This is a genomic window from Stieleria magnilauensis (assembly GCA_007753675.1).
Lineage (GTDB): Bacteria > Planctomycetota > Planctomycetia > Pirellulales > Pirellulaceae > Stieleria > Stieleria magnilauensis.
Window position 1 is genome coordinate 8,481,548 of sequence record CP036432.1, and the last position, 57,671, is coordinate 8,539,218.

At 56.8% G+C, this 57,671-nt stretch carries 41 protein-coding genes (2 of these 41 running past the window's edge); 19 read left to right on the forward strand and 22 right to left on the reverse strand.

Annotation, left to right across the window (positions count from 1 at the left end):
* The 3 genes from TBK1r_RS30595 to TBK1r_RS30605 form a co-directional block, all read left to right on the forward strand.
* Positions 1-335: the 3' portion of an HNH endonuclease gene (locus TBK1r_RS30595; RefSeq protein ID WP_145219052.1), read on the forward strand. It extends 316 nt beyond the left edge of the window; the window shows 335 of its 651 coding nt (coding positions 317-651); the start codon falls outside the window, past its left edge; its stop codon occupies positions 333-335.
* 96 nt (positions 336-431) lie between these two features.
* A complete protein-coding gene (locus TBK1r_RS30600) occupies positions 432-698 on the forward strand; it encodes a metallophosphoesterase family protein (protein ID WP_145219054.1) in 267 nt (88 codons plus the stop codon).
* A gap of 74 nt (positions 699-772) precedes the next feature.
* Positions 773-1,027 carry a hypothetical protein gene (locus tag TBK1r_RS30605; RefSeq protein WP_145219056.1) on the forward strand — a complete coding sequence of 85 codons (255 nt, stop codon included), beginning with the start codon at positions 773-775 and terminating at the stop codon, positions 1,025-1,027.
* A gap of 106 nt (positions 1,028-1,133) precedes the next feature.
* Here TBK1r_RS30605 and TBK1r_RS30610 read toward each other — a convergent pair whose 3' ends face one another.
* Entirely contained in the window at positions 1,134-2,507 is a 1,374-nt protein-coding gene (locus tag TBK1r_RS30610) for a hypothetical protein (RefSeq protein ID WP_145219058.1), read from the reverse strand.
* 399 nt (positions 2,508-2,906) lie between these two features.
* Between TBK1r_RS30610 and TBK1r_RS39235 the strand changes: the two genes are divergently transcribed.
* Both TBK1r_RS39235 and TBK1r_RS30615 read left to right on the forward strand, forming a co-directional pair.
* Positions 2,907-3,170 (forward strand): hypothetical protein, encoded by a 264-nt coding sequence (locus TBK1r_RS39235; RefSeq protein ID WP_419580559.1) that lies wholly within the window; start codon positions 2,907-2,909, stop codon positions 3,168-3,170.
* Positions 3,167-4,456, forward strand: coding sequence for a tyrosine-type recombinase/integrase (locus TBK1r_RS30615; RefSeq protein WP_419580560.1), 1,290 nt, complete (start codon positions 3,167-3,169; stop codon positions 4,454-4,456). Before TBK1r_RS39235 ends, TBK1r_RS30615 begins: the two co-directional genes overlap by 4 nt.
* Before the next feature lie 321 nt (positions 4,457-4,777).
* Here TBK1r_RS30615 and TBK1r_RS30620 read toward each other — a convergent pair whose 3' ends face one another.
* The 9 genes from TBK1r_RS30620 to TBK1r_RS30660 form a co-directional block, all read right to left on the reverse strand.
* Positions 4,778-7,510 (reverse strand): hypothetical protein, encoded by a 2,733-nt coding sequence (locus TBK1r_RS30620; RefSeq protein ID WP_145219062.1) that lies wholly within the window; start codon positions 7,508-7,510, stop codon positions 4,778-4,780.
* A 7-nt stretch (positions 7,511-7,517) separates the two neighbouring features.
* A complete protein-coding gene (locus TBK1r_RS30625) occupies positions 7,518-8,027 on the reverse strand; it encodes a hypothetical protein (RefSeq protein ID WP_145219064.1) in 510 nt (169 codons plus the stop codon).
* 6 nt (positions 8,028-8,033) lie between these two features.
* Positions 8,034-8,570, reverse strand: a complete 537-nt coding sequence (locus TBK1r_RS30630) for a hypothetical protein (protein WP_145219066.1) — start codon at positions 8,568-8,570, stop codon at positions 8,034-8,036.
* 44 nt (positions 8,571-8,614) lie between these two features.
* On the reverse strand, positions 8,615-8,959 hold the full coding sequence (locus TBK1r_RS30635) for a hypothetical protein (RefSeq protein ID WP_145219068.1): 345 nt from the start codon (positions 8,957-8,959) through the stop codon (positions 8,615-8,617).
* Between the two features lie 5 nt (positions 8,960-8,964).
* Positions 8,965-10,938, reverse strand: a complete 1,974-nt coding sequence (locus TBK1r_RS30640; protein WP_419580561.1) for a terminase gpA endonuclease subunit — start codon at positions 10,936-10,938, stop codon at positions 8,965-8,967.
* Entirely contained in the window at positions 10,932-11,522 is a 591-nt protein-coding gene (locus TBK1r_RS30645; protein ID WP_145219072.1) for a terminase small subunit, read from the reverse strand. The genes TBK1r_RS30640 and TBK1r_RS30645 overlap by 7 nt, the downstream gene beginning before the upstream one ends.
* Positions 11,523-11,610: 88 nt before the next feature.
* Complete coding sequence (locus TBK1r_RS30650; protein WP_145219074.1) at positions 11,611-11,823, reverse strand: helix-turn-helix domain-containing protein; 213 nt, start codon at positions 11,821-11,823, stop codon at positions 11,611-11,613.
* Between the two features lie 402 nt (positions 11,824-12,225).
* Positions 12,226-12,894 (reverse strand): hypothetical protein, encoded by a 669-nt coding sequence (locus TBK1r_RS30655; RefSeq protein ID WP_145219076.1) that lies wholly within the window; start codon positions 12,892-12,894, stop codon positions 12,226-12,228.
* Entirely contained in the window at positions 12,872-13,996 is a 1,125-nt protein-coding gene (locus TBK1r_RS30660) for an SEC-C metal-binding domain-containing protein (RefSeq protein WP_145219078.1), read from the reverse strand. The genes TBK1r_RS30655 and TBK1r_RS30660 overlap by 23 nt, the downstream gene beginning before the upstream one ends.
* Before the next feature lie 374 nt (positions 13,997-14,370).
* Here TBK1r_RS30660 and TBK1r_RS30665 point away from each other — a divergent pair, with 374 nt between their 5' ends.
* Positions 14,371-14,985, forward strand: a complete 615-nt coding sequence (locus TBK1r_RS30665) for an HNH endonuclease (protein WP_145219080.1) — start codon at positions 14,371-14,373, stop codon at positions 14,983-14,985.
* Between the two features lie 157 nt (positions 14,986-15,142).
* Here the strand turns inward: TBK1r_RS30665 and TBK1r_RS30670 are convergent, their stop codons facing one another.
* From TBK1r_RS30670 to TBK1r_RS30695, 6 genes are all read right to left on the reverse strand, one after another.
* On the reverse strand, positions 15,143-15,877 hold the full coding sequence (locus tag TBK1r_RS30670; RefSeq protein WP_145219082.1) for a hypothetical protein: 735 nt from the start codon (positions 15,875-15,877) through the stop codon (positions 15,143-15,145).
* A 121-nt stretch (positions 15,878-15,998) separates the two neighbouring features.
* The gene (locus TBK1r_RS30675) at positions 15,999-16,427 is read right to left on the reverse strand and encodes a hypothetical protein (protein ID WP_145219084.1); all 429 of its coding nucleotides are present in this window, start codon (positions 16,425-16,427) and stop codon (positions 15,999-16,001) included.
* 771 nt (positions 16,428-17,198) lie between these two features.
* Positions 17,199-18,917 (reverse strand): AAA family ATPase, encoded by a 1,719-nt coding sequence (locus tag TBK1r_RS30680; RefSeq protein WP_419580562.1) that lies wholly within the window; start codon positions 18,915-18,917, stop codon positions 17,199-17,201.
* A 90-nt stretch (positions 18,918-19,007) separates the two neighbouring features.
* The gene (locus TBK1r_RS30685) at positions 19,008-19,274 is read right to left on the reverse strand and encodes a hypothetical protein (RefSeq protein WP_145219088.1); all 267 of its coding nucleotides are present in this window, start codon (positions 19,272-19,274) and stop codon (positions 19,008-19,010) included.
* A 90-nt stretch (positions 19,275-19,364) separates the two neighbouring features.
* Positions 19,365-20,018 (reverse strand): hypothetical protein, encoded by a 654-nt coding sequence (locus TBK1r_RS30690; protein ID WP_145219090.1) that lies wholly within the window; start codon positions 20,016-20,018, stop codon positions 19,365-19,367.
* Positions 20,019-20,064: 46 nt separating this feature from the next.
* Complete coding sequence (locus TBK1r_RS30695; protein ID WP_145219092.1) at positions 20,065-20,244, reverse strand: helix-turn-helix domain-containing protein; 180 nt, start codon at positions 20,242-20,244, stop codon at positions 20,065-20,067.
* Positions 20,245-21,322: 1,078 nt separating this feature from the next.
* Between TBK1r_RS30695 and TBK1r_RS30700 the strand changes: the two genes are divergently transcribed.
* On the forward strand, positions 21,323-21,652 hold the full coding sequence (locus tag TBK1r_RS30700; RefSeq protein WP_419580563.1) for a hypothetical protein: 330 nt from the start codon (positions 21,323-21,325) through the stop codon (positions 21,650-21,652).
* Between the two features lie 2,287 nt (positions 21,653-23,939).
* The gene (locus tag TBK1r_RS30710) at positions 23,940-24,422 is read left to right on the forward strand and encodes a quercetin 2,3-dioxygenase (RefSeq protein WP_145219098.1); all 483 of its coding nucleotides are present in this window, start codon (positions 23,940-23,942) and stop codon (positions 24,420-24,422) included.
* 253 nt (positions 24,423-24,675) lie between these two features.
* Here TBK1r_RS30710 and TBK1r_RS30715 read toward each other — a convergent pair whose 3' ends face one another.
* From TBK1r_RS30715 to tnpB, 3 genes are all read right to left on the reverse strand, one after another.
* Entirely contained in the window at positions 24,676-25,227 is a 552-nt protein-coding gene (locus TBK1r_RS30715; protein WP_145219100.1) for a hypothetical protein, read from the reverse strand.
* 655 nt (positions 25,228-25,882) lie between these two features.
* Entirely contained in the window at positions 25,883-26,245 is a 363-nt protein-coding gene (locus tag TBK1r_RS39240) for a hypothetical protein (RefSeq protein ID WP_372896042.1), read from the reverse strand.
* Between the two features lie 373 nt (positions 26,246-26,618).
* Positions 26,619-26,861: an IS66 family insertion sequence element accessory protein TnpB gene (gene tnpB / locus TBK1r_RS30725; protein WP_145219102.1), complete on the reverse strand. Its 243-nt coding sequence runs from the start codon at positions 26,859-26,861 to the stop codon at positions 26,619-26,621.
* Positions 26,862-27,227: 366 nt separating this feature from the next.
* On the opposite strand from tnpB, the gene TBK1r_RS30730 reads away from it, so the two are divergent.
* The 9 genes from TBK1r_RS30730 to TBK1r_RS30770 all read left to right on the forward strand — a co-directional run bounded on the left by TBK1r_RS30730 (position 27,228) and on the right by TBK1r_RS30770 (position 43,727).
* Complete coding sequence (locus TBK1r_RS30730; RefSeq protein WP_145219104.1) at positions 27,228-28,223, forward strand: AAA family ATPase; 996 nt, start codon at positions 27,228-27,230, stop codon at positions 28,221-28,223.
* 30 nt (positions 28,224-28,253) lie between these two features.
* Entirely contained in the window at positions 28,254-29,195 is a 942-nt protein-coding gene (locus TBK1r_RS30735) for a DUF58 domain-containing protein (RefSeq protein ID WP_145219107.1), read from the forward strand.
* A gap of 17 nt (positions 29,196-29,212) precedes the next feature.
* Complete coding sequence (locus TBK1r_RS30740) at positions 29,213-31,333, forward strand: vWA domain-containing protein (RefSeq protein WP_419580564.1); 2,121 nt, start codon at positions 29,213-29,215, stop codon at positions 31,331-31,333.
* Positions 31,334-31,360: 27 nt separating this feature from the next.
* Entirely contained in the window at positions 31,361-33,670 is a 2,310-nt protein-coding gene (locus TBK1r_RS30745) for a vWA domain-containing protein (protein WP_145219111.1), read from the forward strand.
* A gap of 105 nt (positions 33,671-33,775) precedes the next feature.
* Entirely contained in the window at positions 33,776-36,676 is a 2,901-nt protein-coding gene (locus TBK1r_RS30750; RefSeq protein WP_145219113.1) for a coiled-coil domain-containing protein, read from the forward strand.
* A gap of 3 nt (positions 36,677-36,679) precedes the next feature.
* A complete protein-coding gene (locus TBK1r_RS30755) occupies positions 36,680-37,426 on the forward strand; it encodes a DUF4159 domain-containing protein (protein ID WP_145219115.1) in 747 nt (248 codons plus the stop codon).
* Positions 37,423-38,814 carry a multiheme c-type cytochrome gene (locus tag TBK1r_RS30760; protein ID WP_145219117.1) on the forward strand — a complete coding sequence of 464 codons (1,392 nt, stop codon included), beginning with the start codon at positions 37,423-37,425 and terminating at the stop codon, positions 38,812-38,814. The genes TBK1r_RS30755 and TBK1r_RS30760 overlap by 4 nt, the downstream gene beginning before the upstream one ends.
* Positions 38,811-42,710: a HEAT repeat domain-containing protein gene (locus TBK1r_RS30765; RefSeq protein WP_145219119.1), complete on the forward strand. Its 3,900-nt coding sequence runs from the start codon at positions 38,811-38,813 to the stop codon at positions 42,708-42,710. Before TBK1r_RS30760 ends, TBK1r_RS30765 begins: the two co-directional genes overlap by 4 nt.
* A 36-nt stretch (positions 42,711-42,746) precedes the next feature.
* The gene (locus tag TBK1r_RS30770) at positions 42,747-43,727 is read left to right on the forward strand and encodes an SIMPL domain-containing protein (RefSeq protein WP_145219122.1); all 981 of its coding nucleotides are present in this window, start codon (positions 42,747-42,749) and stop codon (positions 43,725-43,727) included.
* Between the two features lie 187 nt (positions 43,728-43,914).
* Here the strand turns inward: TBK1r_RS30770 and TBK1r_RS30775 are convergent, their stop codons facing one another.
* On the reverse strand, positions 43,915-44,220 hold the full coding sequence (locus TBK1r_RS30775; RefSeq protein WP_145219124.1) for a hypothetical protein: 306 nt from the start codon (positions 44,218-44,220) through the stop codon (positions 43,915-43,917).
* A gap of 222 nt (positions 44,221-44,442) precedes the next feature.
* Between TBK1r_RS30775 and TBK1r_RS30780 the strand changes: the two genes are divergently transcribed.
* Positions 44,443-47,235, forward strand: coding sequence for an endo-1,4-beta-xylanase (locus TBK1r_RS30780; protein ID WP_145219126.1), 2,793 nt, complete (start codon positions 44,443-44,445; stop codon positions 47,233-47,235).
* On the opposite strand, the gene TBK1r_RS30785 is transcribed toward TBK1r_RS30780, so the two are convergent.
* On the reverse strand, positions 47,227-48,333 hold the full coding sequence (locus TBK1r_RS30785; protein ID WP_145219128.1) for a polysaccharide biosynthesis/export family protein: 1,107 nt from the start codon (positions 48,331-48,333) through the stop codon (positions 47,227-47,229). The genes TBK1r_RS30780 and TBK1r_RS30785 overlap by 9 nt on opposite strands.
* A gap of 135 nt (positions 48,334-48,468) precedes the next feature.
* Positions 48,469-51,474, reverse strand: coding sequence for an AsmA-like C-terminal region-containing protein (locus TBK1r_RS30790; RefSeq protein WP_145219130.1), 3,006 nt, complete (start codon positions 51,472-51,474; stop codon positions 48,469-48,471).
* A gap of 711 nt (positions 51,475-52,185) precedes the next feature.
* On the opposite strand from TBK1r_RS30790, the gene TBK1r_RS30795 reads away from it, so the two are divergent.
* Positions 52,186-57,671, forward strand: partial view of an Ig-like domain-containing protein gene (locus TBK1r_RS30795; RefSeq protein WP_145219132.1) — the 5' portion only. The gene runs 24,523 nt beyond the window's last position; 5,486 of the gene's 30,009 nt are visible here — the first part of the coding sequence; its start codon is at positions 52,186-52,188; its stop codon lies beyond the right edge, outside the window.

The following is a 57,671-nucleotide window of genomic DNA, read 5'->3' on the forward strand; positions in this document are numbered from 1 at the left end:
ACAATCTTGTTTGGACGTGCCGCAAATGCAACAGTTCGAAACAGGGTCGCGACATGCTCGAATGGATGGCGAAAAAGAACGGGTTTCCCGCGATTCTACTTCTTCGGAGATACCTCAAACTGGTTGCGCGTTACTGCGACGAGAATGGTTTTCTGACAACGCCATTAGCGGAAGCACTTCAGCTTGACCTGCCCTTCGATTTATCCCTCATCCCCCATTCGTTTCCGCCGCTATCGGAGATTACGCTCTGGATCTATCCGGAATCATCGGCTGACGTCAGAGGAATCCCTAACGAGACGACTGGAGTCGAACTCCCAACGGATCAGGGTGACTGACTTCAAGACTTTTAACGTTCGGAATTCACAGAGGAATACGGAACCGCAGCTTGCTTTCAACAAAAAGTGCCGTGTCCTCAACCCGTTATGTCACGGATGAAGAATAGCACGCCAGCATACGACATTATCGGTGACGTCTACGGCCACGCGGACGAACTGAAATCTCTGCTGAAGGTTCTTGGGTATCGCCGCTATGGTGCTGCCAATCGCCATAAGGACCGGCGACTAGTTTTGGTCGGTGACTTCTTCAATCGGGGGGCGGCGATTGCCGAGGTGATTGAAATCGTTCGCGCGACGGTCGACGTCGGAGATTGCTTCGCGGTGATGGGGATGCGAACATTTGATTTGGATTCAGGGCGATGAATGAGACGCAATCACAAGCTCGTTCTTGCTGAATCGCTGCGTGATCGCCTGCCAATCTGCCGTACAATTTCGATATGAGTTCAACAAATCCGTATCGGACACCAAATCAACTCCCGGCGGACCACGTCGGCGAATTGTCGGTAGAGCCGCTGCCATTTCTCGCGTCAGTCTCGCAGTGCGCCGTTCTTTGCGGCGGTCTGGGGCTCGCCTGTGCTTACTTCGTCGATAAGGAAGACCTGCCCCTTTGGGTCCGTCTCAGTATCGCCTCGATTGGCATGCTGACGATCGGTTTGGGTGTCTACCGAGTGCGGCGTAGCAAGACCGGATAAATGTTCTTGGAACCGATCGCGTGTTTTCTGTTTCCAAAGGCAATGCTGATCTGTTGGTCTTGTCAGGCATCGGTGAAGTGAAACGCGAGAACTGCGCGGAAGACGGCTACCGTGGACGATTCGGTCCAATCCCCGAGGTGTTGAGATCTTCGTCGAGCACTGAATGGGGTGACTCGCAGAGCGGATCCAAGCGATCTGCTTGTTGGTGCGCCCATCGCAAGTACTGTGCGGTGTCGCCGTCGATTGCGATTGTCCCCTCCTCGGTCGCCAAGGAACAGGAAAGTGCGTGCAGATAGGTTCTGATGGCGCGGGCCATTTTAAAGCAGGTGGCATCGCTGACGAGTGCGTCAATCCGCTCCTGCTCCTTTTTCTTTTGCTGGCGAAGCTCCTTCTTGCGTTTTTTGATCAGCTTTTTTCGTTCTCTGTCGATCTCTTGCTGCCTCTCCAATCGGGCGGTTCGTTCAGCATCCACTCGTTTCTGAATGCGGATTTCCCCTGCTTTCTTGATCAGGCGAATGATCAGATCGTTTAATCCATCCTCGAGTTTTCTATTCGTCTCATCGATTAGCAGTTCTCTCCCAAAGCTACCTGGCCCGAGATCAAAAAGAAGAATGCCAGTTGGTACCAGCTCGATTCGGTTTCCGCCCCAGCGATCCCAAAACTCGTCCTTCTTCGTCGATGGAACCTTCTTGCGTTTCTCTCGAAGTCGGAGCGTGGTGACGTCTACGCCGGCGATTACAACGGTCGTTGCTCGCTCGCGTCGATCGTAACCGCAACGCCTGATTTCAACTTTGCCTCCCAATTGGACAATCCGCTTGATGAATGCATCCATGATGCGAAGCGCTCGTCCGGTCATTCCTGGGCTTACTTCGACGGCGAGCATGTCCCGCGATCTTGAGTAGCGGCCGTAGTCCTTTTCGGGCAAACGACGCTTTTTGCAGTCTGTCGTGTTTTCAGCAATCTGAGCTTGGGTTTTGGACACCAAACTGTGGGGGCTCCTGAGAGCCTTACCGACACGCAGGGGACCAAGCTGCGCGACCAAATCTAGTTTTTGAAGGATCTCGTCATCATATTGCGGCTCTCGCTTCGGCTCCTCGTCAGAACAAGCCTCCGCTGCGCGGTTGATCACGGTGATCATTCGGCTTGCTTCCCCGTCGCTGATCGGTAGGGGCGGGCGCTCGGGGGCTTTGCCGTGGACCAGCATCATCCAGTAGCCCGCAAAAGGCTTTGGGATGTCGTGCGATTTGCAAAGTATGCCGATCTCCGAGTCGCTGCAGCCGAGTTCTTTGGCAAGATGAGTCGCCGGCTTTGACCAAACCAACTCATAGAACTCAGCACGGGTGAACTTGGATTCTGTGCACTTGGTCCTTTGCATTGGATTGGCCTCGGTCGGGAGTCTGTTTGGTGCAGCGTGTTTGAATTTTACTGACCATTGAGGCTGGTGATTTTTGCTGTTGAGATGGCAAAACGATGGGGGCAAAACGATGGAGAAGCGTCGTGGCGGCGAGGGATTTTTTGGCCTTCATCGCTCTGCGTGTCCTCCGGAGATGCATCGATTTGAAATGACGCTCGAGTGGTAATTAACGCCCAATTTTTGGTCCATCGATTGCCTCAAATTGGTCGCGTGGGGAACAAGTCGGTGGGGAGTTCCATACCGTTTTGGCATTCGGGGGGTGCTCGGAAGTACCGCTTTTTGCCGTGTTTTAATGCGATTCTGTGTACCGGTTTGCGTCACCTCTAAAACATTGGTATTTTGCTACTTTTCGAGAGGAAACGCCGAGAAAACACGGTTTCTCTTATAAGAGAAAATACCTTTTTGGGACCAGAAGGTCGCACGTTCGAATCGTGTCGCCCCGACTGCAAAGCACCGTAAATCGCGGTGTCAAAAGCACCCGCTGACAAAAATTTTGTACAATTCCTTGGCAGTTTATTTGTCAAAGTTTTTGTCAACGAGATTCAGGGTGCAAGATGGGCAGGCGAAAAGCAGACCGATACAAGCTGTATTGGAACAAGCCCCGAAAGCCCGGCCAGTCTGGCCGTTGGTCAATCAAGTTTCGTGGCAAGTGGTATTACCCCGGCGGTGCTGCTGCTGAGGGCAAGGTCGCGAGTTACCAGCGATGCTGGCGCGATTGGCTCAGAATGAAGGCAGAGATCGAGGCAGCCGACGAAGGGGCTCGCCTGGAGCAAGTGAAAGCCAGTTGGGCCCCCGTTCTGAATGCCGTGCGTGAAGTACAGCAGGAAGTGGTCACCACTTACGACGACACGCCGGAAACCAGAAAGATTTGGCAGGCACTAGAAAGCAAGTTCGTCAAGGAGATCATCGAGCCCGCTGTTAACAATCTCGAAGTCGCAGGACGCAGTGATGCTGAATTTCTGCGGGACCAAGTCGCCGAATCCGCCGAGACACTGGAATCGGTTCACTTTCAGTTTCCAGTTGAGTTTCACGAAAACACCGGGAGCAGCCCGAAACACGCCGTGGGCATTCCACCGTGGGAACAGGAACCCGAAAAAGCAAGCGGTATTCACCAGCTTGCGAAAGCGTTTGTTGCGAGTGTCAAAGCAGAATCAAGCCTGAAGCGAGCAGACAACGTCCGGCGTGATCTCGATTCGTTTCTCGCAACACTGCCGACCAATACCGGGCTGGGGGAAGCGCTCTCATCAGCAACCCTCGACACCTACCTGCGTGACGTGAAGTCTCAGGACCTTGTGTCATCGACCAAGCGGGACAAGATTGCATCGGTCAAGCAGTTCGCAACGTGGGCATTCGAGCGCGAGCACCTGGAATCCCTGCCAAGACTCATCCAGGCCAACAAGTTCAAGGTCGAAGTGACGAAGAGACCTGTCGAGGTTTACGAGGATGCCGAAATCGCGGAAATCCTCGGCGCGGCTTCTGGACGCCCAAGGCTTTATATCCTGTTGGGGCTCAACTGCGGGTTTACCCAAGCCGATATCGCGGACCTGCGTCATTCTGAAGTTGACCTGTCGACCGGCGTGATCACACGCAAGAGGTCAAAGACGGACAACATGGAGAGCGTGCCCGAGGTTGCACGTACGCTTTGGCCAGAGACTCTCAGCCTGCTCAAGGCGAACGCATCAGAAGATGGCGACCGAGTTTTGCTGAACGCACAGGGCAAGCCGCTGGTCGAGGTCAGGGAGGCTGGCGGCGAAGTCAAACGCACCGACGCGGTGGCCAAAGCGATGTCTCGATTGCGAGACAGTATGGATCGGGCGAAGCCGATCGGGTTCAAACGCTTCCGCTCGACCGCTGCCAGCAAGCTTGGCGAACACGGCGAATACCGCGCCTATGCCCAGCATTTTCTTGGGCACGCGCCGTCCAATGTTGCAGATAGCCACTACGTGCGACCAAGCCAACAGCAGTTTGAGAGGGCGATGGCATGGCTACGCAGCAAGTACTTCGCAGTATCATAGGACACTACACATCTTAGTTTTTTGCCCCACGTTCGTGAAATAGTCAGGTATGCAAACCAACAAAGAACCATCTGGCGAGATCAATCTTGTAGACTCCCATCATGAATCCGCGAGCGGGCAATCCGACATGTTTGTTTCTTCGCGTCTATGGTGTGAAGGCAGCTACGTGATCCTAACAACCAAGACTTGCAAGAGCAGCTTTTGGAAAAGCGAAAGTCAACCAAGCACTGAAAGCTACAGGATCAGTGCGGCGAAGCTGAAGTGGCTAATCGAATCCGAGGGCGAACCCTGGGTCAGCTAGGTCAGCGTTCGTGGATTGATTCACCGCACCGCGTTGGCCGCGCGCTGCGCCCCGTTGGGATCGAACTCGTCGCGTGGCGCCGTGTTGCCTGCGGTCACAGCGGTAGCGTCTGCGGTCGCCTCAGCAGCGTCGGCGTTCCGGTTGAGCACTGATAGCATCTGCTCAAGCAACGCATTGTTCTTCGCGAGTATCTCATTTTCGATCGGAGACAGATTGCCATCGCGGTTAAACGTCGCCTCTTGGTCTCTTCGAATCGCCTTGAATTCCCGAATCGCGCTCTCGATTTCGCTTCTAGGGAACACGCTCAGGTCAGCAAGAAGTTTCTCGTTAGCGGCTGCTGCCTGGCGAAAGGCGTTCGCTTCACGTAGATCATTTTGGGGGATCTCGGAAACATCGCGGTCGACAATCTGCGTAGATCGAACTCCAAGTGTTTCCGCCCCGTCAGTCGTTTCTACCTTCTTCGTGTAGTAGCTTCGTTCCTGACCTTGCAGAAAGTCCTGTGCGCGGACAACGCTTTTCAGGTCTCCGCCTCCAAAACCGTCTCGCTCGATCGATCCGCCGAAACCCATCCACTCCATCACCGGATTCGGACGGTAGCCAGTTGCCAGCAGATTGACGGATTCGCCTACTGTGTCCTCGGTCGCCCTGACCGCCTGCTTCACGATGTCCAGGGATGCTTGCGATACTGCCTTCCCTGTAGCGTCCAGGGTTGCCAACTCGCCCGCAGATTCGCCTGCGGCAGATGCCTTTTTGATGTTCATGGGTGTGGTCGGCTGCAAACTCTCCTGCTGGACAATGAGATTTGCGGCGTAGCTGCCAGCCGATGCGCCCTTCAATTGCCCCGTGATGTCCTGACGGGTCCGCATCACGTCTTGGAAGACACTCCCACCCCGAAGTAGATCGTCGATGACACCTTTGAAAGTGGCGTCCCCGAACGCCCCCGCAGACGCCTTGAAGTCATCTTGCAGTTGATACCGGTGGATCGCCTGCAAGCGTGCCAGCGGTGTCCCAGGGGCCTTCGTGAAGTTGATGCGATTTTTGGCCCGCAAATCCGCAATGTCGGCTTTCAGTCTCGTCACTTCTTCGCTGTCGCCAGCGGCCTGGGCAGTCTTCAAATCCGTCTGTTTCGACTTGATCAGATTGGGCCGCGCGTTCTGCTCGATCACTTTGCTATCGAAATACTCGTCAAGCTTACCCACAATCTGGGAAGCGAAAGTGCTGGACCGATCGCCCTTGTCGTCGCCGGTCTTTTGCGAGGCAGCGCCCGCGATAGCCAGCGCATCGAATGCCCCGATTGCTTCTGCCATTGATCCGCCATCAGACGCGAGAGCGCCAGAGGCAAGAGCCCTCGGAGCAGTCGCGGAAAACTGCCCCAAGTCTGTAACACCGCTTCCCTTCATCCCCGCGATAACACCCGAAGCGACATTGCGAACTGCGTTTGCGTCGTCTTGCTGTCCGCTGGCTTTCATGGCACCCGCAACCGCTTTCGCGAATTCGCTGATCGATTCTGGCGATAGCTGCATGATGTCGGCAGATGCTGACATTACCTCCTTAATCACTTCAGGGCGGCTCACGCCTGACGACATCACGACGCCCGCTGCTTCCGCTAGCTCCTTGGCGCCAACTATCCCCGTTCCCGTGTCGTTCGCAATCCGACGCGGCGCGGTGTCGATTAAATCCTTCTGAACCTCGGGAGATAGCCCGGTCAGGTTCTGCAACGCAGTCGCCTGGACTGTTGCAAGGTCTGTGTTAGCATCTTTGGCAGCGGCGCGAAGTGCCGCTTGCCGCTCTAGGGCTTTGTTCACTTCATCGACTGCAATACGCACCGTCCCAGTGACAGCGGCAACGCCACCCAATGTGGCGGTCATCTTCGCGGCGAACGCCCCCCAAGCCTTCGTAGATTTGCTGGCGGCTGTCGTGAAGCTCGCTTGGGCCTTCGCAGCGGTTGCCGCTACTTTACTGCCGAGTCCAGTCAATGGCTTCATGATGCGAGACATAGCCTGTTCGCTAACGTGGCCAGCGGTCACAAGTTCCCGCTTGATCTCATCTGCTGCTTTGTTGCCAGCGGGACCAAGTTTGCGGATATCATCCAGCGGGCCTTTGAATTCGGTCTCGACTTTGTCGAGCGATACCTTGAAGCTTCGCTCCAGCGCTTCGGCTTGTCGCTTGCCTTCTGGTCCAATGCGGCGCATCTTGCGAAGCATATCGTCAAGCGACTGTGCCCCCGCTCCAAGCTTCGCAAGATCAGCATTCGCGGCGCTGACAGCTTTTTGGGCTTCGGGGCCAAGCTGACCGATATTGCGCACCATCGCGCTGACGCTTCGTTTGTTCTCCTTGGCAGCTTTCGACATCGAGGCAGCATCAGCAGCCTTCTTCAGCTTCTGACGCATACGTTCTAGCTGCGCTTCGGTCAGGTCCGTGGTCTGACGTAGCTGATCGATAGTCGCGTCGATCTTTTCAAATTCTGACTTCGCAAGCCCCGTGTCTTTGACAAGCCCTTTGAAGGCGTCCCGAACAGATTTTGGCATGCCCGCAAGATTCTTGCCAGCAACCGCAACTGCCTTGTCCAAGTTGACGACTTCACCTTGCACTTCGCCGACCGCACCGACAGCCTGCGCCGCGGCGCGTTTCGCATCGGCACCGAATGCGCCTATCGATTTTGTCAGCTTCTGTTGTGCCTGTTCTGACTTGTTGAAAGCCTGGACAAGTCCCTTTTCGTCGCCGTCCAGTTTTACGATTGTGTTTTCTGACATTGCTCGTCTATTGCGTTTTGAGGTTGTCGGCGAGAGACTTCTTGAAGACCTTGCCTAATTGTTGTTGCTCTGCTGCCGTGACGCGCTGGAACTCATCACGCATATCGATATCAGTGTGTCGGCTCTTGCGATTAAAGCCCTTGGCCTGCGGGTAACTGACTTGCACTTCTCCCTTGCCATCGCCGTCGGTCAGGATCGATGACACCGCGTCAATGCGATGGGATTCTGTCGACCGCCTGGTTTTGCCGGTGAATTCCAAGGGGCGCGTATGCCCCTTCAGCCGAAGCTTGCGACCGGTGTAGCTCTTGCGAAAGTCTTTTGACAATCGATCGAGGGCGGAGCCGCTGCGGGGCAGAAAGCCCGCTTTCTTCGCATGCGTTTCCGTGAAACGGTCATCTTTATGGTCGCGGTGGAAGACATCGCCCGTTTCTTGGTATGCTTTGGTCGCGGCAAGCCCAACGCGGTCTCGCAGTGCCTTTACGGGGTTGCCTTGGAATCGGATCTTTGCCGTAGTCATCGATCCTCACTCGCCAATCTTCTTGAGTTCGTTTTCCTTGGCTACAATTTCGGCCTTTGTCGTTTCGATCTGCGTCTTGATCAGGTTGACTTTCACAGTCTGCTCGTCAGGATTCCGAGAAGGCATTGCTTCTTGCTTGAGAAGCTTGCCTTCAAGGCTTTGGAGCCGGGTTTTCAATCGCTTGATCTCGGCAAGCTTGCTGCGAACTGCATCCATTTCGTGGTCATCGCTTAACCCGTCGGTCAACGTCGCTTCGAGGTAGCTGTCTTGGTCGCCCCAAAGTTTCGACAAGAACGCCTCATTTGCGTCCCATTCGTCGAATGCGTTTTGCGGCAATGGTACTCCCTGCGGTTTGCAGCCAATTGGATACGCTCGCTCGCCTTTTTCACAAGAAAGGGCTTCGGATTCGACGTAGTCGGCGAGTGTCGGCCAAACGTCTTTGACGGCTTGGCTGCTCAGTCCTTCCAGTGCAAGCGACTTCCGCAGTGGATCGGTGAACTGACCGAAGCTGCCAGCCCATTTCTTCGTTGATAATTGATTCATGTTTTCGGTTCCTTGGGTAGAGTTGGTTGAAGTGGGGTTTGGTCTTAGCGGAAAGCGGGGCCAGTCTTGGAGGATCTGCCAATCCACAACCGACGCGAGGGATTGTATTCGTCAAATGGCATCGGTGGCGGTTTGGGTTCGAACTCTGGGCGCAGGTCACGCCCTGACGCTCGCTCGGTTGCGGCAAAATCGATCTCTGCGGAGCCGATGCCCAAATGGTTTAGTTTCGCGATGACGAGCGCACCGCCGATGTCATGGCGGACGGCCTCCAAGTCGTCACCTGTTAGTCGCACGACTTCGCCAGGCGCGAATTCCATCGTGCGAAGGATGTTTCCCTCGGCATCACGCACCGAACGCCTGAAAGGGGATCGCTTCTGAGGGTGTCGCATTACGATCATTGGTTGTTGACCACATATCGAGGCTTGCGGATGAATGAAGAGCCAGCAGGGCGGGAAGCTTCAGTGATTCGCTTTACTGTTGCACCAACGCCTTCATGAACTGGCTTTCGCTTCGTAGGGGCGGGCGTGCGCCGTCGAGTAGCGTTCATTGCCCAATCGCCGCCAACGTAGGTCTCGATACCGACGCGGGCGTATCGAACAGCGTCACGGAAGTCGACCGGCGTTGTTCGGTCGCTCTGCGTCCAAAGCCCCGTTTTGGCGTCCCAGCATTCGTTCAAGAGTTGTTCATGAAGCGAACGAGACTCAGCCGCCCACGCCGGGAAAATGATTGAGTTGCGTTCACCAGGCTTGCGATTGAAGAGGCAGTTATTGAGCCAATCTTGGCTGATCGCGGTGCCCACCTTGACCAGTTGCAAACCATCGATCTGACGCGAACCCTTTTTGACAACGTGGTTCTGACTGTCGACGTTGACCCGCTGGAAAAACGATCCGTTGAACGACTTTGGATTTTGGCCCATCGATGGCCATACAAACGGCCCGCGATCGTTGTTCATGTCTCGGCAAGCATCAACGATTTCGTCCTTTCGGTTTCCGTCCTTCGCATCGATCAGCGTCAACATTGGCGAGACGGTCCCGCCGTCTTCGCAGTCGTAAACTTGCACTGTCCATTCCTTGACGCCCTGCCAGTCAGTAACTCTGCCGAAGTCGATCAGATACCCTACCTTGTTCGGGCAGAATCCAAGCGTGACACAAACGAAGTGATCAATCTGGACATCGATCGCAACAGTCAGCGCAAAGCACTGCTCGGGTACGGTCCCCCTGTTCCAACCGCCAACACACAGACGCTTTGCCAAGTCTTCCCATTCGAGCTGTCGGCGGATGGGAGCATACGGCAGCCCAAGCCAGCCGTTGAACAGGTCTTGAGCGTGCTCAGTCCCGATTTTGGTGACATACTCCTTTGCAACATCGCCGAACGTGAATGTCGGCGCGTACAACCGATTCAGATTGAACGATTCATCTGGCCCGTCATTGTGAGGCGTACCTGTGACTGTGCCAGTGCGGTCGATCACTTCACCTGGAGCAACCCAGACGCCTTTGCGGATCTGCGCCAGCCGGTGTTCGTCACCCCAGTTGTTCGTGCAGTGCGGGCAAACGTAGGTTGCCGTCCTGTATGCTCGCGCCGGCGTTGTGCGCCCGTCCTTGTCTTTTTCCCACCAAAGACCACCCGCGCGGCGGTCGTTTGTCTGATTCACTTCAAGAGGGCTGAAGTCGCCACAATGTGGGCAGGGCACGAAATAGTGCCGATTGGTCCCAGCTTCGACGTAGCGGCTGATTGCGCAGGTGCCCACAAGTGTGGGCGTCGATTCCATGAACACTTTCCGATCGACAATTTCAGAACCACGTTGCAACGTCAATTCAACCGTGTCCGCTTCGTCGCTGTCGTCGCGGCTAAATTTAGAAACTTCAAGGAGGTGCAAATACTTGGGGTCCAGGTCTCCAAGCGTCACCGGCGAACCCGACCAAGCGCCGTGGGTGATGAATGTCGATGTCCGGCACTTCGTCGCCGCACGTAAATGCTTTGGCGGCAAGCTCGACCGAATTTCGCTGTTAAGTTCGAGCGATGGCCAGAGCCGATCTTTGATTGTCTTCTGCAACAGCCGCTCTGTCGGCGTTACAATCATCCCGGTGTCGGGGTCATGATGCTGGGCGCAGGCATGGAGAGCCAAATTGATCTCTGTTTTGCCAACGCGCGAGCACGCGCGAAACGCGATGCGCCGAACCCTGGGATCGTCCCAAGCGTCGGCAATGCCTTTGAGGTAGGGAAAACTTGCCCCGTCAAATGGGTCGCCCTTGTGGGTAACCGCGTGCTGGTTGATCCAATCCCAACTCGATAGACGCTTCGGCGAATCCAGTGACGATGTCACGTATTTGCTCAGCGGAAGGATCGGCTCGGATACGCAGGTCAGCACGATGCAACCTCTTGCCCGTCCAATCGCAAAACGATCTCGTATCCGGTGGCTTCGCCGATTGTCACGCCAAAAGTTTGTTCAATGTCGCTCTGCTCGATCGCCTGTCCGGCAAGAACCGAAGCTTTGGTCTTCAGTCCTTTAATTGCCGTTTCCATTTGAATATCGATCTCGTTTTTGACTTGGTCTAAAAACTCGGAAGGGGCGAAGCCTGCCCCGACCTTCTTGCTGATTGACCGCATCGACCGTGATGCTTCGCGGAACCACAAGCTGCAAAAGAGACTGACTTGTTCCTCGCTGATCAAATTTCCGACAACTCGGTCCCTCTGATGCGATTTAATGTCCGCTTCGGCGCGTCGCTTTCGCACGTCTTCACGCAAGAGTGCCTCTTGCAGATCCGACGCCTCGATCTGGTCGGTACGTTTCGGCTGAACTGCGTACCAGGTCGCAATCGCTTCAATGTCGTAATGGCCTTTGATTTCGAAGCCAGGACAGCCCTTTGCCTTCCACTCGGTAACCGTTCGCGCTGACACTCCGAAGTGCTCTGCGATTTCTTGGTAAGTCGATGCGATTCGGCAGTCGTCCATGTTTCAAAATGACCACCGCGCAGCCCGGCCAATCGTCTGCCCAAAGTTCTACCAACCAGACGACGAACCAGTGCCGAGCGCGCGACGGTCAATCTCCCAGTGGCCCGATCAGGGATTCGATCGCATCGCGTCGGAATCGGATCGAGCCCCCGATTTCGATCGATGGCAGTTTTTCAGATGCAGCCAACTTTCGAATCGTCGGCTCTGCCAGTCGACAAATCCCAGCGACTTCGCGCACGGTCAATAGGACCGGCGCATTACCGCTCGATATGGCAGATTGGGTCTCTTGTGGCTCGTTCATTGGTCACTCGGTAATCGATTGCCTGAATTCGCGACTCCCGAGAACCTTGATCGTTACTCGAATAATACGCGTGAAACGCGCTTCGTCAGGCTTATCGGTTCTACTGCCAGTGAGATTTCGCGAGGCTTTTCAAATCAGGACGACACCGAACGACAGCAGGCGACAAATAGCCGAAGTGGAAGAAGAAGAAGTGCCGGAAACCGGCAGTGTCGGCGAGTGTTCTGCGGAAACGTGCCCGCGCGGCAGTTTCTGAGGCCAGGAGGGACCCGTCGATGACCTGGCGGGATGAGTTCGGGCAAAAAATCGGCGTGTAAACCGCAGCTTTCGCACTGTGTCGTTCCGAGCACGCGTCTACGGCGTTTGGGCACGCAAGCATTCTACCATTGCTATCGCAGCTAAACTTTACGCAAACGCCTCTCTTACGTACTGATTGACAGCCAGTTGGATCAAGTAATTCACACCCCACGCTCGTTGGCTATCGTTGAACCATGAAAGCATTCTCTCTTTGTCGTTCTCCCAATACCATTTTGCGCCGTCAAGCTGATTAAAGTCGCTCATTGAAATGTCTTCGATAAACCAAATGGTCATTTGCGACGCTTGATCAGCCCACCTTATCGAAACTTCCGTGTGCTCGGCAACCTTACTCAGAAGATGAACATGGAGATTGCGTATCTGCTTTAAGATATGCAGCAGGGGGCTCTGGCATTTTAGTATTTTTGAGTATTGAAGTGATGGTTTATCGTATTTGATCATTTCCTCCATCGCGACGAACTCCCCAAGGGCAGCGCGAAAGAATGCCTCCCGCATCTTGACGGATGATCCGTCGATTTCCTGCTCGGTATTAGACATGGATGCCGCAAACTTCAACGCAGCACTAGCTCGATCAAGTGTCGCGGGAAGGGGATGTAACACCGATTCAACATCGGAATCTAAACCAGCGAAGGTCGAGCCGACTTCCAACGACGGAAGAGTTGAAAAGTCGAGACACTCAATCATCTCTCTTGGCATTTGATCAGTCCCAGAAAAATAGCCTTCGGTTTTCCACTTTTCACACACAGTCGTACAGGGCATTGCGAATGAGATAATTTGGCAGTCTCTTACCCGGTGTGCTGTCCAAAAACCTCGCCGAAATCTTCGACGCCTTCCCTTCCGGAATGCTTTGCCACCATTCCGGTGAAAGGTATGTGTGCTCACAAATCTCTATACAGGCTTGCGCAAATGCTGCTCTTTGGTGATCACGGCGTATGTTGCAAAAACTATCGCAAAATCTCGAAATCTCTGCGCAATCAGCAAACCATGTGAACACACCCACTACGTCGCCGCTAGTAGTGTGGGTCGCCATGCTGATATTTTGCACAGGCGTTTCGTAGTCACTGAGGTCAAAGCACTGACGCCCCTGAAAGTCAAAGTCAGGGGCAAGACATCCGCCCACGCGAATCGGAAAGTCACGACCAAGCGAAACCGCAATAAATCGCTTCTTGTATGAGTTATTCAACAACTGGTCGTCCGCAATGCGTTTCGTGTCCCGCAGTTGCTTCAGGGCTAAGTTAGTGCCTTCTTGAAATCCTCGCCAATAATCCTGCTGGAAGCTTGGCGCGAGAGACATGACAGCCGGAAGGAACGCCTCGGACTGGTAAAGCTTCGCGAACAATTCACTGCAAATTGCCCGATAACCGAGCAGAAACGCCTGCTCTCGGCTTCCCGACCAGTCTTCGTCGTCGATAGGCTTGAAGAGAGTAAGGTCATGGTGGCTGCAAAAGCCTGGAAATGCCGATGCCTCCTTCAAAGGTATTTTTCCAAACGGGTTTCTGCTCTCAGAAAGAACTGAAGTTGCCTTTTTGTTTGTTGATAGCACAAAACCATTCTCAGCTATCGAACCAAGCTCCCGGCTTTTCGAGACAGTGTGCGACTTGATCGACTTTCTGCCGCAAAGACTTCCAGAAAGCACCGGAGCGAGGCAGCCGATCTTTGGCTCCGCTGCAATTGTCGATCGCGCAATCTTCCCCAGCAGCTTTTTTTGCTCATTGTCAAGTTGAAAACCTGACTCAAGAATCTCGCTGTAGCTAGGAATTGATGCATCTTGATGACGGCTCTCATCGCGGAAAGAGTTTTTGCAACAATACTTGAATTTCTTACCCGACCCACATGGGCAGGGTGAGTTACGCTCGGGCATGGTTCTGAGAAAAATTGGCTAGGTGAAATCGATCAAGGTATGACAGGATACCATTTCACCAGGTTCACGGCTTTTTGTGACGAGAGACGCAGTCTCAGCGATGGATTGGCTGTTACTGCGGCAGCGGCTTCAACACCGGGGTAATCGATTGGCGGAACTGCATCAGGAAATTTGACCTCAAATCACTTGATGCCGGCAATGTTGAAAGCCGTCCGGCGATTCGTCAATGAGCGACGCGCAATACTGCGAACTTCAATTGGTAGATCCCTGGACTGCGAAATCGGCATTCGCCACAATTGGCGGTGGAGGTCGTCCTTTACGCCTTGGGATTTTCTACGAAAAAAAACAACAGAATTTGCAGCACACACGCAATCATGAGCAAAAATCGCATCGCAATTCCGAAGAAGATCCGCGAAACGATATTGAAGGAATTCAATCATCGCTGTGCTATATGCGGAACTCACAAGCCGACGATTCATCATGTGGACGATGACCCATCGAACAACGATCCGCTGAATCTACTTCCACTCTGCCCGAACTGTCACTACCTAGACCAACATGATCCGACTTCACCTATCGATCCGCGCAAGCTGGCTATTTTTCGAAAACATAAAGACCCGTTGATTCTGTCGCCGCAATTTGAGCCCTTGTTTCGGCGACTCACCTTTCTTCTTGAACTGGAAGATTCGACTTTTCACACACAGCGTTCATCGGCGTCAGCACAAGATCTTGTCGACTTTGTCGCTGAATTGAAAATGGGAAGTTTCTACTCGAAAAGGATCAAGAAGTTACTGTACGCGCGAAAGCCGTCGAGGTCGCTAGAAGACATCAAGGTCAACGAGTTGCGGACCCAATGGGAGGATGAACACCGCAGCGAATTGCTAAAGCACCTGACCCTCGTCACCGATCGGGTGTTTGACAATGTTGTGGAGCTCTTGCGATACCAAGGCTGGGAATGGAAACCGAAAGCGTACAACGAACCAAGGTAGCTTCAGCCAGCGGCCATTTAAAAAACCGCGAGCAGCAAACGCCGCGTGCGGTCTATCGAATGCATGCTCCCGACGCCTCAGGTTGTTTTGGTCCGATCAATCAGGTCAATCCAATGGGAAAGACCATTGCGACGGGACTTTCAATTCGTTCCGCCCCTCAAACCTGAATTGGGGTCTCACAGACTTTCGTGAACCTTCTGAGAACTAATTCACTTTCATCTCGCCCACCCTTGAAGGCGATAACATCAGACCGGCTTGCGGTTGCTTCGATCAGTAACGGTTGGCCATCTTTCCTGTATCGGTTCAATGTAGGGAACTTTATGGCAATCTCTCGGTCTGTCGTCCAAGAAAGGCCGTTTTCATTTTGTCGGTAACACCCCCGGAAGACGCAGATGGGGAAGTGAAGTGAATCAAGGATGGCCAATTCTTCATCGTTCATCATTTCTTTGACAGGGGAATCCCCTTTACCGAGCGGGGTTCTGCCTAGCAATTCATCCCGATACGTTCCGACGTTATCTATGCAGGGCCATTCTTCACCCAAGGCTTTCAGCCATTCGGATTCTTCCACCTTGCCCACTAAACAAAGCAATGCGGGCAAACGGCTATAGCTGTCACACATTCGAAGCAGGGCTTCTATACGCGAACACGGCTCTCGGGACGCATTGACTACTTGCATTTTTAAGGCTTCGCCGCCTGCATTCAATTTTGAACCGTCAAGCAAAGATTGCATCACTTCAGCAGCGAACGAACCATCGATAACTGGCCCCCTCGTATACGGCATCCCAGCCATATAGGGATTGAGAACGCCCGGCCAGTCGCCTCTGGCAACAATCTTAAGGAACTCAAACTCGCATCTTGAAATCTTGCTTGAAGCCGCACTCGGAGTATTCATAGGTTCTACCATTCGTCTGGACTATCGGGTGCCACCCGCAAATTGAATAAGCCCAGCGTGGCTACCGCTGAGTAAGTTAAATGGCCTAGCCGTAGATGGCCTGCTTGCTTTCGCGGTATGATCACCGACCGTGCCGAACTTCCATGTACCGCGACAAGAAACGCTGCCGCGATTCGTCGCGACTCGCTCGTCCGACAGCCCGGTCTGATCGCTTCACGTATTCGCAGATTTCGGTGGTCACGGATTCGTACAGATCCAAGTTGACTCCGAACCGGATCGAAACCGCCGTTCGCATCACGGTTGCGCTGCCAAGGAGCCCCAAGTAGACGCTAGCGGCGTCCTGAAGCAAACAGGCAATCTGGGTCTTGGTGTCGAGCCCGCATGCCTCAGCGGCCTCCGAGCAAGCTACCGCGAAGTCGGCGGCGGTTGCGCCCTCGTCATCGCGTAGGCTCAATTCCGTTGCGATGTGGGCGATGTCGACGACAGGGTTCGCGGGGCTGCGCAGCGTGGTCTGGGTGCTAGAGGTCTTGAGTGTTGTTTGTGGTGTCACCAGGGGCTTCCATGTGGGAGTTTGATTTGCGTTTTCCGAAGTTGGCAAAACGCGATGGGGCCGAACTATCCAGACCGATCGATCCGCGTCAACTCAAGTCGGTGGCTGATCAAGACTGCTTGGGACTAAGCCAGACACGGAGTCTGCAACGGCGATGAACGTGCCCTACGTTGTGCGATTGCGGCTGCCGAGCGTCCGTTGTGCGACGGAAAGTATTTCCGACATTTCAGAGCCTTTTCAGCCACAGCGTTTGTTCTTTTCGGATTCGATCAGCTCGTTACTACGGGATAGCAACCCTCAGCAGAACCAGCAGCCATCGCTTCTACCCTGCTTTTCAGCTAGCTAGGGATTTTCTCCCCACTCGATTTGCACCGGCGATGGATCTCGGTACTTACAACCTTTAGGTGGTCGAACGCTTTACGCTAGTCCACCCACCACTGATTCCGGCCGGTTTCGGTCGGTACGCTCATGTCTGGCCTTTTCGCCTCACGCTCACTTGTCGACGTAACCGTTCGTTTTTCATTGTCCAGCGACTTTGCTATTTGCTTTGAGGTTTCGAAGATTGCCAAGTGTCAGATTGCGTTTTGCGATCACCGCTACCCAGAGCATCTGGTGGGCCAACAACGAACAAGCATCAATCAGCAGGCAACAGCCATCGTGATCGCCAATTATCCAGGCAGCAACTATTCCCAATCTCCGCCTAGCAGCAAGCAACATGCATACTGCTGCCTATAGGGATATAGGCAGCAGCATGTTGCCTGCTTGCCAGGACTACGAGAGCCCGCAAGGTGTTGACTGGGGAAGAAAAAACAATGTCCGCAACCTGCCGTTGATCTCGGTTTCCTTGCTGCCGATCACTCCCGAATCAAGTAGCTCAGCAAAGGCTGTCTTCTGGGTGTCGGTACGAACGCAGCCAATGGCAGATTTGGGCGAAGGGCAGCCAAGGTGGGATAGCTTCTCGATGATGCGATCCTTTGCCTCCTTTTTCTGCGAAGTCTTCCTTTCGTCTCTGCGGTATTCTGCTGCCTCTTTTCTCTGTTTATCAGAGAGCCGCTTTCGTGCGTCTGCCTCTTCGGTGGTCATTACCTCAGGTTTCCAGAACCTTCGAGCCGGATAGACGCCCTCACTGATGTCTACGGGCTTCACTAGCGAATGCCCGTCGTTCCCACCAATCGTCAGCCAAAGCTTGTGGTTCCCTTCATAGTCGTATTTTTCACGTCGTCCAACCATGATCCATTGACGCGCGAACGCAGCCCATCCCGCCCAAGCAAGGTCCGTGAACGCCGCAGGCCGGTATGGGTCGCCTTTGAAGCTTTTCGACTTCGTGTGGTGTACGAGCAACAGGGTAACGCCAAGATCGTTACAGGCATCGGCCAGCGGCTGAATGCGTTGCCCTTGTATCATCATGTTCTCGGCGTTCTCGCCCGAAACGCATAGATATAGCGGATCTACGATCAGCACCTGTGCGCCGGTGTTCTTGAGCGTCCTGCGAATATGGTCGACTCCGCTTTCGCTATCGACTTTGATCACTTTGTCGATGACGTGAAGCCTGCCTGCCAATGACTGGATGTTTCGGGATTCCTTAATCCTGCGAAACAAGTCGTTGATATTTTTCCCGCCTGACTCGCCAGAGATAAAAAGTACTCGTGTCGGCACCGGCGAAGGGAAGTGGCCAAGGAACTTTGTACCTGAAGCGAGGGACGCGGCAAGGTCTGCCGAAATCGATGTCTTTAGGCATTTCTCACCGCCACCGACGAACCCCGGCTTTCCCTTTACGAGAACGCCGGGGATAAGCCAGTCGACCGGCTCCTCTTTGATCGCGAGACGTGTTTCGATGTCTTCAGGCATCGGCATCGACTCGGAGGGGTCAAGGTCCGACACGATCCTCAAGGCCATTGAATTAAACTGCTCGGGCGTTGCGAGCAGGAAATCGTTCCAGACTGCACGGACACCGACATCATTTAGTTTGCGTGCCGTGGTCTTGAAACGCTCTTGGTGCTGCTCAAGGGTATGTTCGCTGTTGCTGTGCCGTTCCAGGTTGGGGAGCAGCACAACTGACGCTCCGTTTGCAATCTTTGCTACGTGTTCGACCAATTGGCCTGGCTTCTTTGTATCGAAAGCGAGCATGTTAGATGCAATTGCTTTGTAGCCGAATGAGTGGATCTTCGCTGCATCTTCCACCTTTCCCGTCACAAACCATACTTCGCCGGGGGACGGAAACTTGGGCGAGTCGCCATCGTGCGGGACGGCAATGGCAACCTGGGACTGAGGGACTTGATCGCAGCGAGTCGATTGACAGTAGGGGGGTGTGATTCGCTCAAAGGTCTCAGAAAATGCGGGGATCGTTTCACGGTCTCCGTGTTGTGGTCGAAACGCTGCGGACATCGCAACGGACAGTTCCTGCTCATCAATGCGTTGGCGCTCGCACTCTTCTTTCTCCCGCATCATTCGGTCTGCCGTATCGGTGGGGATTTGTTTCTGGGCAATCATTGTGGGGCGATGCATTCTTCTAAAGGCATGAAAAGAGCCGCATCAAGCAGCATGCTTGACGCAGCAACTGGGGCTTGATGTCTTTTGCTGCTAGGCGCAGCACGTCAAACGATCTTCGGGAATGAATTCACCGGCAATCAACCTGACGCCAGCGGGAGGTGAAATTCGCCCGTCTTTCATCAGGGATATTTGGCCATCAATCCAATCAGCGAGACTCGCGTACCCAACAGTCATTAAAGCCTCCGCCATAACCAGCCCGTCGTGGGCAAGCCTCGCGAGAATGTATGTCTCGAAATACTTTGCGGGCAGGTTGGCCCACTGAGAAACCGCGTCGAACGAATAGGTGTTTACAGTCATGAAAACCTCAGTCGGAAAATAGAGACAGATTCTGAGAATGCACCAAAGCCCGGCGCGATCGCAGCCAGGGCTTCACGTAAAACGAAGATTTCAGACCAACCGATATTGAACCTTGTAGCCGGTCACTTGCTCGACTATCGATGGATCGCCATCGATGCGAACCTCTTTCCCGTCACTGCCGACGTAAAACGCTTCACGCCTCTTGATCGGCTTCGGCGTCGGTTTCAGCGAATCCCTGAGGCCGTCGATCTCTCTGGTCAGCACATTGACGCGAGCCCTTGCGATGTCGTGTAGGTCGCGATGATTTTGGACCCTAGCCTCAGCAGCCCGCAGCTTGTGGTAATCTTCAATCGTGGCTCCGCCTCCTTTTTCCTGTAGCGCTGACTTCGCTTCTCGCATCTGTCGCACCAGCGTTGCATCGCGGTTGGTTTCATCGATCTCTGCACTATGCCGACGAACATTGTTCCATGCGTCCGCAAGCTCAGGCTCTCGCTCCGCGATTCTGTGTTTGACTTGCTCACGTTTCAACTCTGCTTTGCACTCTGCTTCAAGCCGATCGTGATAACCAACCGGGTCGGATTGCTTCTCTACCCACGCAGTGATGTGGTCTTCATCGCAATCTTCGCCGCGAACGCACGCACGCATGGCGGTCAGGCAAAGCTCTTGCTCGTTTGCAGATTCGTCTTGCTTAGCGCGCTGGCTTTTCAGGATTCGATCGCGGACGGATTTAAGGGCGTTTGTCAAGTTGGGGTCCTGGGGTTGGGGTGGATGTTGGCAGATCGGGAAATTGTCACGCCGTTTTCACGGTCGAATGATTCGCTTGGAATTCAGCAATCGCATCGGCTGGAATGCGAACGGTCGCGCCGATGCGAACCGCACGAAGCTTTCCGGCAGAAATCCACCGTTGAACAGTCCGCTCTGAAACAGCAAACGCTTCGACGACTTCGCCGATTTTGTAAAACTTGATCATTGGTCCCATGCCGGGTTGGATCGAAGAAATTCGCAAGCACCGATTGCTGGCGCTAGTCCGCAGTGACGGTGCGGAGATCCGAGAAAACCACAATTGGCATGCTCTGTTACGCAAGTGACGTTGGCGTGACTGAGTGTCCCTTCATGACTGTCCTATGAATAATGCCGATGGGGGCTGACTCGTCAGGTTAACGTCGCCGCAAATCTATCCAGAATTCTTGGATTCACTGATCGGCGCACTTGGTGCCGCTATATGTCCAAGCCGTTGCAAATTTTTTGTCAACTTGTTTGTCACCACGCGAATTTTGTCAGCGTGAAATCGACGCAAACCGCGTTTTCACCAGGGTTTAAGCGATTAAAACCGTGCCAAAAAAATAGTGTCAAAGACGTTCGAATCGTGTCGCCCCGACTGTTGTAAAAGACTACTTTTTCTTATAGCCGAGACTGCTCTTTCAGTTACCGCTCGACGACAGCGTCAATTTCCACTTTCGTGTATTTGGCGTGTTTCGTGGTTCCCTCTTCTGCAATGTTCTCAGCGTTTTCCAACGCCTGACATCCCGACTGCGATTGGTGCTAGCGAAGCACGCCCACTGGATTTCATTAGACCTCCGGTTCCTAGTATTCGCGTTTGATGCCAAGGTTCGATTGGTGCGCGGACGTACTTACTGGAGGGGCCTCACGCAAAGTCGCCAAGCCGCAAAGAGATGAGCCCGTCCCTTTGCGGCTTGGCGTCTTTGCGTGATCCTTGTCTTACTTGGGGCGCGGTCGACCCGACCGAAGAAGGCAAACCGACGCCCGCTGATTGAAACACTGACAGCAGACGCCCGAAATGCCGCGCAGACTAAGGCACTTCGAATTTCCCTCGGCGATTCCGATCGAGTACATTGGCCATTAGCGACGATGGCACGGGCTGTCGCGTGGTCGATCCGCGTGAGCCAAGTGGTGCACCGCAGTCGGCGAGTCGAGTTTGTCTTTGAGTTCAGGTCCAACGCGCCGACGCCGTGACCACCAGGACGCTATCACGAGAAGATGCACATTTCCTTCCTGAACATCACTTCATCTTACGTATTGAGAGTTTGATGCTGAGTTTTGCTATCGCGTTGCTCTTAGATTTTGCGACTGGCTCGACAGCAAAAATGCTCGAAGCTGTCAATTCCTTTGAGACTCCTCCTCGAACATCTGCTGCGAAAAGAGTTCGTGTAACTGCGTTAACACTCCTATTGATTGGCGCTTGCTGCGGCGTCACTGCTGGTATTCTCTTCGATGTGAACAAGCCAGATCCAATTGACGATGTTTTTGGTTTTGCGGCGCTGACGTGTATGCTTTTGGGCGTGATATGCGGGTTTCGCTACCAGATTTGCAACAATTCAATCGATCAAGCGTTTAGGATGTTGGAAGTGCACCCATGAGATCAAGACGCCGTTGTCAGCGCATCGCTGATGAACTGCGTTCAAGAGAGTTCGAAAGCGGACGGTTCGGAGAAGGGGGGCGAGCGTAGTGGTCGCGGGGGCTGGAATTCGCTGCGACCCCGTCCGGGGTCGTGGAGTGGATTGGGGGCGTGTCCCGGAGGTGGCGCTGCGCTGCGCTGACCTCCGGCTACTCGCTGTGATCCCTCCGGGATGGAGACATTGCTTCGACGCGAGGGATGGATGTCGTCTCGATCGACCGACGGAGATGGAAGCAGAACTTGGGGGGGCGTTCACGCGACCCTACGATTTGCTGTGGCACGCGGCTGGCAGGATCCGTTCTAATCGAGTCCCACCACCGGACCAAGAGAAGGGCGACAAAGTTCTGGCGCCGATCTATCCCCGCTCCTCCGCATGCGCGGATCGATCGCAATTCGTTATTGGATGCAATGAATCACGATTTTGCCTACGTCGAGAAAGTGTTTTCGTCCACCGCGCCCAAAAGGAATTGTATAGCGGCTGCGAAACTCAGGAACCTTGGCGGATCCGGCCGTCATCTGCTTCCGGTTGTGTTTCGGCTATGCCGTGAGATCGATCTCGATGGCGAACTCGATCAGGCCGAATTAGGTTTTTTGCTGTCAGCAGTCAGGTCCATCGGATGCGTCATCAATTCTATTGGGTTTGATCCAACGGATGACCTGCACGTGGAATTCGTCGACTGGACGATCTCACTGACGCACTGCTCTAACAATGAAGTTCGGGCAATTAGCATTTGGACGCTGGGAGATTTGGGGATTCCTCCCCAATCGGTACATGAACGGCTTATCGATCTGGTACGCTCGGATCGCTTCAGCAACGATCACGAACTGACGACGTGTCGCTCAATCGCTTTCCGAATGCTGGCGAGAGTTAGCCGGGAATCGGCTGCCAACTTCGTTAGCACCGAGGCTTGCAAAGAATACATTCAATCCATGGACTTGTGGCTGCATCGCAACGCCGAGCGACCAAACGGACACTATGATCGTGGACCGGAGCTAGAGGCTGAGATTGCCTGGCTACGTGTCATTCGTGCGATTCGTGGACAATCTCCTCTCCGCTGATTCCGTGAGTTCCCGACGTCTGACATCCCGACTGCGATTGGTGCGTTCGCATTGCCCCCGCCGGATTTCGTCAAATCGCTGCCTCCAGTGATTCGCTCCTGATGTCAAGGTTCGAGAGGTGCGCGGACGTGCTTGCCGGAAGGATCTCACGCAATGCCGCCAAGCCGCAAAGTTTTGAACCCGCTCCTTTGCGGCTTGGCGTCTTTGCGTGATACTCGTCTTTCTTGGTGCTCGGTCGACTTGGCCGAACGAGACGAACCGACGCCTTTCGATACCAACGCTGACAACAGACGCCTGGCATGCCGACCGCAAACTGGGACTCTCGATTTCCCTCGACGCTTCAGATTGAGTGCATTTTCAATCAGCGATGATGGCTCGTGCTATCGTCGTGGCCGATCCGCGTACCCAAGTGGTGCACCGCAGTCGGCGAGTCAGTTTGTATTTGCGTTCAGGTTGATCGCGCCGACGCGGTGACCACCGACGTTGAACTTAGTCGAATTGCTTACCACTGCGATAGTTGATGTGTGGTCACGGAGGGTCGGGGTTGCGCGTGACTTCAGGCCGCAAGGCTGACGCCAGCTGTTTGAATCCACTTGCCGCAGGTCGTCTGCGTTTTGGTGCAGCAGTCGTCTTGATCTCTCGTGGTCCATTGAGTGATCCGCAGACGCATGACTCCCCGTCATTTGCGTCGTGTGGTCCGCGGTGGTTTCCTTTTGTTGAACGACGAATGCGACCGAACACACGACGCGCCGATCCTGGGGAGTCGAGCGGCTTTGGATGTTGGAAGTGCACCTGTGAGATCCAAACGTACTGTGTCGGCCTTCCAGGCCTGCGCGGAAGTTGCAGCGGAAACCGGGCCCTGGCGGGCCCGGCAGTCACTCTGTCAGCCCGCTGGGCTTTTTGATCGCAGGGTGGCGGTCACGTCGATCGGATGCAGGCTCTTGCTGGAATTCGCTGCGACCCCGTCCGGGCAACGCTGTGAAGCATTGATTCCCTGCGTTTGACGAGGTGTTAGCGGCAGGGTGCAAGCCCTCCGGTCCCTCATCGTTCCCGAAACACCGGAGGGCTCGCGCCCTACCGCTAAAAAACGCTTCACAGCGTTGCCCGTCTGGGGTCGTGGAGTGGATGCCCGAGGCGTGTGGGCGGATCAAGAACACTTCTATACAACGCTTGGAATGATGGAACCAAACATGAAGCATCCGGCCACCGTGCGAAAGTCCGGCGAAGGGCGACGGATCGGGATCGTCGGCGATGTGTACCGCTTCCTCGCGACCGGGAAAGAGACGGACGGCAAGTACACCACGTTCGAGGCAATCGTCCCTCCGGGCAGCGGTCCTCCACCGCATATTCACAGTCGCGAAGAGGAGTCGTTCCTTGTCCTCGAAGGCGAGATGACTTTCCAACTCGGCGACGAGCGATTTGTTGCCGGGGAAGGCACTTTTTTGAACATGCCCGTCGGCAGCCTGCATTGCTTTAAGAACGAGAGCGACAAGACGGCGCGCCTGTTGATCTCACTCGCCCCGGCCGGGCTGGAGGAGATGTTCTTCGAGGTGGGGCAGCCACTTTCCGACGAAGCACAGTCGGCCCCGCCGCCCAATGAAGTCGAGATCCAGAAGCTGCTCGAAGCGGCGCCACGCTACGGCGTCGAGATCAAAGTTCCGCACGAGTCGTAACTCGACGTCTAACACCTCATCAATGACCCCGGCAACATCACAGGCATGGGGATTCAGCTCAGCGACAAACACGCGGGGCCATTCAAGCTGGAAGTTGAATGGATCAAGGCACGGAGTGAGCCGGCCGTCTCAGCGACGATGACCGTGTGTCGTGACGTCGCCTATGTCATCCCAGATTTTGAGTCCACTCGCTTCCGCAGCATCGACGCTCGGCCCCCAAGGAACGGCGCGTCGTGTCTTGGGTCGGATTCGATCAATTGAATTGTTCATGCACGTAGCGTGTTACATGCACAGAATTGGATTCAGCGTCGACGACTACCGAAATGGTCAGGAGTAGATTGCGGTTCGAGTTGTGCCACCAAGTGGAGTGGGCGGCCCGTCGATTCTCAACGATCCAATCCGGCCCTCCGCTTTTAGGTGACACGAAGCCAAGTTTACCCATCCCACGGGTCAAATGTTCAAAGAGTTCAGTCAGTACATCACGTGGTGCCGCATCACGCGATGAGCCAACGAGCCTGAGATCGTACGACGAATAAGTGTCTCCATACCACCGCTGGCCACCCCGGATCACGGAGCGAATGTGATCGTTTCCCGGATGTGTTGCAGATGCACTTGGAGGCAGAACGTGTTCAAAGCCCGGCGGTAATTCTTTCGCGTTGGCATCGAGCTTTTCGAGCAGTGCAATGCGTTGGTCCAAAAAACGGTCGAGCTGGTTGTGAGTACGGAACGTCGCATACACGACCACAGGCACGATCACCAGCGCGGCTAAAAATGCACAGAGCAGGTAGACGGTACGCTTCTTCATCTGTGTGCTCTCCGCTGTGCATTGGCCGACAAACTTGATTATTACCTGTTTAGTTGTCGTGGTTCAACGGAAAATGGGATTTTTGCTCGAGCGAGTTGAGCAGTGTGGCGGCATCATGCCGGTCGTTCTGCGGCCTGCTAGAAAGGTTTTTCGCTTGGTTGAAAAACCGAGGGGAAGAGTGGCGACACGCTACCGTGCCACGGCCTTTCGGCTTTCCAGTTGGCACGGCGCCCGATCTGGTCTCGGGTATCGTGGGGAACCCAGCGACCAGGAGAGCTCCCCCTTTTCTTTTTTTGGCCTCAAGCTTTTCCCTCAGCTGTTGGAGCCGAGCGTCCTGCATAGAGGCCTGAGCCTTGGCCGAACGTGGTGATTCAAAGGTGTGTTCCAGCTGCGAGCGTACCGTGTTGATTCAGTTGTGAATGATCGTCACCAGAACATCCATCTCGTCGGCAATCTGGGCGACGAGGACGCGAGCCTTAAGGTGCTTGCGAACAGCCTCGGCTTTCTGCGATGCCGTGAAAGAGCGGCGTTATTGTGGTGTTCGGGACATCGGAATCCTCTTCAGGTGTTGAACTTATCTCACCGAAGGCAAAACTCCAAACTCGTGAGAGGCAAGACAAAAGCGATCAGACCGATACGAGCGGCCCGATCATCGTTAAGGCCACCGGTAGCCATACCCATACGGATATCGTGGGTAAACTTGATAGGGATAGGCAGGATAACCGCGGTAGTAAGGATAGCCACCACCGTAATACCGGATGACGCGCGTGGTCCGCGGCGGAATCGTCTTCACCGGGTTGGAGTAGTACTGACGGATGCTCGAATACGATGACCGTAACCCAAAGTATTTGTTGTTGGCTCGGTGCTCATAGCCGCGAACTTCAGGTGGCGGAGGGATTCTTTGCTCCGGAGTGGTGATTTCGACGACGGTGGCATATTGCGCTTCGGCGACTGGTGCGTCGGCGAGAGAAAACGCGACAATTGCCGCGCCAACAGTTAGTGCGATCGTTTTCGTCATCGTGTGCTCCCCTGAATGGTTCAGTTGTTGGATTGCTGTCCATCACCAGTGCCACCTATTGCTAACGACATGCCAATTAATGACAACGGACATTCAATGGCCAATTTCCCGGGTAAATTGCCTGCTAATCCATCCGCAATCCAGAAGCCGCCCCTGCCGTCAAAATGACAGCAGTCGCGCTCAGAGTGAGACTGAAGCGGGGAAGCTTGCCGGGGAATCTTGTCGGGGGATTCCGCGGTGGTGGCCCGATCCCTTCGGCAAATCCTATCGCACCTCTCGCAGGACGATTGGCAATGAAGCCAAACGGCAACTCTGCAGCAGTTCGCGGCGAGGCGTGCTGTGTCCTTGCCATGTTAAAGCCAGAAGGAATCGGTCAAGCGAAGGAAGACTGGCAATGCTCAAGGCACTTGTACCCGATCGCCGTTGCGTCCCGATCCCAGTCGAGCGCCTTGAGTTTCTCGTTGCGTCGGTTGATGAACAGGAACAGGCTGGCGTCATTGACGTTGGGCAGCCGTTTTCTGACCAAGCACAGTCGACTCAGCAGCCAGATGAAGTCGAGATCAAAAAGCTGCTTGAAGCGGCGACATGCTACGGCCTGGAATCGTTCCGCCCTCATTGTTTTGCCACTCCTTTCCGAACCGGCCGCTGGAAATCGGTAAGAAGATATCGGAGGTAAGAAAAAGAATCCCCGCTGCGATTCGTCGTCGTCAGCGATTTTCCTCACTCTCAAATCTTCTTACCCTTCGTCTTGGATCGGCCTGTGGAACGAGAGACCTTGAAGAACGGCAGACACAGATTCCAGTCTACTTCGGAAGCCAACGGTACCATTTGTTTTTTTAATTTTGTGGACGGGCGCCCTGAATTTCTTTAATCTTAGACTTTCCAGGAAGGGCTCGGTACGCAGAAAGCGTCACACTTCTCGCGCCGGCTTGTCAATTGATGGTTCTTGTCAACACGATCGTAGATTCAAGCGAGGGCGGGATTGAATAGTCAACTCGAGACTGCAGATGCAAGTCACGCGGCGGAATCATTTCTGGAACAAGTCCAAAAGGTTCGACAGCAGTTGAAGCAAACGATCGTGGGTCAGGACGCCGTCCTCGATCAGCTGTTGATCTGTGCGTTGACCGGTTCACACGCGCTGCTGGTCGGCGCTCCGGGGCTGGCCAAAACGCTGATGGTCAAGACCTTGGCGACCGCGTTTCATTGGCGGTACTCGCGGATTCAATTCACGCCCGACTTGATGCCCAGCGACATCACCGGCTACGAACTGCTCGGGCGTGATGCATCGACCGGCGTCACCGACATGAAATTCAGACGGGGACCGGTTTTTGCCAATCTGGTCCTGGCAGACGAGATCAACCGGGCGGCGCCGAAGACGCAGTCGGCACTGCTGGAAGCGATGGCCGAACGCCACGTCACGGTGGGCGGTGAAACACATCCGCTGGAAGAACCGTTTCTGGTGATCGCGACTCAGAATCCGATCGAACAGGAAGGCACGTATCCGCTGCCGGAGGCGCAGTTGGATCGGTTCATGATGGAGATTCATATCGGCTACCCGTCGAAGGCACAGGAGAAAGAAATCGTCTTGAAGACGACGGCGGACCCGGTCGAGATCCCGGAAAGCCGCTTGCCCCGCGATGCCTTTTTGGAGCTCCGCCGAACCATTCGTGCCGTGCCCGTGCCCGACGTCGTCGTTGATCAAGCGGTCGAGATCGCCATTCGTTCGCGTCCCGATTCGGAGTCGGCGCCCGAGACGGTGGCAAACTATGTGGCATTCGGTGCCGGTCCGCGGGGCAGTCAAAACCTGGTGCTCGCAGCGAAAGCGCGGGCGTTGTTGGAAGGACGAACGGCACCGATTCCCGCGGACATTCACGCCGTCGCACTGCCGATCTTGCGACACCGAATCATCTTGAACCACCGCGCGATCGGTGACAATTTTGGCATCGAATCGCTCGTTGATTCCATCTTGACGACCTAGCACGTTTTCCGCTTAGCCCTGGATCATCGCTTGTCCAACTTGTCGTCCTCCCACACCCAGCCCTACGTCAGTCGATTCTTCGACGCGTCCGCGCTGGCCGGATTCGAACAGATGCGTTTTTCGCCGCGTCGCGCGGTCGACGGTAGTTTTAGCGGGCGTCACATTTCGCGCCGTCGAGGCGGGGCGGGCGAGTTCGTCGACTACCGCGAATACTCGCCCGGTGACGATGTCCGTCGCATCGACTGGAAAGCGATGGGGCGGATGGGACGCGCGTACCTGAAGATCTTTCAAGACGACACCGATTTGAATTGCACGCTGGTTCTCGACGGCAGCGGGTCGATGGCTCAAGGCGGCATCACGCGCGGCAGTCGTCAAGACTTGCGCGGCAGCAAATTCGAATGGATGCAACACTTCGCCACGGCACTGTCGCACCTGATCGTGTTCGGTCGCGACGCGGCTGGCCTGGCAGTCATCGGTCAAGGGCTCGATGACTACCTGGCGCCCAGTTCCTCGCTACAAACGCGTCAGTTGATGCACCACACGATCGAACAGCTCACGCCCGCCGGTGCGACCGGATTGGCCCAAGGACTCGAGGATTTGTTGAATCGATCGACGCGGCGTGGTGTGCTGGTGATGCTGAGTGACTTCCTGGTCGATTCGATGGACGAAGTCGTCGCCCGACTACGGAACTTTCGCGCCCGCGGATGGGAGGTGATCACGCTTCATCTGATTCACCCCGACGAGCAAAACTTGCCCGACGGCAATGCGTTTCGGTTCGCGGGGTTGGAAGGGGATGGCGTGGTGAACTGTCAGTTGAGCGAAGTGCGTCGCGCGTATCAACAACGATTCGAAGCCCTGGCGGATTCGACGAGGAAAGTGCTTTCCGGCACCGGGTGCGACTACTATCGCGTCTCGACGAGCGAGAGCTATCTGGATGTGTTGCGGTCCTTCCTGGTGGTTCGCGGAGCATAGGTGAGGACGTCTCGGCGATGGCATTTTTGAATCCATGGGCGATTGCGATCGGTGTGCTGGTTGTCGGTGCGCCGTTGGCCGTCCACTTTTTGACGCGACCACGGCCGGTCGAGTTTCCGCTCTCGACAATTCAGCTGTTGCAAGAAGTGATTCAGCAGCGCCGCGCGCGGAGTCGGCTCCGCGATTGGTTGATTTTGCTGCTCCGCATCGCTGCGATCTGTTTGTTGGTGGCGACGTTTTCGCGGCCTTATTTCGACGACGGCCCGGCGGTCGCACGAACGGCCGAAGGCGACACCGCACGTGTGGTCTTGTTGGACGTCAGTCAAAGCATGGCGGCCGGCAGCGGCGGCGCCCAACGGATCTCGCAAGGTCGAGCCGCCGCGATCGAATTCCTCGACGGCTTGCGAGGTGTTCAAGCGGGCGTGATCTTCATGGGAGCAAAGCCTCGGACGGTTTTCGATCAGATTTCTCCCAACCTGCCGTCGCTGCGCAGCGCGGTGGAGGAAGTGACGGTGCGTTCGGAACAGGCCAACGTTCACGCGGCGCTCGAGCGGGCCGCGGGCATGTTGTCTGAAGCGAATCACGAAAAACGCGAGTTGGTGATCATCAGCGATTTTCAACGCGGCTCTTGGGGCACCTCTCGCCTGGACAGTCTACCCGAAGGCACCGAGGTGCAGTTTCACGCCGTCGCTTCCTCAGTCACCGACAACGTCGCCATCACCCAAGTCCGATTCGCCGAGCAACCGATCATCGGACAACCGGCGCAAATCGAAATCGACGTGGCGAATTTCAGCGACAACGACAAAAACGTCTCTTGCCAACTTGCTGTCGATCGCTTGCAGCAGCAGTTGGACGCTGAGGTGCCTGCACGCGGTTCACGAACGCTAACCCATTCGTTGACCTTCGACCAAGCGGGCTGGAAACACGGCTTCGTGACACTGACGGCGAACCTGGACGCTCTCAGCGAAGACGACTCACGTCCGCTGACGGTCGAAGTCCGCGACACACCCAATGTGGTGCTGCTGTCGCGGCAATCGGAGTCGGCGGCACCGTCGAGCAGTTGGTTTTTGGAGCAAGCGTTGAGCATCACGCTCGCTCGATCCGATGGAGCATCTCCGCTTCGACGAATCCATCCGATGCGGATGCGTCCGAGCAAATGGCCTGCGGCCGACCTGTTCGTGATCGATCATCCGGGCGCGCTCGACGACGAAGCGGTTTCGTTTCTTGCGGCAAACATCCGTCGGGGGCGGGGGCTGTTGTACGTGACCAGTGAACTGGCCGATGCGATGAATTTGCAACGATTGAGCGAGGCCTTCGGTTCCGGGTTTCAGCCACCGGTGCAATTGTTGTCCGGCTCGGCGGCGCGATCGCGAAAAGACCTCTTTATCAGTCGCGTCTCCGGACGTCAGGAGCCGTTTCGGGTCTTGGGCAGCACGGTCGAAGCGGCGCTGCGCCCGGTTCGCCTCGGCGGTGGATTACCGACTCAAGCGATGGACGAAGGGTTGCGGGATCAGGTGCTCGCCGAACTGAGCGATTCCTCCGCGCTGCTCTATGTAACCAGCGCAGACGCGGGCAAAGTCGGCGTATTGAACGCGGACTTGGGTGAATCGAATTGGCCGGTGCAAGCGACCTTTGTGCCGATCCTTGGTGAGCTGGTTCAAGGGTTGCTGCGCGGCGGTTTGGACACCGGTGCTGTCGCTTGCGGCGACCCGTTGGTGCGACTGCTACCGGCCGAAGTTCAGAGCGTCGAGGCGTTGACGGTTCGCCCGGCAACCGACGCCACGCCGGTGGCGGACGAGTACGGACGGTTGCAGACCACGGGGGCGGCCAATGGTCAGACGCCCCAGGGCGGCTTTGTTTGGGCCTGGGAAGACCCGGCCGGACCGGGCGTCTATGAAGTCCGACAACAAAACCAGACCGTGATGGCAGTCGCGACGGCGGCGCCCGGTTTGGAGTCCGACCTGCAGGCACTCGACGAAACGGTGCTCAAGGATCGCGTCGGTGAAGGACGCCGAGTCGGTTACAGTACGCCGTCATCCGAGGACGACGAAGACGATCATTGGTGGACGTGGCTGATCGTGGTCTGTCTGCTGGGTTTGATCAGTGAAATCGCGATGCTCCGAGGGTTTCGAGTTTGATGAACGATCTGATTGAGGAATCGCTTCATGTGGACGATTGAACCTCGAATTCCGATGGGACTGTGGTGGGCGCTCGCCGCGTTGTCGGCCGCCGTGATCGCCCTGTACCTGTTGCGACGCGATTGGTCGGTGGGGCGTCTGCGGCGTTGGATCATCACGCTGATGATGCTGTTGGGTTTGGTCGGCCCGCTCGCCGTGACGCTCAACCCGGTTCACATTCAACCCATTCCGCGGCCTTCGGGAAAACCCCGTTTGACCGTGCTGTTGGACGGCACGGCCAGCATGACCGTGGAAGACGCCGACGGCGATCGCGGGCAATCTCGCTGGGCGCGCGGATTGGAACTCGCCCGCCGGGTCGATCCCCAACGCGACGAGATCGAGGTGATCAAGCAGGTCTTTTACTCCGACGAAGTCCGCACGTTGCCGGCGGCCGGTGACGAGTCAACTGCAGACGACACGGTTTCACACGGCCATCGCACCGATCTGGCATCCGCATTGGGTTCGGTCGTGCGCAACGGTTCGCCGCTCGGCCATGCGATCGTGTTGCTAAGCGATGGAGCCCACAACGCCGGCACGACCCAAAGTGTGTTGTCGCGCGCCTCCGAAGCCAACTCGCTTGCCACGCCCGTTTATACTGTCACGCTGGGCAGCGAAGTGGGACTGAAGAACCTTTCCGTGGCGTCGCGGTCACCCCGCATGATTGCGTTTCCCAATCAGGATTTGATCTTGCGGGCTCGGCTGGGGCATGCCGGATTGGCGGGACAATCGACGCGCGTTCGGCTGCTCGCCGATTCGGATGTCATCGATCAACAGACGATTCAGCTCGGCGACGATCCGAATCAATCGATCCGTTTTACGATCCCGGGAGGGCCGCGAGAATCATTGCAGCGATTCCGCATCGTTGCCTCGGGCGTCCCCGGCGAGGCGACGACGTCAGACAACGAAACGACGATCTTCGTCCAGCGATTGGATTCTCCGATCAGCGTTTTGTTGCTCGAAGGGAAACCGTATTGGGATAGCAAATTCCTGTCTCGCAATCTGAGCGGCGACCCGATGGTGCGGTTGACTTCGATCGTCCGGCTGGGCAACGAACGATTCTTGCAGCGCCGGATCACGCCGACGTTCGAGGCCTCTGATTCAGTTGCGCTCGACGACGCGTCTGATGATGAAACGACCACTCCGAATTGGCAGATTCAAACCGAGTTGGCGTCACCGCTGGAGAAGATGGAGTTACTCGACGACTATCGAATCGTTTTGCTGGGCCGCGACGCCGACCGTTTCTTGACTCCGCAAGGCATTGAGAACTTGAGGCAATGGATCGCCAAGTCGGGAGGATGTCTGGTTTGTGCCCGCGGCGCGCCGAGCAATGAAATCGCCACACGGCTCGCAGAAATTCTTCCGGTTCGTTGGGAGGGCCAATCCGAAACGCGGTTTCGCACGCGTGTCACGCAGCACGGACTCGATACCGCCCTGTTTGATCCGCTGCTCGCCAAAGGACGTGACGCGTTGGCGAGTCTGCCGTCGTTGTCATCGTCGGCGATTCCCCGGTCGCGCCTGGGGCTGCCCCAGGTGTTGATTCAAAGTGTCGCCGACGGCAGCGGCAACACGGTCCCCGTGGTCACCTACCAACACTACGGCAGCGGCCAGACCATCGTGGTGGAAGGTGCGGGCATGTGGCGTTGGGCGTTCTTGCCGCCCGATCACGCCGACAAAGACGACGTTTACTGGTCGCTGTGGCAGTCCCTGATCGCCTGGGTGATTTCTTCCCAGGACTTTCTTCCCGGACAACCGGTCGCGATTCGCCCGGACCGAGCAACGTTCCTCGCCGGCAACCGGGTGACCGCTTCGCTGCTGGTTCGCGAACCGAGTCAATTCGTAGCGGGAGAAAACGATTTGGGACTGAGTGTGCTACTCGAATCGGCCGACAGTGAATTGCCGCAGCGTTTTCATCCGGCGGCATCGGGGCTTCAAGAGGACTTTTTTCGAGTCGATTTCGGGAATCTACCCGTCGGAATTCACTCCGCACGCGTAGTCGTCGGCGAGAGCGAACGGGTGGTCGCAGAAACGTCGATCGAAGTCCGCGACCCCTGGTTTGAGCGGCTGGAGGTCGATGCACGCCCAGATTTGATGCGTGGAATTGCCCGGCAGAGCGGCGGCGAGGTCATCGATCCTGATAAGATCGAGAGCGTGGTGGAGCGTTACGAGCAACGGCTCCGTTCGAGCCAATCCGATCGAGTGCGCCGGACGACGTTGTGGGATCATCCGCTTGCCTTGATCAGTATTCTCGGGGCGTGGGTTGCGACTTGGATCGTTCGCAGACGATCCGGACTGATTTAATGAGGCAGGTTTTTTGACCGACAACGGGTTTTTGACCGACAACGGCTTTTTGACCGACAACGGCTTTTTGACTGAAACAGGGACTTCAACCAACAAGCGAACAACATGTCCTCGATAGATACGCCCAACCCTTCGACAGGTCGAACGAGTTTCTCGTCGGTACTGCGTCCGTTTCGCCGGCGTTGGCTGCTGCTCGCGTCGACGCGGATGCTGCTGTGGTCGCTGGCGGCGGTTGTTGTGATTTGGTTGACGGCGATGTGGATCGATCTGGTTTGGGCGTTACCGGATGAAGTGCGTTGGTGGGTTTCTCGGATCGCACCGCCGGCGGCACTGACGATCGCTGCGGCGCTGGTGGTGACTCGTTTGGTCTGTCATAACGACGAAACGATTGCCGAGCAAATTGACCAGGCGAAGGGCACCGGCGGGGAGATCCGCGCGGGCTTGCAATTGGAATCGCGGCCACAGCCTCGGCAAAGCGTGTTGACGCTGGGACTGGCCTCCCTGGCCATCGATCGGTCTCGACAATTGGCGGGCTCGATTTCGGCGGGAGATGTGTTTCGTTCTGAAACGCTCCGGCGTCCTTCGATCGTCTTGTCGTCCATCTTGGGAGCCGTCATCTTGGTGGCGATGATCGTTCCCGGGATTGCGAAGAACCAAGTGCAACGTCTGCTTTCCCCCACTTCCGACGTGCCGCCCTACACCGGAGTGCTGATTGAACTGCAGCTCGAACAGGATTCGGTGCTGTACGGGGATGACGTGTTGATTCGCGTCACCAGTTCGGGCGCCCGAGTGGATCGCATGCAACTGGTCACCCGCACTCGCCCCGGCGATGAAAACGTGTTGCCCATGTTACCGGCCGCCGACGCGAGCGACGACGGTTCCGAGTCTCAATGGCAAGCCATGCTGAGCAATGTGACTGAGCCGCTGACGGTGTACGCGAGAACCGGCCGTTCCCGATCTCGGTATCACGAACTGTCCGTGACGATGACGCCCCAGTTGCTGCCGCCGACGGTACGGATCACACCGCCCGCCTACACGCGTGATGCGACCTATGAAGGTCCGATTCCCGAATACGGCATCAAGAGCTTGGCCGGAACCGAAGTGGCGTGGCGATTGAGCAGCAACCGTCCCCTGGCAACCGGGACGGTCGAGCTGAAGTATCGCGACGGAACCACCGAATCGCTCCGGTTGCAGCCCGAGTCAGATGTCGCCCGATCGTTTCTCAGCGGTCAACTCGATGCCGAGTCGTCGACCGTTTACGGTTCCATGCCCTTGGTCCGGCCCGGCCAGTTCACGCTGTCGGTGACGGATGTCGACGGGATCACGTCGCGTGAGACGATCAGCGGCAACATCACGCTGCATCAGGATCAACGCCCGGTCGTGCGTATCACGTCGCCGCGTCCGGTCTCGTTGGCGATTCCCGAGATTCGCATTCCGGTCACGATTGAAGGCGCCGACGATTACGGAATCTCGCGTCTGTCTCTCTATCGTTCGTTGAACGGATCGCCGGCGAGCAAGATGGACTTGGAAAGCGACGGAACCCGACAACAACTGGCGCGTTGGAATCTGCCGCTGGGGCGATACGGGTTGACACCCGGAGACGAAATTCAGTTGTTCGCGCGGATCGAGGACAACGACCCCGCGGGCGCCAAAGGTGCCGAATCGCCCGTGACGATCGTGCGAATCATCTCGCGGCAGGAATTTGACCAATTGAATCTCCGACGCCAAGGCATCGAAAGTTTGCAGGCCAAGTACGCCGCGTCGCAGCGGCATTTGGAACAACTTGCCGAAGCGTTGCGGGCGGTCGACGAAGCCGCCAAAGCGGCCGCCGAATCCGGGACACCCGCAGCCCAACAAGCGTTGCACGAAAAACTGGCCGCCGCCGAACAAGCCGCCCAAGCCGCAGCCGAGGCGATGGAAAAATTCAGCCATGAAGCGATGCCGATCGACGTCGATCGCGAGTTGACCAAGCGACTTGCCGAACAAGCCAAGCAGATTCAAAACCTGTCCGAGCAATTGGCGAGTCTCAAGGCGGACGATCCGAATTCGCAACAACCGCTAAGCAAACAACAACAGGAGCACTTGCGCAAGATGGCCGAACAGGTGGCATCGGAACGCAACGAACTTCAACAAAATGCGGTGCAACCGCTGGAGCAACTGCAACAGGTCATGCCGTTGATCGTGGATCAACGAAGGTTCGAACAAATTGTCCGTCAACAACGAGACTTGGAACGCCGGTTGAACTCATTGAACACTGCGGAGGAGCCGGACCAGCGTCGGATCGCTGAATTGGAGTCTCAACAACAGCAATTGCGGCAAGCGCTCGATCAATTGCTGGACGACATCGAGACGCACGCCCGGGCGCTCCCCGATCAGCCGGATCTGGAAAAACTGCGACAGACCGCGCAGGAGTTCGTCGAAGCCGTTCGCGAAAGCGCCGCAGAATCGAAAATGATGTCCGCTCAAACTGGCCTGTTGAACAGCGAGTTTGATGCGGCGCACGACGATGCGAAAACGGCCGCCGACATTTTGGAAAGCTTTCTAGGGCAATGCCAGGGCATGGGCAACCAGGCCTGCGAGAACTGCAAAATGTCGTTCAACCCCGGTTCGGGCGGCGCGAACCTGGGCAATTCGATCGAGCAGATCTTGGAATTGATGGGCATGAAGCCGGGAGCGAGCGGCATGCGTCCCGGTGGCCAACCCGGAATGGGATTCGGATGGGGAGCCGGCGGAGGATATTCCCAACGTCATCCCGGTCCCAACAACGTCGGCATGTACGGCGCGATGCCGTCACCGGTTCAAAGCAACAGCCAGGGGCGCGGCGACCGGACATCCAACGGAGTCGCTTCGGTTCACACCGGTTCGCCGGGCGACGGACAGCCCGATGCGGTCGACGCCGCGCCGGTCGACGCCGGTGGTGGTCAAGCCCAACAAGCAGTCCCGGGGAAGTACCGCGACAAGGTTTCCGAATATTTTCGTCAACTCGCCGAGCAATTGGGAGAGTGAACCATGTGCTTTCAACGATCGAAATTCAGGCGGCTGCTTCTCGTCCTCGGCGGACTCTCCTTGGCGTGCCTCGTCGCGCCCTTGCGAGCCGACGAGACGGATTCTCAGGACGTAGCGAAAGGAGACACCAATGTGGTGGCCGATCCGGAGTCTCAGGGAGGCGAATCGGAAAGCATCGTCCAAGTGGCGAATTTGATCTATGCCGGTACCAAGACGAGCGAATGCTTCGCCGATGACTTTCTGCGCAAGGCGGAAATCGACTCCTCGATCAGCACGACGCGCAGACTGCACTCGGTCAAGTTGGCTTCGGACGAAATCTACAACTTTCCGATGCTGATCATGACCGGAGAAGGCGAATTCGAGTTGTTGCCTGAGGAACGCGACCACCTGCGCCGGTTCGTTGAGCGCGGCGGTTTCCTGTTGGCTTCGGCCGGCTGCTCTTCGCCCGAATGGAATCGGTCCTTCCGCCGCGAGATGGTCAAAGTCTTTCCGGAACAGGAGATGAAACCACTGCCGATGGATCACCTGATTTTTCATACCGCGTACGACATCAGTGAACTCAAAGCCAAACACGGAACGCCTCGACCCATCGAAGGAATCCACTGGGGTTCTCGGCTCGGCGTGTTGTACTCACAGGACGGATTGAACGACACCTCCAATGCTCAAGGCTGTTGTTGCTGTGGCGGAAACGAAATCACGAACGCGGAACAAGTCAACGTCAACATCGTCATCTACAGCTTGCTGCAATGAGAACGTCGTCGCGTGTGGGAACCACGCAATTGCGAAACACGATCGCCGGGCAGATCGGCTGGCTGACGTTGCTGCTGATGGCCACGGGCTGTCGCGAACGTGTGCCGGCAACGTTTGGCGTGATCTTCAGCGGTGATACAGCGGGTTGGATCACTCCCTGCGGTTGCGCCTCGAATCAATCCGGCGGGCTGGCCCGACGGGGAACGCTGATCGATCAGAATCGGAACGAGCGTCCTACCCTGTTTGTTGACGTGGGAGGTTCCGCCAGTGGCACGTCGGACTATCATCAAGTCAAACTCGAATCGATTCTTCGTGGCATGATGCGGATGGATTTGCGCGCCCACAACGTCGGCAAGCCCGAAACCGATCTCGGCCCGGCCGTGCTGCGACGACTCGCCGATGCGACCGACACACCCTGGTTGTCGACCAATCTTGTTCCCCGGGCTGGTGATTGGATTCCCGAACGACTGATCGTCGAGCAAATCGGCGGGTGCCGCGTGGGAATCGCTGGAGTGATGGACCCCGACATGATCGACAGCGATGCCTGGACCGCCCGGGATCCAGTCTCCGCGGTCATTGACGCGTTCGACCAGTCGGAAACGGACGTTCGAATCGTGTTGGCCTACATGGACCAACAGAAACTACAGTCGCTCGCCGCGGCGCTGCCCGAAGTCCACGGGGTTTTGGGAGGACCGACGGGCCAATCGATGAGCCCGAAGCAGATCGGCGACGTGACGGTGATGTCGGCAACGAACAAGGGAAAGTACGTCGGCAAGTTGGTCTTCAGGGGCTCCGCCGACGCGTCGAACTACCGCGCCACCGATGCCAACGTGATCGAAGTTTCCAGCGACTTGAAGGAAGACGATCGGCAACTCGACAATTTGAAACACTATTACGAACGCTTGTCGACGATCGACTTTTCAGCCGATCAAACCGGTTTGGTGTCCGGGCTGGCCAGTGGCCGCGACGGATATGAAATCGCCGGCACGCAGCGTTGCGCCGCCTGCCATGCCGCGGACGATTCGTTGTGGCATCAGTCCCGTCACGCCCATGCCTGGGAGGTCCTGGTCAGCAAGGGCGCGCAGTTCGACCCGTCGTGCCAACAGTGCCATACCACCGGGTACGGGCTCGAAGGCGGGTTCCGAAATGTTGCCGTGTCCGGTCAGCAAGTGCATGTCAGGTGTGAAAACTGTCACGGCCCGTCACGCCAGCACGTCGACAACCCCAAGATCAAGACCCCATGGGTTGCTGCGAGACAGTGTGTGCGCTGCCACGATCGCGAGAACAGCCCGCATTTCCAATACGATGCCTATTGGGCCAAGATTATCCATGGCGTCGATCCGATCCGGTCGGGTGACGATCCAAATTCTTCCGAGGCCAATTTGTGAGCAAGCGAACGTTGCCCTTGTGGGTCGCTGTTGTTGGGTGTTTGATCAGTTGTCTTCCCGCCAGCACCGCGCGATCGGATGACCCGCCCGAAACTTCCTCCGCCAAGACCGATCAAGATTCCGTCGATTTGATCGATGGATTTTTCGGTTCCGGTCAAAGTAAATCAATAACGCCGGGCAAATCAAAAACGCCAGAATCGAAATCGGAGTCGGTGTCAGCCGATGATGGCTCTGAAGACGTTGCGACTGGATCGAGCATCGAATCGGGGCCGGCGGAAAACGCGACGCCGAAATCTAAGAAAAGACGCCGAGTGGGAGACCGTATCGAAGCGGTTGACGGGTTCGAACCGGGCCGGCAACTGGCGTTGCTGGAGCAGCGTCCGATTCTGGTACTCTTCGGTGCCGAGTGGTGTCAGTGGTGTCGATTGCTGGAACAAGAGTTGGCGACCGAGGAAGCCGAGTCCATCCTGAAGCATTGGGTGGTGGCGTTTGTCGATGTCGATTTGAACGAAGCCGTCGCGGAACGCTTCCAAGTCGGCGCGTTGCCTTCGCTGCGTATTCTCGACGGAGCGGGCGCGGTCATCGCATCGCAATCCGGCTATCAGCCGTTGAACGAACTGGAAGCTTGGCTGGATGAATACCAACAACAGGCGGACCCTGTTCTGCAGTCGGTGCTTTTTGCTTCCGACACGCCCGACGCTGACGAGATCAAACAGCTCGCGGAATTGTTGTCCTGGCGATCGGCTTCTGTGCGGACCGCGGCCGCGAAACGGATGTCCGACCATCGGGGCGTGACTGCGGCGACTGTCGTCGACAAACTGCGTGTCGGCAACCTTGCCGCTCAGTTAACGGCGCTGGAAATCCTGACCGCGTGGCATGCTCCGACGGCCGGAATCGATCCCTGGGTACCGGACTCGATCAACACCGAAACCACCACCCCGTTGGTCAAGTGGCTGAGAGCGTTGCCCGCGGCGAACGATCCGGCGGGATCGGACGGAGACACATCCGAGGCAGACCAGCAACAGGTCGGCGAGTTGCTGCGTGAACTGATCACCGCGCCCAGCTTGCGTCACGGCGAGCTGATCCAACGTGCGGTCGCGGTCGGTCAGCCGGCGGCCACTGAATCCAAGCGAATCGAGTCGACCGTGGAATCGTTGACCGACCGCCAGCGACAATTGCTGCGGCAGGTGCGTTACAGCGTCTTCGCCGGCCGGACGACGCGACTCGCCAACGCAGGGTTGATCGAATCGCTCGCCAAACTGGACGGGCCCACGCATTATGCAGCGGCGGAAAAACTGCTCGCCGGCGTAAGCTCGCAAGACGAGCCGTTGATTGATGAACTGTCCACCGATCGCGATCCCTTGGTCCGCGAATTGTCGGTTGCCGCTCTGCACCGAATCGGGGCACTGACCAGCGATGAACGGATTCGAAAGTTGTTGTCCGATGAGAGTCCCAGTGTTCGCACGGCCGTGCTGAAACAACTCTCCGAAGATCCCGACGATGAAATCACCAAACGACTCGTCGAATACCTGCGAACCGAATCGGACGAGGACCTGCTTCTCTATGCGACCAAGATTCTCGGCCAGTTGTCGACCAACGTTGAAGCGAGTGACGCGTTGGCGGAATTGATCGACGACGAACGTTGGCGCGTCCGAGCCGCCGCCTTGGATGCGGTCAGCGAGTTCGTTAGCGAAAATCGTTACTCGTTCAGTTTCGAGGGCAGCGGTTCGGTCGTCAGCGAACCGATCGCGGATGCCGTCATGAAACACACCAGTGATCCCGACCCGTTCGTCGCCAAGAAGGCTCAGTTTTTGGTACCGAAGGTGGTCAGTAAACGGACCGCAGAGGCCGTCGCGCAATTCCTGCTCTCGGACATGGATCGCACTCGCGAAATCATAGCGTCGGTGGAAGAACACGAACGCGGGGAATTGATGGTTCCGCTGATTGAATTGAGTAAAAAATGGCTCGACGACGACGACCCAAAGAATCATGCCAAGGCGGCGTTGCTGATGACCGAGGTTTCGCCGACCACGCTCCGCTATCGCTTGGACGATCTCTTGCAATCGGGGAACCGCGATGTCCGGGTGGCGGCGATGCGGGCGTTCATTCCTTGTGTGGAAGAGTTTCGCGAGAAAAGCGTGGCAGACGAGTTGGAGCGGTGGCGTCTCGCGTTCTCGATGACCGAAGGGCGGGCGATCGCAGCGATCGAATTGATGCGACCGATCCCTGAACGCTTCAGTAAAACGGGTGAAAAAAACACCGCTCCAGAGAACGAAACGGTTGCGGACAGCGTGAATACGCCTGACCAAGACACGACGTCGGACCAAGAATCAACGTCGCAAACCGATCAACTCGACCAGATTGGCGGATTCTTTGGAGCAAGCGGATCGAACGAAGATGCAGAGCCGGAATCCGAGATGGAAACGGCATCGGAAGATTCGTCTCCGCTGGACTTGGCGGCGTCGCTGTTTGGCAACGCACCGGCGAATCCTGCCGGGCAGTCCGAAGCAGTCGACGGCGAAGACTCCGAGCGGCTTTCACACGTGGACCCCAGTCGACTCGGAAGTGCAGCTTACTGGATGACTCGGTGGCAGCAGCATGATGAGAGTCTGGCGCGGCCTACCTGGATCCGCAACTGCGAACCGATCCTGCGTCAGATTGCCGAATCCGGCGCCACCCAGAACGGCACAGTGGAAGGCACAGTGGAAGGCACAGTGGAAGGCAGCGAAACCGAACGTCGCTGGGCCAACGCGGCATTGGCGACCTGTGGGGATATTGGCCGTGCCGACGCGATCTTGCAAGCGGCGCAGCAGGCCTCCGACACGGATCCGAGTGTGGATTTGGTCGTCGACTGGTTGCCGGCGGAAGCTCGCGTGAAATGGGCGCGGGATCATCTGAACGACCTGACGTCGGAAGAAACAGACAGTTCGTTGGCAGCAAACTGGGACGCCGCCACGTTGATCGAGTCGACAGAGATTGCGAACGCGCTGGATGAGTTTCTCGGTCGATCCGAGGACCTGTCGAACGAATCGTTGATCCGATTGGTGCACTTGCTGCAACGCTCCCTCACCGGCGGACTCGGCGATCATCATGCGACGCTCGTCGACGAAGACGACTTGGCGACGGATGACTCGGGCCTGTTGGCCAAACGCAAAGTCAGTGGCATTCATCCGCACCAAGCCGAGGTCACACAATGGCTGATCGACCGATACACGTCGGCAAAATCGCCTCGACATCGCGCCGTGCTGTTGGCGGTCCTCGCCAGGGTCAGTCGCCGCCATGCGACCGCCGAAGCGCTCGTTTTGGTCGAACAGTCTGCCGAAGACGCGATACTGCGCCGCACTGCAGCCGCATTGGCGTTGGGTGACCTGTCGTCGCTCTCGGTCGATCGTGCCGTCGTCCTACTGGAACATCCGAACCACGAGATTGTCGACGCGGCTCTACTGCGGCTCAGTTGCAATAACTCGTTTGAGGGGATACAGGAAGAGAACATCGGCGTCCCCGTGGTCTATCGCAGCGCGGGCTTGCACCCGCTGCAGAGGACCACACAGTCGCTCTCGGAAGACACCTTGAACCGACTGAGCAAGACTGAGAACAAAACCTCGGCCGCGATCGCCGACACGCTGCTCGTTTCGCTGGGAAAAGAAATACCGCTCGATCCGCTACTCGATCGACTCGGCGGCGTCGAACGCCCACTGACGTTGTTGGCCATCGCGTTGGCAAAAGCGAAACGGACCGACGATGACGCGATCGAGATCTATCGTCGCTGCGCGGAAGTGGTCGAGTGGCAGGACGAGGAGGCCGTTCGGACGGCACTCCAGCCACTCCGCGACGACCGCGTCAAAAAAATCATCAAGACTCATCTGCAAGAATACGATGGCATGTTTTCCTTTTAACCCCGTCCTCACACGACAGCACTTTGGGAGTAGATCATGAAATGGGACGCGACGCGAATGGCACCGAACCGGTTTTTACGAACCACACGCCTGGCCGGGATTGTTTTGGCGATCGGCTTGCTGACCCCGGCAATCACCGTTGCTCAATCTTCGTCCATGCCTGAAGGCATCGTCGCGCGGGGGACGGCCGTCGTCGCGGTCGAGCCGTCGGCGCTCCGATTGACGATGTCGATCCAAGCGCAGGGAAAAGACGCCAAGTCGGCCGTGCGTTCGTTGGCGGCACATAAGGAACGCGTTCGTAAAGAATTAGGCGAGATGAACGCGGACACCGATTCGATTCAATTCACTTCGACACAACTCTCCTCCGGTGGGAATGAGAATTCCGAACAACGTCAGTACATGCAGATGATGCAAATGATGCAGCGGCAAATGGGACAAGCCGCTCCCGACATGGATTCTGTTCCGACCGTATACACCGCAACCACGTCACTGAAAGTCGATTGGCCGTTGCCGACCAAAGATGCCGACGCACTGTCGCTGCTGCCGCAAGGGCTGAGAGACCAAATCAGCCAGCGCGATTTCAAAGGAGAAAAGAATAAGCCGGAAATCGACGAAGAGTCGCTTGAAAAGATGAAAGAAATGCAGGCGATGATGGACGAGAACTATGGCTACTCGATAGACAGCAGCAATAGCGGCGGTCCCAACATTCTGTTCGTCGGCAAAATCAGTGACGAGCAACGGCGCGAGGCGATGAAGTCGGCGATCGAGAAGGCAAAGAAGTCGGCCGCCGTGACCGCTGAGGCGCTCGGCGTCAAATTGGGGAAATTGAAAACGCTGTGGCCGACGGAAAACGGGGGCTCGTCCGGTGCCTCTTCGTACTCCGCGTACATGGCGTCCGAAATGTACTGGTCGTACGATGAGGAGGAGGACGGAGAAGTTGGTGAGGACATCACCGCAAACGCGATCGACGGCCTTCGATTCCAAGTCAGCGTGTTCGCGGTCTACGACTTCGAATGAACGCTCGCGCGAGTGGTGGAAATTCGCGGGTGAGTGTTTTTAGTAGGTGATGCGTGCCGGGGCAACGATCATGGGGCAGCGATCATCCGATCGGACCAATCGGGCACGGAGGGCGCATCAGGTCCATCGGTCCTGTCGCGCCCCCTCACCGGCGAGACGCTTCACCGTGGGCGGTCGGTGGTCAAGTTCAAGCTGAGAAACGCAGTTTGGTCAGCGGGGGGTTGCTGCGAATGATCTCACCAGAATCCGAGACCTTTAAATAGTAGGACGACAGAATGTGGGCACGGGTTGAGTATGCGGAGTCCCCTGTCGGCTCCAATCTCTCCCAGACGTTGACCCGATAGTTGCCGTTGTGGTGACGACAGACCTCGACGCGATGCAGGCGTGGGGGCCTGCCGACTTTTTCCAGAACCTGCGACTTGATCTTTTCGGTGTGTTCTGATCCCGCCAGGGCGTTCTCTTTCTGCGGGGCTGATTGATCGACGTTTGACATGGTTTTGCTCGGCCAATGGAATGCGATGGGATGCCGAACTGTAGCGTAACGCAGATCGGTTCGATATGAGTCGAAAGTTGCCAACGCAGCGGAAACGCATTGCCCCCCGACTGGTTAGGATTCCTGAATTTGAAAGCCTGCCGGTTTGATTTCCGGTCCATTTGTCTGTGGTAAGCTGACGCGAGCGTGCTCGAAACGACGTCGTTCCTGGAGTGTTCAATCATGCGAAAAGCCATGCCACTGGCGGTGATCGGTTCACTGATCACTCTCGTCCTGTTCGCCACCATGGCGTGCCCCGCCCAGGACGTTCCACTGGTTTACGACGTTGAGCACACCGGCTCAACGGTTCCGAAGCCTGTGCTCCCCGATTTCGACGAGTTGCCTGCGATTCGGTCTCTTCCAGATCCGTTCGCCTGGTCGGATGGCAGCGGGCGTTCGACCGAATTCAACGACTGGGAGCGTCGCCGATCGGAGATCAAAGCGGAGATCGAAACGTATGGGATTGGGAAGAAGCCACCGAAGCCAAACGGGATCGTCGCCAGCTTCGAGAATAACACGCTCACCGTGAAGACGACCGAGAACGGTGAGACGCTGACGCTGACGGCTCGGGTTCGAATGCCGGAGGGTGACGGGCCCTTTCCCGCCGTCATCGGGATTGGTTTCGGCGGCGGCAGCGGAAGCCTTCCTGCCGAAATCTTTACCAACCGCAAGATCGCGACGATCGCGTTCAATTTCAGTCAGGTGATGGCTCATCAGCAGAAACGCGGCGAGGAACCGATCAATCGGCTCTATCCAGAGTTGACCGACATCGGCGCCTACAGCGCCTGGTCGTGGGGAATCAGCCGAATCATTGATGGCCTTGAACTCGTCGCGGATGACCTTCCAATCAATCGTAAGCGTCTTGCGGTGACAGGTTGTTCGTTTGCCGGAAAGATGGCCCTGTTTGCCGGAGCCTTCGACGAACGGATCGCACTGACGATTGCCCAGGAATCCGGCGGAGGCGGTGCCGCAGCCTGGCGGGTTTCAGAAACACTGGGCAACGTGGAAACCCTCGGCAAGACCAGTCGCGCGTGGTTTCTCGAGGAGATGTTTCAGTTTTCCGGCGCCGTTGAGAAACTTCCCTATGACCATCATGAATTGATGGCGATGATTGCGCCGCGAGCGTTGTTGGTGCTGGGCAATCCGGACTACGAATGGCTGGCCGACGAGTCGGGGTATGTCTCGTGCCGAGCCGCTCACGAAGTCTGGAAAACGTTTGGAATTGGCGACCGGTTCGGATTTTCGATCGTCGCCGGTCACCCGCATTGTCGACTCCCCGCCAGTCAGCGTCCGGAAGTCGAAGCCTTTGTCGACAAGTTTTTGCTGGGCAAGACGGATGCGAACACCACCGTCACCCGACACCCCTATGAATCGGTAGAGCACGAGTTCTGGTACGACGGTTGGGCAAAAGGGAAATCCACTTTCCCCACACCAGATGATGCATCCATCGAAACCTTGACCTTTGAGGCAGAGGCGACCGCTCATGGAACGGACTGGACTATCGAGCTTGACCCGCAGGCCTCTGGAGGAAAGTACCTGACGATCAAACCCGACCTCGACAGCCCACAAGCCGTCCCTGCGGGCGACACGGCCGCGTTGACGGTCCCGTTCACCACGACAAAGATCTCAACGTACTACGCGCACGCTCGGGTGAACTGCCCTTCCGCGGACGATGACTCGTTCTGGCTCAAGATCGACGACCAGGAATTCGTGGCCGCCAACGGACTGCAGACCAATGGCTGGCAATGGGGCAAACTCGCTGCATGGACGCTGGAACCCGGCGAGCACCTGTTGACGATCAAGTACCGCGAGAACGGAGCATTGCTGGACCGAATCGGAATCACGACGTATCCGTTCGGGCCGGCGGGTTTCGAGTCTTCGCAGCTCGCCCCATCACTGAAGGATGCCGTCGGTACACGATTCAAGATTGGCGTGGGTGTCGGCGTTGACGTGCTTCAGGATCCTCAAGACGTTGCGCTGATTCGGCAACATTTCCAGATGGTGACACCGGAGAACTGCATGAAGCCGCAAGGCATCCATCCGGAGGAAGATCGGTGGGACTTTGAATCATCCGATGCGTTTGCGGATTTTGCCCGTGCCAACAAGATCGACTTGGTCGGCCACTGCCTCGTCTGGGCCAAAGATGATCGCACCGACGAATGGATGATGAAGGAAAGCGACCAGCCCGTCTCCCGAGAACGGCTGCTTCAGCGAATTAAAACGCACATCGACACCGTGGTCGGTCGCTACGCCGATGTCGCCACGCATTGGGACGTGGTCAATGAAGCGATCGGCGACAGTAACGACGACATGCTTCGTGATTCGGTGTATTCAAGAACAACGGGCATCGATTTTATCGTCACCGCGTTCAAAGCCGCTCGTGCCCGAGATCCGGACGCGCTGCTGATCTACAACGACTACAACGGGCACCAGCCGGACAAACGGGCGAAACTCATCGAGCTTTTGAAACAACTGAAAGCGGCCGGTGCCCCGGTCGACGCGTACGGAATGCAGGGGCACTTTGAACTGGGCGACGACTCGCTTGCCGACTTGCGAGCGACGTTTGATGAACTTCGCCGATTGAACATCAAAGTCGTTGTCTCAGAACTCGACATCGACGTGGTCAAACGGGGCCGCTGGTGGGCCGATGACGGCAAGTACCGCGACGAACTCGAAACCTTCGATCCCTACCAAGACGGGATGCCACCGGAAATCGAGAAACAGATGGTCGAGCAGTACGTCGAGCTCTTCAAGCTGTTCAACGAATACAGCGACCTGATCGAGAGAGTGTCATTCTGGAACCTTCACGACGGACAAAGTTGGCTAAACTACTTCCCATGGCAACGAGTCAATCATCCGTTGCTGTTCGATCGGAACCGACGGCCCAAGCCAGCCTTCGATGCCGTCTATGAATTGCTCACCCATCCAACGTCCCAGGGCAACGCCACTGCCCCAGCTCCCTCGCCATCACTCTGACAACGGCGCGAACTCTAATTCACCATCGACATCCGAGTTGCCGGCTTTGGAGCCCGTTGGTTCGCCGGGCAGATCATCGTCGAAATACTTGTCATAATTCGGTTGATAGCGCTCGTTGACTTCATCCAGGTCCATCAGATCACTTGGTCGAAGCGGATCGTCAGTCAGTTGCGTCCAACCCACGCTGCCGGGTGAGATCATGGTCTGGTCAACCATCATCATCGGTTTTGCCGTCGAATGTTCTGGGTGGCGACAGGCCCGGTTGCAGCCGGAACAACGGGAACAAGTTTGACTTGCCCGCCAGAACATGAGTTCGTCCATGCAAGACCGAGCGGCGACAAAGACGCGGTCACCGGGCTGCAGTTGATAGTTGGTTGCGGTGTTGCCCATTTGGACGATTTCGCGATAGCACACCGGCAATGTGACGCGGCACTCACCGGGATCGGTTGGTCGGGCCAGCAGGATCTGACACGGGTTGGCGCTTGACGTCAGTCCACCGGCGCTGACGATCGCATCGAGGACCGTTTCGGAGCCTGTCAACGGAAAGGAACCGGGCGCGTTCACTTCACCAAAGACATAAAAGCGATGAACAGGTTCGAGCAGTCTGACGTTGATGGCGATCGTGTCGCAGTCGTCTGGAAGCGGAGGCTTAGAGAGTGATTCCTTGACGTCGGGACTGACGAACGGTTTACAGGCTGAGATCTGCTGACGAATCTGGTCGGTGATCTGCCTTTCAATCAACGCTTCAGCCTGTTCCAGATTCCTGCCGACAACGATGACGCGGCCGTAGGGACCGAGGTCGACCGTTCCGTCCGCAAGAACCGCTTGGTCGGCCGGTAGCCGCAGATCGCGGTCCTGATTGACAGGTTCAATCAGCAGTGCATCGCCCGGTTGAAGCGAATGTAGCGGCAACGCACTTTTGGCGTTCTCTCGCGGTATGCCGTGGGGGATGCGAGAGGCTTCGAGAACGGTTTTGGCTTCTGTCGTGAGCGTCGAGTTCGAAGGATACAGTGAAAGCCCCAAGGGTGCGCAGCCGCTACTCGCGGCCGTCAACAGAACTGCCAGAACAAGCAGACCTTGGTAAACAGAACGTTGCATCGCTTCACCCATTGTTATGGAACACTATCCAGAAAGACAATCGGCTCGATGAGTGGGTCGCGCGTGCTGAAAACTGTTTTGCTATGGCGACACGCGCCATCGGCAGTACCGGAACGCATCGTGTTGGCGATAGAACTATGAACCTCCATCCAATCCATTCAATACGCTCAATGAGGTCCCCGCAAGGAGAAGCCGTTGGCCTTCGCGTAGCAGGAACCGCGCGGCTTCTTCACGAAACGTTTCGATCGGTCGCAATCGCACGATCGGGTTTTCGGTTGATCCCAGCACCGCGATGACCACGGTCCGATCGCGAAACAGTTCGGTCACGCTGAAGATCGCGGATGCGGGCAGCAGAGAACGCAGTGCATACTTCTGTGCCAATTGGCTAAGGTTTGCGGCGATGTCACGATAGTCGCCGGTCGCAATCAGTGCGATCATGTCCATGCGACCGCTGCGGAGGTAGAGTTTCCCGTCCGCTCGCACCAATGCGTTGTCGGCACCCAGCCAGAATTCATCGATCACAACCACACCCTGACCGATCATTCCTTTCGCTTCCCCCACGTCGAAGGTTTGACCGGCAAGTGAGACGGGGCCGAGAAACTGCGACGCCGCGATCAGGCCTGGAATCGCGGCACCACGCGTTCGCCCCAACTGAAAATCGAATCGACCCGCGAGGTCATCCACCGATCGAACGGACTTGCCACCGAGTGAGATTTCGCCCGTGACTTCTCCAGTCGCCAGTGAACTGGATCGACCGAACGGATTGGTCAATCGAAACACGTCGACTCTCCGCGTTTTCCACCGGCTCGTCATGTCAACGCCTCCACGACGACCGGAGGCGAGGTGCAGTTCGCCGTCGAGCTGTCCGCCACCGACACTTGATCGAACCGACGGGATGCTCAAATCCCAGTGCCATGTTCTCAAATTCGCGGTGGCAACGAGCGCCCCGCGTGCCACGCCGATCGGCAAGTCGTATGCGGCCAACTCGCGTCCCTGCAGGCTGCCTCGGATTCGAACGGAGTCTTGACGCCCGGTGATGGTTGCCTTGGTAGAGATTCGTCCCTGGATTCGCTCTGCCTTGTTGCCCAGAAACCACAGTCCGCGATCGAGTTGGATTCTGGACGCAACCAAACGAAGGTCCGCACGTGGGCGAAATGTTTCGTCACGGTCAAACAAGTAGACGCGACCGTCGAGCCGTAGCGATCCATTCGCGTAGTCGCCCAATAGCGGCTGGACCACCAAGACACCTTCTTCGATTCGTCCGTTCAGAGTCAGCTTTCGCGAAAGAAGACGCGAGCGATAATTGACGTCTGACAACTCAGCGGACACTTTTACCCTGAGATTCGATTGGGACACTGGTTGCCCGTCGAAATCGGCGATGATGTCGCCGCTCACGTGGCCCGTCAGACCGACGCGACGACCGACCGACAGATCGACCAATGGGTTGATCGGCAAGTGTTCGAAACGAAAGGCCGATTGTCCGAGTCGGGACATCACATCAGACCAACGATCGGTCGTCAGCATGTTGGCGATGGTTCGCACTTTGACCGTCCCGCCCAACAGATCGCCGCTCGCTTGCAACGCTAACTCGCCTTGTTTCGCGACAAGTTCTGCGGCCAGTTCGCCGACCCTTTCTTCGTTGATCTTGATCTCCGAGACAGACAGTGTTGCAGTGCCCGCGTGTTGATTGGGATCCAATAGCTTGTCGATCGGAGCACGCCAGTCGATGTTTCCCGCGATGGTGGCGGTGGCGATTGGGGCAATCCTGCCGAGGGCCGGGATTCGAAAGTTCGGACGGATGTCGGCAATTGACAATCCGGCAACCAAATCACCGTCGCCATCACGGGGCAGCGTGGCGGTTCCCGAAATCTGTCCGCCGAAGGCTGTCGCCGTAAGCGACTGGAGGGTGAGCGCTTCGCTGGTAATTGAATACTTCGATCGAAATTTCACCAACGTGAATGTCGCCGGCAACGTTGCTTCGTCACGCCGGGGCAGAACGTCGAATTGGTTGGGCGTGAATCGGATGGTGTGTTCCAAAACGCCCAGGTCGATACCTGCGAGTTGCAGCGACGGCGATGCGACCGAACCATCGATATTCCACGTCGACTTTTCAGTCTCAGGGGCGAGGACACCGGATCCACGAACGCGAAAGTCAAGCTTGCCATCGACCACCGCCGGCGATGTCCGCCCGGTCGATCGACTCGAAAGTCGAGCGATCGCGCCGAGCGGTAGATCGTCGCCGGCAAGTTCGAACGAAAACTCTCCTTGACCACCGAGCGGCACGTCGGCCCGACCGATCAAGCGAATGCCGGATGGTTCAAGATTCGATGGGGCAGCCATCAGATCGAGTTCCCTGAATTTCAGGCGTCCGTCCTCAATCGTGAGGTCGCCGATTTTGACATCGGCAGGCGGGAGACTGGCGAGCTTCAATCCTTGTCCATTGACCTTCCCTGCAAGTTCGTACGCCTCCATCTCGCTGATGCGGTCGATGGGCGCGCGAAAGCGAATGTCACCCGACAGCCGACCTGCTTCCGGTAACAAACCGTTTTGCGACGGTAAGAACTTGGCAATCAAGTCGCTGACCGGGGAGAGGGCGATGTTGTTGATCTTGATTTTGGCTGTCGCATCTCCCCGCGGAACCAGTTGCAGACTGCCACTGCCTTCGACCGTTCCGCTTGTTTTTCGATCTTGCCCGCCGACTTGTGACTTCAGACGCGTGAGTGTTGCCAACCCGTTGCGATAGGAGATCGACGTTTCAAAGTGTTTCAGTTCGACATCATCGATCACCAATCCCGGACTGGTTAACGTGCCATCAAAACGATAGGCGGCACCATCTCTTAACGACGTCAGCGGAATCCCGACGTCCAGTTTGACGGTCGCGGTGCCGCGCAGACGGAGCCCAAGATCAATGCCGATGGATTTTAGCCGTCCAGCGAGTTTGTCGATGTCGACGTTTTCAAATTCCCATCGGGTCGTCCAATAACGCCCGGTCTTTGCGTCTTCGTTCTGAACGAGCTGTTGGGCCGGCGCCACCGACGTTTGAGCAGAAAGGCTTCCCTGTACCGCAATCACCGCCATCGCAATGACAATCCGATAGAAGTACCGGATCGCTGGGGAACGGGCGGAGGCTGAATAGGGCATGTGTACGAGGTGTTCCTGAACGAAACTCCAGTCGTGCACGACTGAAATTTGGTACTCAATGATGACGCGTTTTCCGCTTCCGACTTACATCAAATGGCCTTTTCGCTGCGGATCGACTCTCGCAATTCCCAGCCGGAAAAATCGGATATCGAAGTCTCGAATAGAAAATGCCCTGCGAAGTTTAGGCCACCGATTATGTATTGGTTCAACGAAAAAGCAGGATTTCCCCCGCGTTGACGTTATCAGCGATCTGGTCTGGTGTATCGAGAGGAACCCAGCAAACGGCTGCTTGTGCTCTGGATACATTTAATTTTGGGGCAGCACTCCAGCAAGCTTGCCGGGCTATCGATCGCAAACAACACCCACGGATAGCAGCGCGAAACCACGGATGACAGGGTGCAACAAATCCGCGGGTTCACGCTGCCATCGGTGGGCCCAGTCATCGTTTCATCGTTCCGCAAGTTACAGCCTGTCCCCTTTTGCGTGGCAGCCCAAATCCAATAGCTGATGGAGCACTTGTGCCGGGTTCTACGATGGATCCTCGGGCTGATATCACCACGATTCGAACCCCGCGTCGATCTGCTTTTGTCGTTTGATTACGTGATTGGAGATGATGAGAGCGGAAAAACTTTGGAATTCAACTCGGTCAGTGATATGTTGACGTTCTTAGACGTGGTGGGGCCATGAAGCATCGCGATTGGAAAGAACGACATGAGTATTGTGCGAATGGCGACCGGGCGTGAAGGCAAGCGACGCTCGCGTGCGAGGCAACACCGTCGGCGTCGGCAACTGATCGAGCATCTCGAAGATCGGCGGATGCTGGCGACCGTTTCGTGGGACGGCGGTGGGGATGGTCGCATTTGGCAAGATCCCGCAAACTGGGTTGGTGATCAGTTGCCCACCTCCGGCGACGATGTGGTGATCGATGTCCCTGGTTCCGTCGCCGAGATCGAGTTTCGCGGCGCGGACCAAGTCGTGCTGTCGGTGACGACGAGTGAAGCGTTGACCGTCGCGACCGGTGTGCTGGAGGTGGCCGGGACAGTCTCGGTTGATGCGGATCCCGTCAGGTTGACGGGCGGGACGATTCGTGGCGCCACGCTCGCGACGACTGCCGGGGACGGTTCACCGGCACTGATCGCGACCGCGGGGACGGTGGCCGGCGTGACACTCGCCGGCGATGCAATCGTGGCCGGCGGACTGTTGAGCGTCCAAGACGGCCTGGGCTTGCAGGACGCGACCATTCGGATCGGGCTGGACGATGATCAACCGAATCTTGGGCAGCCGGGAAATGGCACCTTGCGGTTTTCGGGGAATCAAACCTTGTCCGGCACGGGACAGGTCATTTTTTCCAACACATTGTCTGGAACGATCGATGCGATCGGAACGGGAACCACACTCACGTTGGCGTCCGGAGTTTCGATCAGCGGCGGAAAGGGAACGATCTCCTCAAACAGCCAAGATGTCACGATCATTAATCACGCCACCGTCTCGGCAACCGGGACGCTGAGTCTGAGTGCGGCGGCGGTCAACTCACAGATCATTAACCGTGGCACGATCAGCGGTAACGGCGCGACGATTACCACCGTGAATCTTGTCAATGAGTCGACCATCGAGACGACCGGTGGAACACTGAATTTGCGTGGGCAGTGGAATAACATCGGTCAGATCAACGTCACCGACACCGCCGTCAACCTGGGGGCAAGTGGTGCGACCTTCGTCGTGGACCAGCTCGGAAGTCTGAATCGATCAGGTGGCGTGGTCAGTCTGATCGGGAACCTGGACAACACCGGTCGTCGTCTGGTACTCGATGCCAACACCGGCGATTGGGAACTCGGCTCAAGCGGTCAAATTTTCGGCGGCGTCATCGACACGCTGGACGATGCCAAGCTGGTTCCCAAAGGCGGCGTACTGGATGGAGTCACGCTGGAAACAGACATCGACATCCGGGCCAGCAGCTTACGGGTACGCAACGGATTGACTCTGGACGATGTGATCATCCGCGTCGGTGGTGACGCTGAGAATGGTCTGCCTGCCGGCAACGGGACACTCACTTTTTCCGGGACGCAAACCATCGCGGGAACCGGGCAGATTCTGTTTCCCACGACCCAGACAGGCACGATCAGCGTGTCGGGCTCAGGCACAATGCTCACTTTGCCGGCGGGAATCGCGATCAGCGGGGGCAGGGTCTCGATCACCTCCAATAGCCAAGACGTCACAGTCATCAACGAGACCACGATGCAGGCGACCAGTTCGCTGAACCTGAGCCCGGCCGCAGCGAATTCCCAATTCATTAATCGAGGAACGATCACTGGCGACAACGCGACGGTGACCGGGTTCAACTTGGTCAATGAGTCCACGCTCACGACAACTGGCGGCGTCTTGAATTTGCGTGGGCAGTGGAACAATACCGGACAGATCAATGTGACCGACACAGCGGTTAATCTAAGCACCAGTGGTGTCACATTTGTTGTCGATCAGCTGGGTAACTTTAACCGCTCCGGCGGCACGGTGACGAACGTTGGGACGCTGGATAACAGCAATCGTCGTTTGCTGTTGGATGCAGCGACGGGTGACTGGGAACTGGGATCCGCCGGGCAAATTCTAGGTGGCGTCATCGACACCGAGAACGGCGCGCGTCTGATTCCGAAAGGCGGATTCCTAGACGGCGTCACGCTGGAAACGGACCTGGACATTCGTGGCAGCACGTTACAGATTCGCAACGGCGTGACCCTGGTGGATGTCACCGTCGGCGTGGGTGGGGACGCCGAGAACGGTTTGCCCGCCGGCAATGGATCACTCATCTTCTCCGGGACGCAAACCATCGCCGGGACCGGACAGTTTCAATTTCCGACGACCCAGTCGGGCTTTCTGAGCGTGTCGGGGACTGGCACGACGCTCACTCTGCCGGCCGGCATCACGATCAGTGGCGGCAGGGTGTCGATCGCCTCCAATAGCCAAGACGTCACGATCATCAATCAAGCCACTGTTTCCGCGACGAGTTCGCTGAATCTGAACCCATCCGCCATCGGTTCCCAATTCATCAATCGAGGAACGATCACTGGCAGTAACGCGACGGTGACCGCGTTTAATTTGGTCAATGAGTCCACCCTCGAGACAACCGGGGGGACGCTAAATTTGCGTGGTCAGTGGAACAACCCCGGTCAGATCACCGTCACCGACACGACGGTCAGTCTTGGATCAACGGGGGTCTTGTTTGACATCGACCAACTCGGCAATTTCGCCCGCTCGGGCGGCGAAGTTCAACTGACCGGCACACTGGACAATCGCAATCGCGACTTCGTGTTAGACGCTAGCAGCGGCGATTGGGAGCTTGTCCAAGGCGGTCGAATTCTGGGCGGCACCGTGGACTCCACTGCGGGCGGCGAACTGATCCCGGTCGGTGGAACGTTGGACGCCGTGACGCTGAAGACCGATCTGGTGATCGGCGGCAGCGGAATGAGGGTCGAGAACGGTCTGACGCTTGACGGCGTGACGGTCTTCGTGGGGCACGACGGCGTTGGCGGGCTCGCCGCGACGAACGGCTCGTTGACATTTTCTGGCACGCAGTCGTTATCCGGTAACGGTCAAATTCGATTTCCAGAGACTCGAACCGGGACCGTTCAAGTCATCGGAACCGACTCGACCGTAACACTTGCCGCAGGCGTTGATCTCGCCGGCGGCGCGGGCACGCTGTCGACAATCGTTACCGGTGCAACGCTGATCAACGAAACAACGATCACCGCGGAATCCGATGGCCAGGCGATTCGATTGACCACTCCAGGCATCGGCAGCCGGATCATCAATCGGGGCGTAGTCCAGTCGACGGGCGGTGATCTCGTGACGCAGGACTTCGTCAACGAGGGCACGCTGCGTTTGGTTCCCGGATCGAAGTGGACGGCCTCGGAGGATGTCATCCTGTCGCCGGGCTCCGTCGTCGATCTCGATCTGGCCGGGCGTGATGCTGAATCGCTGCCGCTAATCACGATCGCCGGCGCGCTGACGCTCGGCGGGGCACTTCAAACCTCGGTCTCCGGCGGGTTCGAACCGGCCGACGATGATGTGTTCACGGTGGCCACGTACACGAGCGTCGAAGGGCAGTTTTCGACTGTTAGCGGGCCGAACCTGACGGGGAATCGGTCTCTGTTTCCCCTGGTCTCACCCACGTCGTTGGACTTGATCGTCGGTGACGCCAGCAACACTGCGCCTGAAGCGGTCCTTGATTCATTCGCTGTCGTCGAAGACACCGCGACGATCCTTGATGTGGTGGCCAACGATTTGGACGCCGACGGTGATGCCCTGCAAGCGGACATTGCCACGCAACCGGCGAACGGGCAAGTGACCGCCGAAGCCGACGGGACGTTTCGCTACACACCGCGGGCTGACTTTACCGGCAGTGACACGTTCACGTACCGTGTGACGGATGGCCGTGGCGGACAGGATTTTGGCGTCGTCAGCATCGACGTGACACCTGTCAATGATGGACCGCTGGCCGGTGTTGTGCGTCCGACGTTGGACTTTGACGGGATCAATGATGTCGTCCATGTCGATGATGATGTCGCGCTGCGGCCGCCGAATCTGACTGTCGAAGCTTGGTTCCGCAACGAAGGCGGGTCGACCTTTGAAACGGTGCTGATGAAATCGTCGGCGTCCAGTTGGTCCGATGGCTATGGAGTCTACGTTCAAAACGGTCAGATTCACTTCTTCGTCACGCACTGGACGAGCTATCGTGTTTCGACGCCGTTGCCGCTCGACCGGTGGACGCATCTCGCCGGCACCTACGACGGCGATTCGCTGGTGCTGTACATCGATGGTGTCGAAGTCGATCGACTGAGCTATGACGGCGGTATTACACATTCGCAATCGCCGCTTCAGATCGGCCAAGGCAGCGGATTGACCCAATACACATGGGAAGGCCAACTGGGCGGCGTTCGATTGTGGAACACGGCGCTCGGGGCGACACAGATCGCCGACGGGCGTGATCGTGCGGTGCCGCCGGACTCGGCCGGGTTAGTCGCCGATTGGCCACTCGATGAGCGTGGCGGCATTCGGGCTCATGATGTGTCCGGCAACGGCCACCACGGGCAATTGGGCTCGGGGGTCCTGAACCAGTTGACGATATTGAATCGGCCGGGCCGGCAGGATTCGGTCGATGCCGTGCTGACGAATTCTCTGCGGCTTTCACCGACGGAGCCCTCGATGATCCGGCTGAGCGGGACGGACGTGGACGCCGATGTCTTGTCAGCGGAAATCGAATCGCTGTCAACCGCTGGGACGTTGTTTCAAACCAACGACGGTGTCTCCGCGGGGGCGGCGATCACTGCGTCGGGCACGACGGTCAGCGACGCATTGGGCCGTGTGATCTATCAGCCGAATGATCCGTCCGTCGACTCAACCGACACGTTTTCATTTTCGGTCGGCGACGGCAATTTGCAGTCTCCGACGCGTGACGTGTTCGTTCGGTTTGGCCTGCCCAATTCGCCGCCGGTCGCGGTGGACGACACGTTCGTGACGGCCAACAACACGCCAATCACGTTTAACGTGATCGCCAACGATTCGGACGCCGAGAGCGACTCGTTGGTTGTCCTGTCCCACCAGTCGAACATCAGCGGAACGCTTCAATACTTGGGTGATGGTGAGTTCAGCTACCAACCGGCGACAGACTTCGTCGGACAGGTCCGATTCGATTATTTGGTCAGTGACCGGATCAGCGGCGACGACGTTGGGACGGTGACGCTGGAGATGGTGGCGTTCGATCTGCCGAATTTGGCCGCCGGCAATCTGACCGGCCAGGCGACTGTCAGTGGCAACCCCGCTACGGTTGACTTGACGTATCAGGTACAGAACACGGGATCCGCCGCAATCGTTTCACAGCCATGGACTGATCGTGTCTTCATCAGCTTCGACACGTTGATCGGCAATCACGATGACGTCCAGATTGGTCAGTTCGTCCATGCCGGTGATCTGGCGGTCGGCGGAACACAACCGGTCTCGTTGACCGTGACGTTGCCGGAGGCGACCGACGGGCAAGTTCGCTTGTACGTGATCGCCGACGCAGACCGTCAAATCGTTGAATTTGGCGACGATCGCGACAATCGCAGCGACGCGATCGTTGTCGACGTCACACGGACCCATGCCGATTTAGTCGTCGGTGATGTTTCCGTGCTCGATCAAGACGGCAATCCCGCAACGGAGTTTTT

Coding starts and splice junctions, on each gene's coding strand:
- TBK1r_RS30760 (WP_145219117.1), top strand. CDS start 37,423: ATGAGAACGTCGTCGCGTGTGGGAACCACGCAATTGCGAAACACGATC.
- TBK1r_RS30665 (WP_145219080.1), top strand. CDS start 14,371: ATGAGCAAAAATCGCATCGCAATTCCGAAGAAGATCCGCGAAACGATA.
- TBK1r_RS30625 (WP_145219064.1), bottom strand. CDS start 8,027: ATGACTACGGCAAAGATCCGATTCCAAGGCAACCCCGTAAAGGCACTG.
- TBK1r_RS30775 (WP_145219124.1), bottom strand. CDS start 44,220: ATGTCAAACGTCGATCAATCAGCCCCGCAGAAAGAGAACGCCCTGGCG.
- TBK1r_RS30745 (WP_145219111.1), top strand. CDS start 31,361: ATGTGGACGATTGAACCTCGAATTCCGATGGGACTGTGGTGGGCGCTC.
- TBK1r_RS30620 (WP_145219062.1), bottom strand. CDS start 7,510: ATGTCAGAAAACACAATCGTAAAACTGGACGGCGACGAAAAGGGACTT.
- TBK1r_RS30740 (WP_419580564.1), top strand. CDS start 29,213: ATGGCATTTTTGAATCCATGGGCGATTGCGATCGGTGTGCTGGTTGTC.
- TBK1r_RS30755 (WP_145219115.1), top strand. CDS start 36,680: ATGTGCTTTCAACGATCGAAATTCAGGCGGCTGCTTCTCGTCCTCGGC.
- TBK1r_RS30770 (WP_145219122.1), top strand. CDS start 42,747: ATGAAATGGGACGCGACGCGAATGGCACCGAACCGGTTTTTACGAACC.
- TBK1r_RS30685 (WP_145219088.1), bottom strand. CDS start 19,274: ATGACTGTAAACACCTATTCGTTCGACGCGGTTTCTCAGTGGGCCAAC.
- TBK1r_RS30600 (WP_145219054.1), top strand. CDS start 432: ATGAAGAATAGCACGCCAGCATACGACATTATCGGTGACGTCTACGGC.
- tnpB (WP_145219102.1), bottom strand. CDS start 26,861: ATGAGGGCGGAACGATTCCAGGCCGTAGCATGTCGCCGCTTCAAGCAG.
- TBK1r_RS30615 (WP_419580560.1), top strand. CDS start 3,167: ATGAAGGCAGAGATCGAGGCAGCCGACGAAGGGGCTCGCCTGGAGCAA.
- TBK1r_RS30635 (WP_145219068.1), bottom strand. CDS start 8,959: ATGCGACACCCTCAGAAGCGATCCCCTTTCAGGCGTTCGGTGCGTGAT.
- TBK1r_RS30655 (WP_145219076.1), bottom strand. CDS start 12,894: ATGCCCTGTACGACTGTGTGTGAAAAGTGGAAAACCGAAGGCTATTTT.
- TBK1r_RS30790 (WP_145219130.1), bottom strand. CDS start 51,474: ATGCCCTATTCAGCCTCCGCCCGTTCCCCAGCGATCCGGTACTTCTAT.
- TBK1r_RS30710 (WP_145219098.1), top strand. CDS start 23,940: ATGAAGCATCCGGCCACCGTGCGAAAGTCCGGCGAAGGGCGACGGATC.
- TBK1r_RS30715 (WP_145219100.1), bottom strand. CDS start 25,227: ATGAAGAAGCGTACCGTCTACCTGCTCTGTGCATTTTTAGCCGCGCTG.
- TBK1r_RS30660 (WP_145219078.1), bottom strand. CDS start 13,996: ATGCCCGAGCGTAACTCACCCTGCCCATGTGGGTCGGGTAAGAAATTC.
- TBK1r_RS30630 (WP_145219066.1), bottom strand. CDS start 8,570: ATGAATCAATTATCAACGAAGAAATGGGCTGGCAGCTTCGGTCAGTTC.
- TBK1r_RS30700 (WP_419580563.1), top strand. CDS start 21,323: ATGCTGAGTTTTGCTATCGCGTTGCTCTTAGATTTTGCGACTGGCTCG.
- TBK1r_RS30785 (WP_145219128.1), bottom strand. CDS start 48,333: ATGCAACGTTCTGTTTACCAAGGTCTGCTTGTTCTGGCAGTTCTGTTG.
- TBK1r_RS30680 (WP_419580562.1), bottom strand. CDS start 18,917: ATGATTGCCCAGAAACAAATCCCCACCGATACGGCAGACCGAATGATG.
- TBK1r_RS30670 (WP_145219082.1), bottom strand. CDS start 15,877: ATGAATACTCCGAGTGCGGCTTCAAGCAAGATTTCAAGATGCGAGTTT.
- TBK1r_RS30780 (WP_145219126.1), top strand. CDS start 44,443: ATGCGAAAAGCCATGCCACTGGCGGTGATCGGTTCACTGATCACTCTC.
- TBK1r_RS30650 (WP_145219074.1), bottom strand. CDS start 11,823: ATGAACGAGCCACAAGAGACCCAATCTGCCATATCGAGCGGTAATGCG.
- TBK1r_RS39240 (WP_372896042.1), bottom strand. CDS start 26,245: ATGACGAAAACGATCGCACTAACTGTTGGCGCGGCAATTGTCGCGTTT.
- TBK1r_RS30750 (WP_145219113.1), top strand. CDS start 33,776: ATGTCCTCGATAGATACGCCCAACCCTTCGACAGGTCGAACGAGTTTC.
- TBK1r_RS30605 (WP_145219056.1), top strand. CDS start 773: ATGAGTTCAACAAATCCGTATCGGACACCAAATCAACTCCCGGCGGAC.
- TBK1r_RS30695 (WP_145219092.1), bottom strand. CDS start 20,244: ATGATCAAGTTTTACAAAATCGGCGAAGTCGTCGAAGCGTTTGCTGTT.
- TBK1r_RS30645 (WP_145219072.1), bottom strand. CDS start 11,522: ATGGACGACTGCCGAATCGCATCGACTTACCAAGAAATCGCAGAGCAC.